Annotated in this window: 35 protein-coding genes, 1 tRNA gene and 3 pseudogenes; 20 read left to right on the forward strand and 19 right to left on the reverse strand. The window is 43.2% G+C overall.

Annotated features, from left to right (window positions below; genetic code table 11):
* Positions 1 to 485: 485 nt before the first annotated feature.
* The 5 genes and pseudogenes from F6K63_RS28100 to F6K63_RS28120 form a co-directional block, all read right to left on the reverse strand.
* Positions 486 to 2102, reverse strand: coding sequence for a methyl-accepting chemotaxis protein (locus tag F6K63_RS28100; protein WP_287313736.1), 1617 nt, complete (start codon positions 2100 to 2102; stop codon positions 486 to 488).
* Positions 2103 to 2349: 247 nt separating this feature from the next.
* Complete coding sequence (locus F6K63_RS28105) at positions 2350 to 4023, reverse strand: methyl-accepting chemotaxis protein (protein WP_287313738.1); 1674 nt, start codon at positions 4021 to 4023, stop codon at positions 2350 to 2352.
* Positions 4024 to 4049: 26 nt separating this feature from the next.
* Entirely contained in the window at positions 4050 to 5393 is a 1344-nt protein-coding gene (locus F6K63_RS28110; protein WP_287313740.1) for a CheR family methyltransferase, read from the reverse strand.
* Positions 5394 to 5639: 246 nt separating this feature from the next.
* Positions 5640 to 6909 (reverse strand): annotated as a pseudogene (gene iscB / locus F6K63_RS28115) (RNA-guided endonuclease IscB).
* Positions 6910 to 7104: 195 nt separating this feature from the next.
* On the reverse strand, positions 7105 to 7578 hold the full coding sequence (locus tag F6K63_RS28120) for a chemotaxis protein CheW (RefSeq protein WP_044494127.1): 474 nt from the start codon (positions 7576 to 7578) through the stop codon (positions 7105 to 7107).
* A gap of 837 nt (positions 7579 to 8415) precedes the next feature.
* On the opposite strand from F6K63_RS28120, the gene F6K63_RS28125 reads away from it, so the two are divergent.
* Positions 8416 to 9906, forward strand: coding sequence for a mechanosensitive ion channel domain-containing protein (locus F6K63_RS28125; RefSeq protein ID WP_287313742.1), 1491 nt, complete (start codon positions 8416 to 8418; stop codon positions 9904 to 9906).
* 188 nt (positions 9907 to 10094) lie between these two features.
* Here F6K63_RS28125 and F6K63_RS28130 read toward each other — a convergent pair whose 3' ends face one another.
* A complete protein-coding gene (locus tag F6K63_RS28130) occupies positions 10095 to 10394 on the reverse strand; it encodes an adenylate cyclase (protein ID WP_008187535.1) in 300 nt (99 codons plus the stop codon).
* 95 nt (positions 10395 to 10489) lie between these two features.
* On the opposite strand from F6K63_RS28130, the gene F6K63_RS28135 reads away from it, so the two are divergent.
* Positions 10490 to 11740: a hypothetical protein gene (locus F6K63_RS28135; RefSeq protein ID WP_287313744.1), complete on the forward strand. Its 1251-nt coding sequence runs from the start codon at positions 10490 to 10492 to the stop codon at positions 11738 to 11740.
* Positions 11741 to 12083: 343 nt separating this feature from the next.
* Here the strand turns inward: F6K63_RS28135 and F6K63_RS28140 are convergent, their stop codons facing one another.
* Positions 12084 to 13052, reverse strand: coding sequence for a carbohydrate kinase family protein (locus tag F6K63_RS28140; protein ID WP_287313746.1), 969 nt, complete (start codon positions 13050 to 13052; stop codon positions 12084 to 12086).
* Positions 13053 to 14352: 1300 nt separating this feature from the next.
* Here F6K63_RS28140 and F6K63_RS28145 point away from each other — a divergent pair.
* From F6K63_RS28145 to F6K63_RS28165, 5 genes and pseudogenes are all read left to right on the forward strand, one after another.
* Positions 14353 to 14460: pseudogene (locus F6K63_RS28145) on the forward strand (IS630-like element ISMae26 family transposase); the annotation flags it as partial.
* 68 nt (positions 14461 to 14528) lie between these two features.
* Positions 14529 to 17657, forward strand: a complete 3129-nt coding sequence (locus F6K63_RS28150; protein ID WP_287313748.1) for an ATP-binding protein — start codon at positions 14529 to 14531, stop codon at positions 17655 to 17657.
* Positions 17658 to 17877: 220 nt separating this feature from the next.
* Entirely contained in the window at positions 17878 to 18504 is a 627-nt protein-coding gene (locus F6K63_RS28155; RefSeq protein ID WP_287313750.1) for a hypothetical protein, read from the forward strand.
* A 65-nt stretch (positions 18505 to 18569) separates the two neighbouring features.
* Positions 18570 to 20067, forward strand: a pseudogene (gene tnpC / locus F6K63_RS28160) (IS66 family transposase).
* A 77-nt stretch (positions 20068 to 20144) separates the two neighbouring features.
* Positions 20145 to 20885: a hypothetical protein gene (locus F6K63_RS28165; RefSeq protein WP_287313751.1), complete on the forward strand. Its 741-nt coding sequence runs from the start codon at positions 20145 to 20147 to the stop codon at positions 20883 to 20885.
* Between the two features lie 2227 nt (positions 20886 to 23112).
* On the opposite strand, the gene F6K63_RS28170 is transcribed toward F6K63_RS28165, so the two are convergent.
* Positions 23113 to 24063, reverse strand: a complete 951-nt coding sequence (locus F6K63_RS28170) for an Rpn family recombination-promoting nuclease/putative transposase (protein ID WP_502708371.1) — start codon at positions 24061 to 24063, stop codon at positions 23113 to 23115.
* 441 nt (positions 24064 to 24504) lie between these two features.
* On the opposite strand from F6K63_RS28170, the gene F6K63_RS28175 reads away from it, so the two are divergent.
* A complete protein-coding gene (locus F6K63_RS28175; protein WP_287313755.1) occupies positions 24505 to 25872 on the forward strand; it encodes a LicD family protein in 1368 nt (455 codons plus the stop codon).
* A 222-nt stretch (positions 25873 to 26094) separates the two neighbouring features.
* On the opposite strand, the gene F6K63_RS28180 is transcribed toward F6K63_RS28175, so the two are convergent.
* From F6K63_RS28180 to sufB, 4 genes are all read right to left on the reverse strand, one after another.
* A complete protein-coding gene (locus tag F6K63_RS28180; RefSeq protein ID WP_287313757.1) occupies positions 26095 to 27357 on the reverse strand; it encodes a SufS family cysteine desulfurase in 1263 nt (420 codons plus the stop codon).
* Positions 27358 to 27374: 17 nt separating this feature from the next.
* Positions 27375 to 28706, reverse strand: a complete 1332-nt coding sequence (gene sufD / locus F6K63_RS28185) for a Fe-S cluster assembly protein SufD (protein ID WP_287313759.1) — start codon at positions 28704 to 28706, stop codon at positions 27375 to 27377.
* On the reverse strand, positions 28706 to 29494 hold the full coding sequence (gene sufC, locus F6K63_RS28190) for a Fe-S cluster assembly ATPase SufC (RefSeq protein ID WP_287313761.1): 789 nt from the start codon (positions 29492 to 29494) through the stop codon (positions 28706 to 28708). Before sufC ends, sufD begins: the two co-directional genes overlap by 1 nt.
* A gap of 334 nt (positions 29495 to 29828) precedes the next feature.
* Positions 29829 to 31268 (reverse strand): Fe-S cluster assembly protein SufB, encoded by a 1440-nt coding sequence (sufB, locus tag F6K63_RS28195; RefSeq protein WP_071104376.1) that lies wholly within the window; start codon positions 31266 to 31268, stop codon positions 29829 to 29831.
* Positions 31269 to 31659: 391 nt separating this feature from the next.
* On the opposite strand from sufB, the gene sufR reads away from it, so the two are divergent.
* The 3 genes from sufR (at position 31660) to F6K63_RS28210 (ending at position 35102) form a co-directional block, all read left to right on the forward strand.
* Positions 31660 to 32325: an iron-sulfur cluster biosynthesis transcriptional regulator SufR gene (gene sufR, locus F6K63_RS28200; protein ID WP_287313763.1), complete on the forward strand. Its 666-nt coding sequence runs from the start codon at positions 31660 to 31662 to the stop codon at positions 32323 to 32325.
* Between the two features lie 377 nt (positions 32326 to 32702).
* Positions 32703 to 32960, forward strand: coding sequence for an NDH complex assembly factor CRR9 (locus tag F6K63_RS28205; RefSeq protein WP_044494119.1), 258 nt, complete (start codon positions 32703 to 32705; stop codon positions 32958 to 32960).
* Positions 32961 to 34172: 1212 nt separating this feature from the next.
* On the forward strand, positions 34173 to 35102 hold the full coding sequence (locus F6K63_RS28210; protein WP_008187481.1) for a hypothetical protein: 930 nt from the start codon (positions 34173 to 34175) through the stop codon (positions 35100 to 35102).
* A 227-nt stretch (positions 35103 to 35329) separates the two neighbouring features.
* Here the strand turns inward: F6K63_RS28210 and F6K63_RS28215 are convergent, their stop codons facing one another.
* Entirely contained in the window at positions 35330 to 37903 is a 2574-nt protein-coding gene (locus F6K63_RS28215) for a HEAT repeat domain-containing protein (RefSeq protein ID WP_287313765.1), read from the reverse strand.
* A gap of 1241 nt (positions 37904 to 39144) precedes the next feature.
* On the opposite strand from F6K63_RS28215, the gene F6K63_RS28220 reads away from it, so the two are divergent.
* The 3 genes from F6K63_RS28220 to acnB all read left to right on the forward strand — a co-directional run bounded on the left by F6K63_RS28220 (position 39145) and on the right by acnB (position 43026).
* A complete protein-coding gene (locus tag F6K63_RS28220; RefSeq protein WP_008187474.1) occupies positions 39145 to 39327 on the forward strand; it encodes a DUF4278 domain-containing protein in 183 nt (60 codons plus the stop codon).
* A 349-nt stretch (positions 39328 to 39676) separates the two neighbouring features.
* Positions 39677 to 40102 (forward strand): arginine synthesis PII-interacting regulator PirA, encoded by a 426-nt coding sequence (pirA, locus tag F6K63_RS28225; protein WP_287313767.1) that lies wholly within the window; start codon positions 39677 to 39679, stop codon positions 40100 to 40102.
* A gap of 314 nt (positions 40103 to 40416) precedes the next feature.
* Positions 40417 to 43026, forward strand: coding sequence for a bifunctional aconitate hydratase 2/2-methylisocitrate dehydratase (gene acnB / locus F6K63_RS28230; RefSeq protein ID WP_287313769.1), 2610 nt, complete (start codon positions 40417 to 40419; stop codon positions 43024 to 43026).
* A gap of 221 nt (positions 43027 to 43247) precedes the next feature.
* On the opposite strand, the gene F6K63_RS28235 is transcribed toward acnB, so the two are convergent.
* Positions 43248 to 43508 carry a hypothetical protein gene (locus F6K63_RS28235; protein WP_287313771.1) on the reverse strand — a complete coding sequence of 87 codons (261 nt, stop codon included), beginning with the start codon at positions 43506 to 43508 and terminating at the stop codon, positions 43248 to 43250.
* Between the two features lie 48 nt (positions 43509 to 43556).
* On the opposite strand from F6K63_RS28235, the gene F6K63_RS28240 reads away from it, so the two are divergent.
* The 3 genes from F6K63_RS28240 to F6K63_RS28250 all read left to right on the forward strand — a co-directional run bounded on the left by F6K63_RS28240 (position 43557) and on the right by F6K63_RS28250 (position 44869).
* Positions 43557 to 44069 (forward strand): hypothetical protein, encoded by a 513-nt coding sequence (locus F6K63_RS28240; RefSeq protein WP_287313773.1) that lies wholly within the window; start codon positions 43557 to 43559, stop codon positions 44067 to 44069.
* Positions 44070 to 44197: 128 nt separating this feature from the next.
* Positions 44198 to 44524 carry a DUF433 domain-containing protein gene (locus F6K63_RS28245; RefSeq protein WP_287313783.1) on the forward strand — a complete coding sequence of 109 codons (327 nt, stop codon included), beginning with the start codon at positions 44198 to 44200 and terminating at the stop codon, positions 44522 to 44524.
* 3 nt (positions 44525 to 44527) lie between these two features.
* Entirely contained in the window at positions 44528 to 44869 is a 342-nt protein-coding gene (locus F6K63_RS28250) for a DUF5615 family PIN-like protein (protein WP_287313775.1), read from the forward strand.
* A 114-nt stretch (positions 44870 to 44983) separates the two neighbouring features.
* On the opposite strand, the gene F6K63_RS28255 is transcribed toward F6K63_RS28250, so the two are convergent.
* A tRNA-Phe gene (locus F6K63_RS28255) sits at positions 44984 to 45056 on the reverse strand.
* A 46-nt stretch (positions 45057 to 45102) separates the two neighbouring features.
* Between F6K63_RS28255 and F6K63_RS28260 the strand changes: the two genes are divergently transcribed.
* Together F6K63_RS28260 and F6K63_RS28265 are read left to right on the forward strand one after the other, a co-directional pair.
* Complete coding sequence (locus tag F6K63_RS28260; protein WP_287313777.1) at positions 45103 to 45273, forward strand: hypothetical protein; 171 nt, start codon at positions 45103 to 45105, stop codon at positions 45271 to 45273.
* Between the two features lie 33 nt (positions 45274 to 45306).
* Positions 45307 to 46959, forward strand: coding sequence for an ABC1 kinase family protein (locus F6K63_RS28265; RefSeq protein ID WP_287313779.1), 1653 nt, complete (start codon positions 45307 to 45309; stop codon positions 46957 to 46959).
* A gap of 435 nt (positions 46960 to 47394) precedes the next feature.
* Here F6K63_RS28265 and F6K63_RS28270 read toward each other — a convergent pair whose 3' ends face one another.
* The 4 genes from F6K63_RS28270 to F6K63_RS28285 all read right to left on the reverse strand — a co-directional run bounded on the left by F6K63_RS28270 (position 47395) and on the right by F6K63_RS28285 (position 50050).
* Entirely contained in the window at positions 47395 to 47598 is a 204-nt protein-coding gene (locus F6K63_RS28270) for a hypothetical protein (protein ID WP_229414381.1), read from the reverse strand.
* Between the two features lie 442 nt (positions 47599 to 48040).
* Complete coding sequence (locus F6K63_RS28275) at positions 48041 to 48193, reverse strand: hypothetical protein (protein ID WP_008181513.1); 153 nt, start codon at positions 48191 to 48193, stop codon at positions 48041 to 48043.
* A 39-nt stretch (positions 48194 to 48232) separates the two neighbouring features.
* Entirely contained in the window at positions 48233 to 49495 is a 1263-nt protein-coding gene (locus F6K63_RS28280; RefSeq protein ID WP_008181511.1) for an RNA-guided endonuclease InsQ/TnpB family protein, read from the reverse strand.
* 78 nt (positions 49496 to 49573) lie between these two features.
* Positions 49574 to 50050 (reverse strand): esterase/lipase family protein, encoded by a 477-nt coding sequence (locus tag F6K63_RS28285; RefSeq protein ID WP_287313781.1) that lies wholly within the window; start codon positions 50048 to 50050, stop codon positions 49574 to 49576.
* Positions 50051 to 50230: 180 nt separating this feature from the next.
* Between F6K63_RS28285 and F6K63_RS28290 the strand changes: the two genes are divergently transcribed.
* A complete protein-coding gene (locus F6K63_RS28290) occupies positions 50231 to 50404 on the forward strand; it encodes a hypothetical protein (RefSeq protein WP_154659717.1) in 174 nt (57 codons plus the stop codon).
* Positions 50405 to 50777 lie beyond the last annotated feature (373 nt).

The following is a 50777-nucleotide window of genomic DNA, read 5'->3' on the forward strand; positions in this document are numbered from 1 at the left end:
TGGTATAATTCTGGTATCATTCTAACTTGATAGGTCGTCTTGACAATTTCTGACCTATCTTTTTTTACCATAATTCGCTCAATTTAATATATATCAAGGTTTACGGGGCGCTTGTCGCCCCCCCAGTTAATGAACAGTTGATCAACGCTATATTTACGATAGTCTTCTAGGAAGATACAGTATTTCCAATACTATCCCTCCAATTCCAATTTCATCCTTCATTCTTGATTGGCTAGGTAATGTCAACCTCTTGGTGCGAATTCCCTAGCGCTCCCACGAAAGCGCGGGGTCGCACCGCTATTGACCGTTAGTTTAGGATATTGAGGTAGAAAATCACGGGATAGTTATCGTTGAAGGTTTTGAGTTTGACATAGTAAGTTCGGCAGAGCCAGTTTTCCGTGATTAAAAAGCTGAAGGCACCTCAAGTAGCGTGGCCATTCGCGTAGCGTGGCCTTTTGGCCAAGGCCAAGGCTGACGGCTTACTTCTAAACTTGGAACGCCGAAACTTCTGTTTGTAATCCTTGGGCAGTATTATCCAATCGTTCCAAAGCATGATTAGTATCTCTTAGAGAATCAGCCGTTTGTTGTGATGCTTCGCTTAATTGCACCATCGCCTCGCTGATTTGTTGAGCACTTTTCGATTGGTCTTCCACACTTTGATTCACCATCTCAAACCGGGGAGTTAGGCTCTGCACTTGCTCAATCACTTTAGCAATTTGTTCACTAATCTTGCCGACATTTTCGACACTAGTACTGACATCTTTGCTAAATTTATCCATTTCCATCACCCCAGTTGACACCGCCGCTTGCATCTCTTTTACCATGGTCTCAATTTCTAAGGTAGCTACTGCCGTTTGGTCAGCTAGCCGCCGAATTTCCCGAGCCACAACCGCAAAACCCGCCCCATACTCTCCCGCTTTCTCCGCTTCAATGGCAGCGTTGAGGGATAGTAAATTAGTCTGATCCGCCACTTTAGTAATAGTGGTGACAACGCTACTGATATTATTGGCTTTTTCATTCATCACCCCCAGTTTCGCAGAAATAGAACTAGTAGCATTGGCCAAGTGACGCATGGTATTTTCCATACGCATCAGGTCTTGTTGACCATGGCTAGCGCTATCAGCAGTAATTTGAGACAGCTGAGCGACTTGCTCCATAGTTCTAACTAATTCCCCAGAGGTATTGGCAATTTCTTGAGCTGTGGTTGTCACCTCGTTGGTGGAGGCTAATTGTTCGGTCATGGTTGCTTCTAATTGCTTACCAGAGGCCGCAATTTGGGTGGTGGAGCTAGTCATTTGGATCCCAGACTGCTGCACCTTATAGATTAATGAATTGAGGTTTTCAGTCATGGTCTGCAAGGCACCAAGTACTTGTCCAATCTCATCTTGATCTTTAGAGACTTCAATTGCCTGGGTTAAATCCCCAGCAGACAGCCTTTCGGTTGCTCCTAGCAATCTAGTTATCTTGCTTCGTAGCGGCAAAGTAACCCATATACCCATAAGGATAGTCAGTATTATCGATAATGTAGTGCCAACCAAAACCACATTCATTAGCCAGCGCTGTTGTTCCTGGAATTGTCTGACCCCTTCCCTCATGAGAGCTTCTGCCCGTTGGATCATCTGCACCCTGTTATTATCAACATTTTCAGCATTAATTGACTTAACTAAAGCAGTAGCTTCGGTAATCTTGCCTGAATCTACAAGTCGGAAAACCTGTTGAGATAGTTGATGTATTTTCTCCCCTTCTGCAATGTAATTATCCAAAAGTTGTCGTTGTATAGTGTCTTGAGTTTGCTCCTTGAGCGCTGAACTATATTGACGAAAATTTTGATAGCCCTCTTGATAGGATTGCTTATAACTTACCTCTGCAGGAGAAATAACATAGGCTCGGACACTCCGCACCATTTTCGTAAGCCCATGAGCGATCAGGTTGACTTCTATTGGACAGCCTCTCTGTCCTAGGGTTGAAGAAGTCGTCGCAATTTGAGATTCAAATTCAAAGGTTCTCATAGCGCTTGAATAGAAAATTGACCCTAATCCAATCAGACAAATAATGGGTATTGAAGCTCCTAAGAAAATTCTGTGATTAATTTTTGTAAACATCTCGGGATAGTCTGGAATTTATACTGGTTGACTTAAGACTGGTAAAACCTAAATTAGTTTAGTCCCTTTCTGGAAATCATAGGGATTATATCATGTTCGGTTCATTGCCCATAATAAAAATTATTTCAAGTCCGGTTAATCACTTCACAATTATTTCAAAATACCCTATTTTAAATAACATTAGAGTTACTATGACACATAAAATATGCTTGCAGTGTCTCGCTTACAACCCTACTACTCGGCTTTTCTAAACTTGGAACACCGAAACTTCTGTTTGTAATCCTTGGGCAGTATCATCCAATCGTTCCAAAGCATGATTAGTATCTCTTAGAGAGTCAGCCGTTTGTTGTGATGCTTCGCTTAATTGAACCATCGCCTCGCTGATTTGTTGAGCACTTTTCGATTGGTCTTCCACACTTTGATTCACCATCTCAAACCGGGGAATCAGGCTCTGCACTTGCTCAATCACTTTAGCAATTTGTTCACTAATCTTGCCGACATTTTCGACACTAGTACTGACATCTTTGCTAAATTTATCCATTTCCATCACCCCAGTTGACACAGCAGATTGCATCTCTTTTACCATGGTCTCAATTTCTAAGGTAGCTACTGCCGTTTGGTCTGCCAGCCGCCGAATTTCCCGAGCCACAACCGCAAATCCAGCCCCATACTCTCCCGCTTTCTCCGCTTCAATGGCAGCGTTGAGGGATAGTAAATTAGTCTGATCGGCTACTTTAGTAATAGTGGTGACAACGCTACTGATATTATTGGCTTTTTCATTCATCACCCCCAGTTTGGTAGAAATAGAACTAGTAGCATTGGCTAAGTGACGCATGGTATTTTCCATACGCATCAGGTCTTGTTGACCATGGCTAGCGCTATCAGCAGTAATTTGAGACAGCTGAGCGACTTGCTCCATAGTTTTCACTAATTGCCCAGAGGTATTGGCAATTTCTTGAGCTGTGGTTGTCACCTCGTTGGTGGAGGCTAATTGTTCGGTCATGGTTGCTTCTAATTGCTTACCAGAGGCAGCAATTTGGGTAGTGGAGCTAGTCATTTGGATCCCAGACTGTTGCACCTTATAGATCAATGAATTGAGGTTTTCAGTCATCTTTTTCAGAGATGCCAGTAATTGTCCAATCTCATCCGTTGAGGTAATTTCCACCTTGGTACTCAGATTACCAGCGGAAACCTCTTCTGCTAGATCTACTGCTTTGTTTAAGGAATTAACAATATCGCGGGTGACAAAAATTCCAAAACCTAGAGTAGCCCCAATGATTAAAATGAAAGCAATCAGTACGATTTTGATTGTACGTTGTTGGTCTTCTTTAGCAATATTCGCATAGTTTTGAGATAATGTAATGGCTTGCCGCAAGAGACTCCTCATTTCTGCTTTAAGTTCTTCTCGGGACTCTTGCATCCGTTCTGCCGCCAATTCAGCTTGTTCAGGTTGATTGCTAACAATTAACCTAAACGCTTGCTGAGATTGATCACCATAACGATCATGCATTGTGTTATATGAATCTAATTCAGATTTCAAATCTGACCAGCCTTCTTTTTGCTCTTTACTTAACGCTTTTTGGATTTCACGTTTGACGATGTTATCAACTTTTATAAGAGCGTCATGCACTAATCCATCCCGTCGGTTGAACTCCGCTCTCGCTTGAGTAAAAATGTTTCTGGCACTGGCGCTTTCTGTATATCGGTAATTAAATCGAAACGCCCGTTCAAAATTAACCCCCTGAGCAAGTTGACTTTCTTGCATTTCCGTCATGTGCTGGATTAGGGGGAGATCCTCTTCAGCTATCTTACCGATTTCATTCGCTAACTTTGACAGTCCTATCCAGCTAATTCCCCCCCCTAAAAGTATGGTCAAACCAGAGAAGATTAGTAGACCTAGTAGTTTAGTTGCAATTTTCATTTAATTCCAGATAGCCCCCGTTGCTATTAACTCTTCAGGTTTTGTAGTCGTTTAATTCGCTGTCGGATTACTGTAGCTTTAGCCAGCTCCCCACGATTTTCTTGAAGTAAAGCCAGATGAAAGAGTGCTTCGTAGGAATTCGGTTTCAGGTAAACCGCTTTCTGGAAGCATTGCTCAGCCTGCTCGTCATTGCCCAAGCCCTGATGGACTTCTCCGAGTAATACATAAGCCTCAGCACTAGTCAAATTTTGACTTAGGTAAGTTTGGCACAGTGTAGCCGCTTGCTCCAAACTTCCTTGATTGGCTAATCTCCTGGCTTTTTCAAGCAAGGATTCTTGTCCCTTTTCAAGCTCCCTTTGTAAACAGGACTGTTTGATTGCTTTAGACTGTCGATTAACCAGGGCAGAAGGGGAAGATGATGTTGTTTGGTCTTCCTGGTTTTGCCCCTTGTGCTTTTCCTGTATTGGATACAGAGAATGGATCAGCGTCACTGGGGACTTATGAGTCGGGAGTGACGATGAGGTTTCCCAATTTCTCCTGCGCCCCTGTTGAGAGTCCCTGGTCTGGCCTTCTCCAAGATGTTTCACCTTCTGATAGGCAAAAGCAAAGGGATAGCGAACGGACACAAATCGATTGGTAGTTATTACTCCTGTTTCAGCAGACCCCACAAACAGCAAACCTTTAGGCATTAATAAGCGATCTAAGAGTTCTATAGCACGGAAGCGGGCAGATTTATCTAAATAAATCAATAAATTGCGGCAGAATATAATGTCATAGTTGCTCTGAGGCTTGCCCAAGGGCTCTAGGATGTTACCATGCTTGAAATTAACCGTATTCCGCACCAACTGACATAATTCATAACCATCTGCTGTTTGCTTAAAATAGCGTTTTCGTTGCTGTAGCTGGTTGCCCCGAAAGGAATTCCTGCTGTAGAGAGCACGTCGAGCTTTGCGCAATGCTTCCTTGTTGATATCAATGGCATCGACCCGAAACTGATTAGGAGTCAAACCCGCATCCAGCAAGGTCATAGCAATGGAGTAAGGTTCTTCTCCAGTAGAACAGGGTATACTTAACACCCGCAGGATGGGGTGGTTGGGTTTGGGCAACCACTCAGATATGACGTAACGACTCAGAAACGCAAAGGGTTTTCTGTCCCGGAAAAACCAAGTCTCTAGGACAACGACCGTTTCAATCAGTGCTTCGAGTTCTTGAGGTGAGGTTTGCAGTTGCTGCAGATACGTTTGCTGATCCGGTAAGCCACAAGCCAATCTTCTGGTTTCTATCGCTCTAGCAATCTGTCTAGACCCAATAGTACTGCCATCCAAACCGATTTTCTTTCTCAGCAAAGCCTCGATAGTCGCCTGAATCATTACTATTAGTTCTTAGTTGTTAGTTAGTTGGTAGTTTTTGATTTTCTGCTCCAGTCATGCCTAGGACTATTATTTCCTGGTAAAATCCGGCATGTACTAGCAAAACCTGTAAGGGAGTAGCCAAAAAATAAAATACCAGATTTTAGCTTGTAGGGTGGGCAAAAACATTTTGGTTCAAATGAGTCTTATAGATAAGATAACTTTGCCCACCCTACTTTAATTGGTATTTTTTTTACATGCAAGTCCCTAAGTGTATCCATCTTTTCGGTGTATTGCTGATATATCTTGAGATTTGCAACTTTTGTAGCCCTTGGTTCCTAGCGGGGTGAATCCAAAGCTTCCTTTGCTTCTAGGGGTAACTTTGCCTATTCCTAGTTTTTTATGCTTGGCTATGTCCCCAGTAACAAGCGCCTTTGATTGGTTTCAATGGGTTGTGTCTGATGGGGTAACCGTATTTGTTAAGTGCTGCTTTCTGTCTTCCTCCGGGTCCCTTGCAAGTGACTAACAGGGGTTGAGAGGTTCTCAAGACCAAGGTCTCAATATCCCCAACACAAGCGGCATCAATCCAGTGCTGCTTAGGCAGTCCTAGTTTCGTCCGGTTGTATTTGGTTTGCGCTCCCGTTCCTGTGACCACAAGCTTGATTGATCGAAGTACCTTCACTAACTTGTTGCGAGTCGTATTCACCGCTGCTGCATCCGGTAATGGTTGCTTGGCTTTAGTTTTGATTTTCTGAAGTAAATTTGGTTTCTTTTTCAGAAAATCTTCTATAGATTTATTACCTTTCCGTTGATTACATTTTTCACAGGCTAAGCAGAGATTACTTACTCGTTCGCGTAGCGTCGGCTTTGCCGAATTACTTCCCCCTTTAGATTTTGGGTGAATATGTTCAATTTGTAACGGGATGGACTGCTTGCCACAATAGGTGCATTCTCTTCCCCATTTCTCTAGCAAGTACTCTCTAACTTCATAGCCAGCTAGCTCTCCTTGCTGGTACTGAATGCCATTAATTTCAGGGTTTGGCATTTTTTGAGTGTCAAACTTAACTCTTTCGACCCAAATCTCATTGACCGGGCAAAATTTTATCAATCGTTTTACCCAAGTATGAATAGTCAAAATCCTGTGTTCTAAACTAGGTGGGAGCCAGCCGTCTTTTCGTCTACGGTTAAGGAATCTTGGTTTTCTGTAACGGGTGTGACGATTACGTCTTCCGCGCCTTACAGCCTTTCTATACTCTAGTTTTTTCTTGATCAATTCTCCTCTGTGCTCTAATTCCATTCCCCAGATCACCTGATTGTTTTGGACTAAGGCAAATCCAGTTGTCTTGCTACCAGGATCAATTTTAATGTGACATGGTAATACCACTGGATTATAGATCGCAGTTTTTAATATGATCGTGAAGGGATACATCCTAAAAACCGCCGCCTTACCTTTGTCTAGTAACCGACGAGCCTTCTTTGGGGAAATCGGGTTTAGTGGTCGTTTGTTTGTGTCAATAACAAGTACGTAATTTTGCATTGTTAAATGCCTCAAAACTGGTAATGTTTTCCTTGACAAGGTTGTAATGGCTTGTTGGGCTAACTACACATTTGCCTTTGTTTTAATAGTTAGCGATAGAGCCGGGAGCTGGAGGTCACTCCCGGGTATCATGACCAAAACAACGTAGGAACAAATCGCACCTTAGTCTGCATCCTAGCTGACAGTTCCCGGAGATTACCGGGAATTGCCTAGGCTTTGGCTAGGAGGTAATAAGTATATCTGTTGGGACTCCGATAACAAATACTCTAGCCGGATTCGTTGGATCATGCCTTTTTCATCCATAATCATTTCTCCTAAATAAGGAGCGTCATTCATTTGAACTCCGGCATCGACCAACTCAGTATCTGGTTTCTTTAAGGTTTCTGTGATTCGTTCTGACATCAAACCGAAGCAGTAATGAGTATTATTCTTAGCAACGTAATTGACCATTATAATCCGCGTGCTTAAGTGGGAGCGGCTGGGAGTACCTTGAATTAAATGGCACAGATCGATGACTGGCACAATTGCACCTCGGTAGTTAAACAAACCAGCCACATAGTCAGGAGCTTGGTGTATTTTTCGGAGGCTGACTCTGGGAATTACCTCCACGACCTGAGAACTATCCAGGGCATAAAGGTCATTTCCTACATAAAAAATCAACATTAACATCGGTTAATTGGTGGGAATTTATATAACGATCTTGCTAAGAGTATTGTTTTTAAGTGATAGGGGATAGTCTTTTCTTCTTTATTTAACATCATTGAGCCTCTAAATTTCTGAGTGCTCAAACCCCTAATTAGCTTTTCTGAACTAGATTATGAAGTAAATGTGAAATAATGGTCAAAATGTGAAAATAATCGGCTATTTATGAAAAAAATATGAAAAAAATATGAAAAAAATGTGAACTAAACCAGCCTAATACTTCCCCATCTACCTTAGTATCGCTCCTAGGTAGAGTGTCTCTACTTGTGTCCAAAATATGATCTAGGCGCAAAGAAAGCATTTGTACTGGGATATGTCCCTCAAATTAGCGAGTTTTTCTACCCATGCTTCCGTTGGACTTGGAGCAAGCAGATCGACCCTAGCCTTCTACACGCAATTACCCTCAGAATTCAAGACCTTCACTCTTAGTTCACGCTTCTAGGGGCTATAACTATTGCGTTGCAATGGTTTCAGGAGTTCGCCATCGTTTGCCCCCTCTTACCTGAAATCCATATCTGTCAAGGGATTTGAGCACTTAAGATTTACTTTATAAATTAGCTCTTACTCACATCTTGCACCATTCTCAATCAGCTTGGTTCATGTAGGGTGGGCAGTGCACCAGACAGATAATGAAGCTTGCAAAGCGCGTTGGTAGGCACTGCCCACCCTAAGATTAATCACTTTATAAATTAGCTCTTAAGTGCTTTAATTATATTAAACTTAACAGCTGATAGCTGATAGCTGATACGCGACACGCTGATAGCTGATAGCTGACAATTTGATTGACTAATAAATAACTGAATTATGAAGTTGGTTTTTGAATGGCTGAGCAAAGTCTGGAACATCGTCTTAAAGGTGTTTACCACCAAGCTGTTTCAGCTGGGCACCCAAGAGTTGTCTCTGATTATGATAGTCCAACTCATAGTGATGGCTATCGTTACCTTATATATATCTCGTAAACTTCAGGACGTGATTAAGCGTCGGGTGCTAACTCGCTTCGGGTTAGATCGTGGGACTCGCGAAGCATTGTCCTCCCTGATCGGCTATGTTCTAACTGTCTTAGGATTTTTGATTGTTCTGCAAACGGCTGGGATTAACCTCAGTTCCCTGACTGTTTTTGCAGGGGCAATGGGTATTGGTTTAGGCTTCGGACTTCAGAATTTAACCGCCAACTTTATCAGTGGTCTGGCGATTCTGTTTGAAAAACCAATTAAGGTGGGAGACTATGTCAAAGTTGATGACCTGTCAGGAACTGTAGAAAAAATCTCGATTCGCTCCACCACTATCCGCACCAATGATGGGGTGTTTGTTATTGTTCCAAATACTAGTTTCCTGGAAAACAATGTGGTTAACTGGAGTTATGAAGACCCCAGAGCTCGGCTCAGAATTCCTGTTGACGTTCCCGATGAAAGCGATCCAGTCATCGTGACAGAAGTACTGTTAGAAGCGGCTCGCAAAGAACCAGAAGTTTTACCATCTCCTGCTCCTGAAGTATATTTTAAAGGGTTTGGAGACGGCATGGATTTTGAACTCTTAGTATGGATCGACAATCCCCCAAATATGGAATCAATTCAGAGTAGTTTGTATTATCTGATAGAAGAGCAACTTCGTGAGCAGGGAATCGAGCACGCCGAGCCTCAGAGAGACCTGTATATCCGAAATCTGAAGGACTTAGAATTTCTGCTACAAAAACCTCAACAAACTGGTGCTGGTAACGGCTCATATTCTCAGGAAGAATCCCTTTCTAACAAAGCTGTACCCGCTGCCAAAAAAAACAAAGTAAAAGCAAACTCTAGAGGAAAATTGACCCTGCGAGATCTCTTGCGGAAGGTGAGTTACTTTGAAAAGTGTAGCGATAGCGATCTACGACATATAATTCAGCAAGGATATCGTCAAATGCTCAAAGCAGGGGATATAATCTGTGAAGAAAACGACCCAGGGGATTCATTTTATATTATTCTATCTGGCTTAGTTGAAGTTTTTGTGGAATCGATCGGAAAACGGGTTGCCACCCGCAAGCCAGGGGAATTTATTGGAGAGATGTCTTTGCTTCTGGGTACCCCCCGTACGGCTACCCTTCGCGCCCTAGAAGACACGATTCTGTTTGTGGTAGACCGGGAAAATTTAAAGAGTCTTTTAGCAAAGCACAAAGATTTAGCTGACCAAATTTCCGAAGAATTATTCACACGTAAGGAGACCCTAGAGCAATTAGGAATAAAGGTAGGTGGAACACAGGAAAAACAGACTGGTACCAATCAGATTCGCCAACGCATTCAATCGCTCTTTGGGATTTGACAGGGTTGTTGGAATTGATTTTACAGCTGGGTTTCCAAGTTTGGGTGCATCTAGCTTTTGCAGAAAAAATTATATAGCGCTTTTTATCCTCATGAGGTACACATATTTTTTTACCTCTTCCCTGTTCCCTGTTCCCTGTTCCCTGTTCCCTCTTCCGAAGTCCCTGCTCCGAACGCGCCCCGCGTGGCCTACGGCCTCAGTCCCTGCTCCCTAAAACCAAAAAAATTGTACCTTACTAGATTAAAAACCGCTATAACACCCTTGAGGTAAGCATTAACAAAGTCGAAGTTTTCCTTGGGGTTCATGGTTTCTGAAAGGGTAGTGAAAGAGCGAATATCTGAGAACATGATCGCCATTTCTTTACTGACGTGATTCCCCAGCTCTACATCAAGAATAGTTTCTTTTTTAAGAAAGTTAAGATATTCAAAGGGAACAAATCGGCTATAGGACGTATTGGTTTTTTCTAATTGCTGGTGAGCTTCTCGCAAGAGTTTATGTTGTTTTTATAATTCCCGATAGGACTGTTTAGGTTGGTGGTGAAATTTTCATTCAAACTCCGACCCTCAGTCTGGATAATGGGGCAGTGATCACTGCTAAAAGTCAGAGTGATGCTTCAGCTGGTGAAATTAGCTTAGATGTGGACACCCTAGCATTAACCAATGGTGCTCAGATTTTTACCTCTAGCTTCAAGGGTGGTGATGCCGGTAGTATAGCAGAAGTCAAAAGTCAGAAGTCAGAAGTCAGAAGTCAAACTCTTGCGCTTACAAAGGGTGTGAGACTTTTGTCATGTCCTAACTGCCCTGGCGACTGCTATATTACTATCAATGCTTCTGAAAACATCACTCTCTCTGGTATTGACCCTACCTACAACAAGCGATTAGCGAGAGTTGGACGAAACAGGATTGACCCAGATGGGCCAGCTAGTGCGATCGCATCTCAGGCAACCCAAACAGGCAAAGCGGGTTCTCTTAACCTGAATACCAAGACATTTAGCGCTAGCGGACGCGCATTGGTAACAGTGAGCAGTAAAGGTACCGGTGTTGCTGGAACCTTGAACATCTCTGCTGATACCATCCAACTCGACAATGGTTTCCTCAATGCTGAAACCTCTGCTGGAGACCAAGGGAATATTACCCTCTCTAATGCCAAACTAATTTTCTTACGCAACAACAGTGAGATAACGACTAATGCCAGGGATACTGCTACTGGTGGCAATATCACTATTACTACTGACTTTTTACTGACATCAAAGGGTAGTAAAATCAGTGCCAATGCCATTTTAGGCCGTGGGGGAAATATCACGATTTCGGCCATTGGAATTTTTAGCGATCGCAGTAGTAAGATTACCGCTTCCTCCCAACTTGGTATTGATGGCAGTGTTACTCTAAATACTCCAGAAGTAAACCCCGCCCAAGCCTTAGACAAGCTACCTGTAGATGTAGTGGATACCAGCAATCAAATCATCACCGATTGTGCAGCAAACAGCGGGAATAGTTTTTTAGTTACCGGAAAAGGAGGAATCCCCGCTAACCCAGCTGGGGTGTTGCGGGGTCAAGTGGTGGTACCGGATTTGCGGCTAATGGTTGATCAAAGCAGTACACAATTAAGCAATAGGAGAAGAAGCCGGAGTTGGAGGAGAAGGAAATTAGGGTATAACAGCCCAGATCAGGAACAACCAATGACTAAAAAGAAATCACCTATCATTGAAGCCCAAGGATGGATAATTAATCACAAGGGCATTGTGGAGTTGGTTCCTTATCCTGCCCAAGGTAACTATAGTAGTTGGAATAGTAGTTTGAATTATCCATTCAATTGCCATCAAATTAGCCATTGATAACCTTTTTAGCAATCTTTTTGGCGTTGCTGATTATGCGTATGGTTTTGCCCCCCTAGCCCCCCAATTCTGGGGGGAACAAAACTATCAAAGTCCCCCAGAATTGGGGGATTTAGGGGGCTTCAATCAAACCAAATGATCGCGCATTCATTCCTTAATTCAGCAACGCCATCTTTTTAGCCTGTTTGTTACCCGCTCAGGTCAAAGGGAAACTTCAGTTTAAAGATAATAACTATAGAGTAAGCTGATGTCCATTTAAATTGGTTATTCCCTGTTCCCTGTTCCCTGTTCCCTGTTCCCTTTGAGAAATTTAGGTATCCTAATCTAAATGCTGAACAGCTTACTAACTAGAGACAAAAGCTTCCACCTCAGCTAATGTAGGTTGAGCTGCGATCGCACCAGGCTTGAGAGTGGTCAGTGCGCCTACTGCACTGGCATAGGTAACCACATCTTTGGCAACGGTTGGATCACTCAGACTCGACCGGTCACGGTGGCATAGTTGATAAATAATGCCACCAGTAAAGCCATCCCCGGCACCGGTTGTATCCTGCACTGCTACAGAAAATGCTGGTAACTTCCCTTCGTTTCCTCCCAGATAGTAGGCGCAGCCTCGTTCCCCGGCTGTAACTAATACTCCTTTGACATTATCCAGCCGTTGTGCGATCGCTTTTGGATCAGCAGTGCCAAACAAAAACTCTCCCTCCTCATCAGTCAGTTTCAGGAAGTCCGCTTGCTGGATCATGTCTTGAATAATTTCAATGGCAGTATTGGCATCATTCCAAAAGACCGGTCGCCAGTTCACATCTATAAATATAGAGACCTGGTGTTGTTGTGCCAACTTAAGGGCTTGGTTAATTGCTGCCTTACTGTCTCGATAGGCTAATTCCAAAGTCCCCAATACCAGAAATTTCGCTTCCTTAAATAGTTCAGTAGGCAAGTGATCCCCTTGAAGTCGTGTATCAGCGAATTCTGTGGTATCGATATCACCAAATCCAGCAAAACTGCGATCGCCTGAGGCATCTCGCACCACATAGACGATCCGTGTGGGAGCTGTATCATGACGCTGTACTCCCGTGCCATCGACACCAACGTCATTTAACAACTCTACCAGTGTGTCTCCTGGCTGATCTTGACCAATACAACCGATAAATGCAGTGGGTATACCCAGCTTTACTAAAGCACAAGCAGTATTCGCTGGTGCGCCACCGGGATAGTCTGTCCAAGACTCCACCTGTTCTAAGGGTTTTCCTGGCTGATTAGACAAACGGTCAAATAGCATTTCACCAGCACAGATCACCTGGGGACTTGTCATGAGGGTATTCCTTACCTACCATACGTAATTGAACGGTGATTCGGGCAGTCTATCGCCCATCTTCTCACAAGGAAGTGGCGCGCAAGTATTTCACCCAAACTGACATCAAATTATACTGTAGGTTTATTATTATCTTCCGAGTAATTAATATAATAGGTATTACCGGCATTACAAATTACGCCTATAAATTGACCTAGTTCCTATTTCCGACACAAACCAAAAGGGACTAAGTTGACTTTTATTTAAAACGCATAATTCTTATGTCGGTATTAGGTAGACACTCCGAGGGGAGTATGGCTTTCCATGGGAACTAGGTAGACATTTCGCTTGGACTGCTGTCTCCTACTCTTGATTTTCCGCATATTGTGCCGGTGATCCCCATTTAAGGCATTAAAGTCCTTTTTCTTTATCTTTTTCTAGCTGATAGAAAAGATAACAAAAAATGAATTAAGTGGTTTTGTTTGTGACCAATAAGTCTTATGCCCTTTCTAGCGCCGTTACCGGGATGACAGTAACTGGAATGTGACTTCTGACAATGGGCGTTATTGGTACTTCAGTTCGCCTCTTTCCGCAATAGTTTTTTCGCAAGGGTTTTATTGATGCAGGTGACTTTGATGGGAAGTAGTTTCGTCGTTGGGATTCAGGTAGCAGAACAGGGTCATATGGAATCCGTTTAATTAGACAATGCAAGTTGTCGATGATGGCTACCAATGGAATTGAGTCAACCTCCTAAGTATTTGAGGTTGCTTGATAAGTTGACAACAACGCTGGAAAATTGCTTCTTCCAATGCTTCTAGGGTAAAAACTCTAAAAACTGAAGTTTCCCTGTACATTTGTACGGGGAAACTTCAGCCATAACCTTCACGTCCTGGTGTAGTAATCGCGAATAAATATTCGCTTCTGGCTCTATCAGCTCCAATCTCTCAACCTGAGGGGGTAACATGCAAGGTAAAATCCTTACTGGATAATACGTTCAGCCGATCTGTTACAAAAAGATACATGGTATTTTGGACTGACCTTGGACATAGTTATAAGGGTTTGAGGTTCCAGAAAATCATTCGTAGGGTCAATTTTCGAGTTTATCTAGGCTAAGATAAATGGCCTCAAAGCCTTATATAGTAAGCTTTTCATGGCTCATATCACCCCCTCAGCTCTCAACAGTAAATGAGTAAACAGGTGCACAAAATTAATTACACATTTTCCAAAATTCAAAGCCTTATAATGTAAGGGTTACAGAGATTGGGAGTAGGTAATTAATTTTGTTTAGGTGCTTACCATGTTTCGATTACTGAATCGGTGTTCTAGAACCTATCAGGCTCTCATTGATGGGATTACCAATGCTATGCTTCAAGTTACTCAAGAAAATATCCGCAACTGGTTTGCCCATTGTTGTTACTATACCTCATGAATATGAGAAAAGCTATATAACACTTTTCAATCTATATCAAAATTTTTATTTATAAAAAGGAGGAATTTGTGAATAATTTTTCGAGTTTCTCAACACAACATATTGGTTATCTAGAACGTTCATACTTAGAACACGTAGAGGAAATTCCTGATGACCTATTCAATCAATGTTGGCTCTCAAAAAACGACAAAGTTGAATTTATAAAGATTATAGGAATTTCTAATTTTTGGAAAAAATACAAAGCAAAATTCAGTGCTGTTCGCTATCTAATGCAAGACTTTTACTCAGGACTTTATGCTGAAAAAATTCCACTAATCTACTTAATTATTGGTGAGTCATCTCGAATTAACTTATTTGTAGGAACTTATAGCTCCGATAATGCTGAAAATAAGGAGTCTGATCTCCAAAATAATCTTTCTACGTTAAAAACCTCTCTACAAAGTGCCTATCCCAGTATTGAATTTTGCGTTTCCCTAAGTACCAGTGATGTTGAACTTCTGGAAATGGTAACAATGAGATTGAACCGTGCTGCCTTGATGACCGGAACCCCAACTGTCAAAGCAGATACAGAGGAGATTAGGATTGAACAAATCGAACGCTTGATTCGAGGGCTATACAGTACCAATGAAAAGAATGCTCGATGGGCTTATATCGTCACAGCAGTACCAGTAATTACTAATGAAGTGACTTGTCTATACAACACAACACTAAATGAGTTACGAATTCTATCCGATGCAAAGCAGATTTCTGTTACAGAGAATGCGATCGCTGAAAGATATGATTCCCTACTCAGGGTATTTTTACAGAAGCTAGAACTGGGCAAATCTCAGGGAATGTGGCACGTAGTCACTGGTTTACTTACAGAAACTGAAAAGAAGTTGCGTCACGGTCAGGCTATTCTAAAATCAGTGTTTAGTGGTTTAGAGTCTCGTCCAGATCCAATTCGCGTTTTACGTTGTCCGCCTATCAGAAATACTCTTAATCAACTGATCCATGCTACGATACCTGCGCCAAAAGGACCAGGATTGGTTCGGTATCCATATAAATACTTGAGCTTACTCAATGCTCAGGAAGTCGCGTCATTAACTCATCTGCCGACGGAGGAAATGCCCGGCTATTTTGTCAGAGACTATGCTCGCTTTGATGTCGCTTCTCATCATGTCAGCAGACAAACTCCTGCAATTCAGATAGGAGAAGTCATTGACCGGGGGCGACCCATGGGGTATTCCTATCAACTGGATCTAGAACAGTTGAATCGACACGGATTGGTAGTTGGCACGACAGGAAGTGGCAAGACAAACACTATTTTTCACATTTTACAGCAGGTTTGGCGAACAAAAGTACCGTTTCTAGCGATCGAGCCAGCTAAAACTGAATATCGAAAGCTCATGCACAGTCCGGAGTTTTCCAGTGAATTACAAATCTTTACTCTTGCTGATGAAATGACATCTCCTCTTCGATTAAATCCTTTTCAAATTCGTCCGGGAGTTTCCGTTCAGACTCATATTGACTATCTCAAGTCAGTGTTTAATGCCAGTTTCACCATGTACGGACCGATGCCGTATGTATTAGAGCGATGTATTCATGAAATTTATGAGGATAAAGGGTGGGATCTGGCAACGGGTGAAAACGCAAGGGGTATTCATCCGAAAGCACAACCAACCTTAACGGATCTTTATCTAAAGATTGAAGAGCTTGTCGATGGATTGGGTTATGAAGCAAAAATCACGATGGATATTAAGTCAGCCTTAAAAACTCGCATTAATAGCCTTCGCATTGGGAGTAAGGGTTTAATGTTGGATGTCAACCTGTCCACACCCATTGAAATTTTACTACAAAAGCCAACAATTCTAGAATTGGAGTCTATTGGAGATGATGACGAAAAAGCATTTGTTATTGGCTTGCTGCTCACCATGCTAAATGAGCATTACATCAGTCAAGGGATCCGCGAAGGGGAAGGACTTTCTCACCTCACTATTGTGGAAGAAGCGCACCGATTGTTTAAATATGTAACCCCATTTTCAGGTACAGAAATTGCCAATGTTAGAGGGAAAGCCGTTGAGACTTTTTGCAATATTCTTTCTGAAATCCGTGCCTATGGTGAGGGGTTTATCATCGTAGAACAAATTCCCACAAAATTAGCTGCGGACATCATCAAGAATACGAATTTGAAATTAATGCATCGTATCGTTTCTGGCGACGACCGAGAGGTGATGGGAGCTACAATGAATCTAGATGAAGACCAAAAGCAGCGCGTTGCCTCATTAACTGTTGGGGAAGCAGTTACCTACAGTGAAGGAGACGATCGCTCGATTCTAGTGAAGGTGCCCTATAGCAAGATCGCCACTACAGGGATATCTAAGACTGAGGAAATCTATCAAATTCGCCAGATCATGAAGCGGGGTGATGAAGCGACAGAAAATAAACTCCTACCCCAAGCAGGAGGATTAATTTATCAAGAACAGTTAAGAAAATACGGAAAACTAGCAAGGCAAGTTGTAGAGAATAGCGAGTTTAGAGAAATTATGGCTCGCTATATCATCTCAACAGTTGTTTATCCCCAAGCTTTGATTGAAGATTTTCTCAATCTAGTTCAGTTTGTCAATAAGTTCAGAAAGTTGGATAGTGGCTCCCCAATTCTGTCGTTTGTCTTAGTGCGGGGCATTCAGGATTATTTTGATCGGCGTGGCAAGCAATATGGCTGGACGTATGAAACGGTTGAGCGACTAACCAGTATGTTTCTAGGTCTCATGTTTAGTACTGCATTTAAGCGATTCCATCAGGAGGTGATGAATCAGGCACTTACAGAAAAAGAAATTCAACAAGTCAAAAATTTTCAAGTTGACTATCAACATCAATGTCAACTGACATATTGGCCCTTTGCAGGGTGCCAGATGAGCTGTCCAAAGAAACAGTGCCTCTATCGCTACAATATCGAACCTCTGCTGAACGATCGACGGCTTGATAATAATATAACCAACGCCCTCGGTAAGTATTCAGGGGACGATATTTGGAAACAGGTTGCTCACACTTGTAATGTCGCTCAAAGACGCATTTGTATTGAGTCAATTTCTCAAAAAGAAAAGTGTAAGCTATCTCTATGTTTTGTGATTCAAAAAATGGAAGTCATGCCTTACCTTGACTCACATCTCAGGAATAAGGTTGTCGTGAATATGATGAAGCTTCTCGATCGTTAAATTGATGATGGCCACGGTTCCATTATTACTCTTGAACCAGATCGAATATCAAAAGATAAGTTATATCATGAGTAAGCGATTTGATCTCGAAAAAATCTTAAAGTAGATAGAATAATGAGTGATTTTAATGAATCAGATAGTACCAATAAAATCGAACGCTCGGAAGGACATAAATTTTCCTTTGTCTAAGAAATAAATCATGTACTCCTTGGAGGCAATCATGAACACTATAGATGATGAAATTGATGCAGCAAATGGCGTAGAGAATTACGATGAGGCAAGTGAAGATTGGGATTCGGTCTACGAGGCAATGGAAGATTTCGACGGAGCCTTCGACAAGGCAAATGAAAATTTCGACAAGGCAAATGAAAATTTCGACAAGGCAAATGAAAATTTCGACGAGGCAATGGAAGATTTTATTGGGAGTGTGGTGTCTACCTTTGGTGGCGTTGTACTTGGAGGCGTTACTGGTGGGGGAGTAGGAGCAGTCGCTGGAGGTTTAGGCTGTACATATGGTATCATTGACGCAGTCGATGACTTGGAAAAAGCTCTCGAGGACATGGCAGAAGCTAACGAGGACATGGCAGAAGCTCTCGAGGACATGGCAGAAGCTAACGAGGACATGGCAGAAGCTAACGAGGACATGGCAGAAGCTCTCAATGGCGATAGCGCGCCAGATGAAAAAACTGATGGACAAGAGCCGATCGATGAGCCTGAAGAAGGGGGAGAAGCAGAGGTTGATAGCCCTGAAAATGAAATGGTCTTCACTGAAGAAGAACTTTACGAGGGGGAAGGAGGATATACGGATAGAGATGAATCAGGCTTTGAATCTGAGGGATCCTGGTAAGGATGAAGTAAGCATTCAGGTGATGGGGTTGACAAAAAGGGAAGGATGAGTAGTAGTGTAGAACCATGGAAATCAAACCACCAGCTATCCCAAATAGCTTTGAAGCTCTGGAACTGCTGCCCCAATCAGTTCTGGTGGAGCTGGTGCTGCAACAGCAACAAGTGATTGAACAACTGATTGGGGAGGTGGAACGCCTCAAAAGTCTGTTGAACAAAGACAGCCAGACTTCATCAAAACCCCCATCAAGTGATTTAATCAGAAGGTCAGAGAAAAAACCGTCGAAGGAATCAGATTCCGAGAAACGAAAACCAGGAGGACAACCAGGACACAAAGGGAAAACCCGAAAAGGATTTGGGCGGGTTGACCGATATGTAGTAGTCGAACCTCAAAGTTGTCCGATCTGTCAGGGAAATCATTGGGAAAGTAGGGATTGCTCAACCCGAAGCTATGTGGTGGCTCAACTGGTAGAGCATCCGATCGAAATTGTAGAGTACCAGCATCAGGCAAGGATATGTGATCACTGTGGGACTGTGGTTGGGGGAGAGTTACCCGAGAATGTCATTGCAGGACAAGACTTGTCAGCGTTCCTTGCAGGCAATGCTGGTTTGGTTGGGACACTACGGTCATTTGTCTTATCAAAAGCAACAGGAATGGTTGCAAGAGTTTGGGAACATCGAGGTAAGTTTAGGAACTTTAGAAGCCACCACCCGGCGGGTCGCCTCTGCCGTTACTCCACAAGTGAGTGAATTAAAAGAGTGGGTCAAGAATCAACCTCATGTCCACGTTGACGAGTCTCCATGGTTGGTCAATGGGGTGAAAGAATGGATGTGGGTGCTTTCAGGATACGGATATAGTTTGTTCCATGCCGGGGACACTCGTTCAAGAGCCGAACTTGAATATCTACGTAGGTCTTGTTTTGCAGGAGTCCTCAGTTCCGACGATTTTAGCGTCTACAACGGTTATGAAGTTGCAGCTCAACAAAAGTGTCTGGCTCATCTACGACGACATTTTCAGCAAGTCGCTCGTCTGAAACAGCCTCACCAACAAGGCTTGGGTCAAGCCTTTATTGAGTTGATTGATGAAGCTTTTGCCCAACACCGTCAGTGGCGTGAGACTGGTGAGGCATCAGTTTATGCTTCTTGGGCTGAGTCTTTCAAGGGGCGAGTAACTGAGGCAATTGAGAGCTGGAGTTCAAAAGCTGGTCATGCTGCGGGGTTGTTGCTCAAGTCTTGTCTTGATGCAGTCGCTCATGGGGGGAACCCCCAAGACCGCGCTGCATCGCTGAGGCACAAGTCCGAGCAATGGTGGTATTTCCTAGACTACCCACAAGTCCCACCCGATAATAATCGGGCAGAACGCTCTTTGCGTTTGGCAGTGACTAAGCGTAAAGTCGCAGGGGGGTCTCGCTCCTGGAATGGGTTTGAGCGTTCAGCAACATTATTAAGTGTGATTCAGTCTTGTCGTGCTCAAGGGCGTAATACCATAAAGTTCCTGAGTCAGGCTGTGTCCTTAGCAGTCAGGCAGCGTTCTCACGAATTGTCTCTGATTCCGCTTTTGAAGTGAGTGGGGTGACTTTGTCAATCCCTACACCTGAATGCTTACAGGATGAATAACAAGAGTAAATTAGGAGTCAATGTATTATGAATACTCAAGTAGAACAATTACAAGTTTTTCGAGGAACTGTTAGAAATGCTTATAGAGCACCTAACAGCCTATTTACTTTCCGTCTCGAAGAACTTGATGATACTGGAGATATTATTGGCTATAAAGTTGTAGAATGCTACAACATAAATACCGACCTGGCTATTAATGGTGATGAGGTTGAGGTCATCGGTCGTGTCAAGCAAGATGGGGCAGTCTTAGCAAAAAAAATAACGAATTTAGTGACAGGCAAGACTGTGGAAGTATCTACATGGCTCTACGATTTCAACTTAAAAGCCAGCAATGATCCCGAGCTAGTCACAAAAATTTTTGCATCTTTTTTTCTTTTTAATTTTCTTTTTCCTTTGATTTTTCTTATGTTTACGGGGATTATAGGAGGATTGTATTTAATTAACTCTGTAAATCCCAAAAGTCAGCCAAAAAATAATGGCAGACAATCAAGTGGACTACGAATAGAGACTGTCACCCTTAAGAACTGCTCAATAAAAAATACCCGTCCATTCCCCAAAGATATTCGCAACGAACCCAATCCGTTTGGAGGATATGTTTCGGGTAAAGTAGAGGCTCATTCAACTTATACTGCAATTCAGCGAGCCGACCGAATTAGCAATTCGGGACGCACTTTCGATACTTGGTTTCGTGTCAAAAACAACGGTCAGGAAGGTTGGATTTCTAGCAATACTCCCGGAATTTCAGCCGTTGGCAATTGTGACAGATGAACTTATTGAAGATGCTATTGGTTTCATGCTTCAAAAATACCATGGCTATCCTCTCCTACCTGCGGAATGTGGGTTTTAACATTTCTTTTTTTAATAGGTATTTCGCAAAGAGCAACTATCTCAAGGAATTGCAATTAATCTTATACTCTGGGATACCGTAACCCCAGCCGACGAGGTTAACCTCACCACCACAGTTCCGTTTTCCATAGGTATAACCACTAATCTCTACCGGCATTCCATGCGCTTTGTATTGCCCCCTAGAATCTCTTCCCAGATGCAAACAGAATCTTTCATTCACCAATCTCTCGAGGCTTCCTGAAATATCATAGTTCCGAATCCTACTTTCCCGGCAACAGTCCGGTATCCGATTACTACCACGCATTCTCCAGTGTTGCTGTATGCAATCCAAAGCACTTCTACGCGCCCGACGTCGGCAACGATCGGGAACTACACGTCCACAGCCGGCACGGGCCGAGAAATGAAAGATATCAACGGATTTTGTTGGATAGTATTTGGGAACAACACCGGTGTTGTTCCCAAATACTTTAAATAGTTCGAAATCATATCTAACCTGTATCTTAGCATTACATGATCGGTTTATCTTCGCTTGTGCATCAAGGGGGATCAAACATAGAGTCAAAAGAGAAAAAACTAAAATTGCTAAATTTTTCATCACACTTTCTCCGTTGCTAACGATTACGGCCCTAGGTCTTCAAAGGGACGCCAACCTCTAAGTGAATCTCTCTGGGAGCTAATCCCCCGGTTTGGTTGACCAGTTCAGGTCGCCCTTGGGAATTGGGTAGAACTAAATCTATTTTGAGCTTAAGAAAGAAAAATGAGGATATTGTGAGGATCTGTGATAAATCAGGGAAATGAAACAAAAATTAAGACTCATCTGCAGCGCTGAAAAAGTTGGATGAGCAGGCTTCGCGTGCCGCGAAGCGGATCTCTTCGAGTTATGATCTCCCATCAAGTTGATGGAATGCGATCGCAGATTATGACAAAAATGCTGGAGATGCCGGAGGGGGGCAGCACGTAGGATAGGCCGCCCCAAGCCCCAAGCCCGGAAGCTAGACTAAATGGTTCTTATTTGGTAGGCATGAGGGCAGATGTGGACAGCTCTGTCTGCCTGTTACCTGGAACCGGTGCGAAAATTGCTCTATAGGTTCTTCCCAGTACGTTACCGATTCTGCCTCAGTTATTACCAAGGGTTACTGGAAGGCAATGAAAGGCTACTGCGATCGCATTGCCAGTACATTGCAAGATGCGACCAAAATTTTGCGTGCTGGAATAAGAAAAGGGAAGGTTCATTTATATTTGTGTGCTGCCCCGAAAATCAGGACAGCATTTTGACATACTCCCACTATTCCCAATGGCCTAAGGTTTGCCATTGGGAATAGTGGCAGCACGACCAGAACGAGGTTCTCTACTGCCCAATGTTTTCCATGTATCAAACAAACAGCGCTGCCTCGTACTTCCATCAGGAAACCCTCAGGCTTCCGCTTGCAAGAACTCAACCAGAAAATGCTTGAAATAGCTTTTATGACCCACATTCCTCAGGTAGCGATTACGTGTAGATAATTTTCCTCCCTCCTTTGAGCACGAAATCAAGCCAAGAGTTAATATTTACGGCAAGGAGTACTCAATAACTGAAGAATCCACAATCGTTCAGACGTGAGATGGGCAGGGTAAACGCATCTAATTTTTTCAATCCTATATATAGTGTTTTTAAAATTAAATAAACACTATATGTTGAAAAGCCATTGTCAATAAGCACAATAAGGCCAGGTTTATTGAGAACTACCCCCGCTTTATTGACAAGATGCGTTTACCCTGTATTCAAGGCTGAGTATAGGGTTCGCTCAAGCGTCTTTATGACCCCTAGTGGTAATTCAAAATTCAAAATTCAAACTTCAACAATATTGAAAATCAGAAATTTGGCAATTTTTTAATTCTGGGTACAAGCCCCCACTGATAGCGAGCAATCCCTCGCTATCAGTGGTCTTCAATCAGTGGCGGGTACAAGCCCCCACTGATTGTCATTTTGAATTAATAATTTTGAATTTTGATAGGGAGCGCGTTAAGCAGCGTCGGCTTCGCCGATAGCGACTTGACCAAGTGATGGTGAAGTGCCTTGTTGGGGGATTATCGGTACTTCAGTTCCCCCATCAAGGCAATAGTATTTCGCAAAAACCCAGGAATTTGTAGGTCTTGAAGCAATTTAAACCTACAACCGATCAATCTCATCCATACTCAACCCTGTATATTGGGCAATATCCTGAGCGGGTAAGCCTGCCGCCTTCATCTGCTTAGCAATCTGCTGTTTTTGTTCCTGTCTACCTTCTGCTCTACCTTGTTTGATACCTTGTTTGATACCTTGTTTTATACCTTGTTCCAGGGTTTCGTCAATCAAGGTTTGGGTAACATTGTACATATCCCGGTAGACTTTCAGGCTATCCTGATACAGCGCTTGCTCCCTAGATGAGAAATTGGCAATCTCTGCCACATCAAATAGCTGGCCAAACACATCGTTTTGCAAGGGTAATGGGGGTTCATTCAACTGGGCTAGGTGTTTGAATAGAAATAACCACTTGTCAAAATGGGACTCCAGCTGATCAACAGACTTGGTAAATTTGGGTAGCTCAACATAAATAAACTTGAGCTTATCGTAGAACACCTCACAGTGCTGATTTTTCAACTCCACCACATGCAGCAGTTCCGAATCGTGCTTGTGGTCATCAAATACAAAATCTAAAATACCAACCGTATAAACTGCCGTGAGCTCATAGTTCCAAAATCCCTGTTCAGCCTGTTCTTGGATCGGGAAAGTAGAATAATAGACACTTCTATCCTTGCGGTGCGACCCCGGTCGGGTTTCCCGACCTAGGGAACGCGCACCAAGAGAAAACAAATTTTGCTTGGCCTTCTGCATTTCTACGATGAAGCGTTCACCAGTCTCGCTCTGACAATAAATATCAAAAATAGCCCTTCGATCCACTAAAGTATTGCCCAAAAACTCGGGATTCTTAAAGGTGACATCCTTCAGCTGATGATGGGGAGGCAACAGAGTATTCAAGAAGTCTATCAACAGTGCCTTGTTTGGCTCAGTGCCAAAGACACGTTTAAAGCCGAAATCTGTGAGCAGGTCAATGTATTTATCTGGCAGCAGGAAAACCATATCAAAATGCTCAGATGGCTGATCTAGTAAAGGGAATAGGGAACAGGGAATAGGGAACAGGGAATAGGGAACAGGGAACAGGGAATAGGGAGTAGCGATGCAGCGCGGTCTTGGGGAGGCAGCGCGGTCTTGGGGGTCCCTAAAAACCATAAAATTGTACCTCACAAGTCGTAGAATTGCTATAAGTAATTTATGAGATAAATTTAACTCTGATCAAACTAGAAATTCAAGAAAAATTACTATTGACAAAGAAAAAATAATTGTTAATACAGTTTAATTATAGACATTTAATATTTGCTCATGCTAAGATTAATCAACCAGATTAAGCAATTGCTACTTCTCAAAAAGCTATTGCTTACAATGCTGATAAACCCCCTTGTTTATACCTAAAATTTAGGTTAATTTAATCAATATTATAAATAATTAATGCAACTTTAAATTATGAAAAATACCTTAATATTAACTAGGCTAAATCAGCAAATTATATTTATTTATAAAACTATTGCTGAAGTTTTAGAAAGACAAGACAAATTTCAAGAATATCTTTCAATTTACCAAAAAATAATCAGAGCTAATCCAGATTATATTGAACTTTATAGTTATATTTTTTTAGGGGATATTTGCGCAAAATTAGAGCATGTAAAACAAGCTAAAAAAAACTATTCAAAAGCTATAATCCTGCGATTTAAAAAAAATAAAATCCCTTGGTTTTTAGAAGTTGAACCAATTGTATCATCTTATGCAAAAGCAATAGAATCAACTAATCTAGATAATTTTTATTATCATATAGGTAAAGTCTTTAGTTATAGGCACAATCCAAATCAAGCTGCAAAATTTTATAGGAAGGCTATTCAGGTTAATCCTGAAATGTCAGCGGCTTACCAAAACTTAGGTCATGTGGCTGCACAGGAAGGTAATTGTGAAGAGGCGATGGCCTTCTACCTTAAGGCGATTAAGTCTGATCCAGGGAATGAGGAGTTCCATCGTGAACTGTGGTGGTACTTATTATCTACCCATATCCCACTACATAAATTAGAAAAAATTGAGAATATTGCTACAAACATCGTGCAAGTAGCAAATGAAACCAAAACCATAGAGCAGTCTAATATAGCGCCTTTAGAATCTGATCATGGTGATTCTCTCAAAAATAGCCCACTATTATCAAACTTGATCGCTAATTATGAAACAACTATCCAGTTAGCAACTCCCTCAAGTGATAATTTTTCAGCTAAAGACATGGTAGTTTTTCTGGCTGAAAAAAACAAAGCGATACATTTAAGTCTTTTGCAGCAATTTAAATTTATAGATTCTCTACTTAGGCAGCATGATATCAATTATTGGGCTATTGATGGCACCCTAATGGGTGCTATTCGACATCAAGGTTTCATACCTTGGGATGATGATATTGATATTGAGATGAAACAATCAGATATAAATCGACTTTTATCTTTAGAAGATATACTTAATCAACATGGATTTTATTTAAAAAAACACGATAAACATTTTTATAAAATTGCCGATGATTTTGACATTTTTATATATGAAGAAAGAAAAGGGGCATCTCCAAATTGTTTTTACACATATCTAGATGATCATGAAATATTTCCTTTGCGAAAATTGAAATTCTGTGACTTTGAGGTTTATGCTCCCCATAAAGCGGAGGAATATCTGAAAAGGTCTTACGGAAATGATTGTCTGGAAAGATGCATAATTTGGAATCATCATTTAAACGATTATTTTAAACCTACCCATGATCCAGAAAAGTATGTCTTGAGCATTGATGATGTTAATCATATCTTGAAAAAATGACTATAGCTTTTGTTTAAAAAATTGGCTATCCTAGCTGACGCGGTCGGGTGCATCTCATTTTTACTGTTTGAGCCGGTGGTGCGTTACGGGGTGGGCTATTTCAACCCGGGCGTTGAGGCAGAAAATTAGGGCAATCCCACCCCTAACGCACCCTACGCAAAATTTACAAAAGTGAGATACACCCGACGCGGTCCTTGTCGCTCCGTCAGCCACCCTATCTATTCACTCCATAGCACTTCTGAAAAACTCAATTGTTTCTTTCAACGCCACAATAAATCGATCAATCTCTTCAAAAGTATTATAAAAATACAAACTGGCTCGTGCTGTACCAGTTACTCCTAAACGATGGTGCAAGGGTTGAGTACAATGATGTCCAGAACGAATTGCTACACCGTCTTGATCCAACAGGGTAGATACATCACTAGCATCCAATCCTTTAACATTAAATGTTGCTAAGGCTGCCCTACCTTTACCATCTATTGTTGGTTGGGGGCCATACATGATTAGATCGGGAATTTCCTGCAACTGCTTAAACAAATAAGCGGTTAATTCTTCTTCATAGCTATGGATAGTATCCATACCCAAGCCAGTCAAATAGTCTACTGCGGCACCAAGTGCGATCGCTTGAGCAATGGCTGGTGTCCCTGCTTCAAATTTATGGGGTAAATCCCCATAGGTGGAGTGATCCAGAAATACCTCGGCAATCATTTCACCACCACCTAAAAATGGAGGCATGGCTTGGAGTAAGTCTAGTTTTCCATACAGAAAGCCAATCCCGGTGGAAGCACACATTTTATGACCCGATGCCACTAGCCAATCACAATTCATAGCTTGGACATCAATGGGCATATGGGGGATACTTTGGCAAGCATCAATCATTACCCTAGCGCCATAGTTGTGTGCGATCGCAATAATTTCCTCTACCGGATTAATACATCCCAAAGTATTGGAAACATGAACCACACTTACCAGTTTGGTTTTCTCAGAAATCAGCTGTCGGAACTGTTGTAAATCAAAGTCCTGAGTCTCCGTCAATCCCACATACTTTAGTACGGCTCCAGTTTTCTGAGCAATAATTTGCCAAGGCACCAGATTGCTGTGGTGTTCCATAACCGAGAGAATAATTTCATCTCCCTGGCGCAGATTTTCCAAACCCCAGCTGTAAGCTACTAAGTTAATCGCTTCCGAAGCATTGCGGGTAAAGACAATCTCTTGTCGTGACTGGGCATTTACAAAACTAGCTACCTTATCCCGTGCCCCCTCATAACCGTCTGTAGCTCTAGTGCTAAGGGTATGGACACCTCGGTGAACATTAGCATTGTCCATTTCGTAGTAGTGGCGCAGTGCATCCAGTACTGCTACCGGTTTCTGGGCAGTAGCCCCATTATCGAAGTAAATCAGCGGTTTACCGTTAACCTCCTGGTGCAAAATAGGGAAGTCAGCCCGGACTTGATCAGCAATGGTTTTTTCTTGAGTTAAGGTCATCTTACTGTTGAACGTTATTACCGTTCCCGTTTTGAACTTATGACTGTTTCCGAAAGTCTTTGGCGAAGAGAAGCTAGGGGAATTTGATTGATTATTTCTGCTACAAACGCATCAATCAACAGGTTACGGGCATCGGTTTCCTTAAGTCCACGACTTTGCAAATAGAAGACTTCATCCGCTTCCAGCTGACTGACTGTAGCACCGTGGGAACATTTCACATTATCAGCTGTAATCTCCAACTGAGGCTTGGTATCAACTCTAGCCTTGGGCGATAGCAACAAATTGCGATTCAACTGAGCTGCATTGGTCAACTGGGCTGCTTGAGGAACAGAAACCTTACCATTAAACACTGCATGAGCACTACCATCTATAATGCACTTTTGCAGCTGATTACTGATCCCATTGGGATGATTCAACATCACCGCAGTATGAGTATCTGCCAACTGTTGCTCACTAATCGCGGTTAAGCCATTTAGAATCGTTTCGGTCCCCTCACCCATCTGAAACACCTCCAGAGTATGGCGAGACAACTTCCCCCCAAAGGCTACCCCATGGCAACTATAAAAACTATTCCGAGATTGTGCGATCGCACTCTTGCCGACATGGAAAGCCTGATTACTTTCCCCATCAACCCGGATATGAGTCACCCTGGCATTCTCCCCAACCCATACCTCGGTCACGGAATTGGTCAAATAAACACCCTGGGCGCTCGCCTCTTGGCCTTGGCAATACTCTTCAACTAAACTCAGCTGACTACCAGGCTCCGCCACCACCAAACAACGGGGTTGAAACAGCCTAGGCACCCCATCAGCCGTGGAAACAAAAAGCAGATGAATGGGAACCGTCACCTCAGTATTCCTCGGCAACCAGATCACCGCCACATCAGTTAAACCAGCGGTATTGAGCAGGGTAAACACATCGCTTACCCCCTGGTGCTTGCCCAAATAATCAGCAATTCGGCTCTGATACTCTGATGGCAACTCGGCCAAATTCCCGACAAACACCCCTTCAGGCAACCCAGCCACAGAGGATAGCTCAGGGGCATAAATCCCATTGACAAATACTAATTGGCTGTTAACCGCCTCTGGCAAAACTACTGGACTAATATCCAAGGTGCTTGTATCAACAGATACACCAGCCTCAAAGGTCTCCTGCATCAGTGGCGACAAATTCGTAAACCGCCATTCCTCATCTTTAGTGGTGGGAATCGCCAACTCCTGAGCAATCCCCCTAGCGTGGTTACTTAGCTCTTGTAACCAATCCATCTCAACTGGATTATCCTGGCGACATTGCTCTAGCAGTGCCGACAAATAAGAAACCTCCCGTTTTACAGAAACTTCCATAGTCATTAGACACTCACCTCAGCAGTTTCGTCTTCTAGCACCCAGTCATAACCACGGGATTCCAACTCTAGAGCCAACTCCTTGTTACCAGTCCTGAGGATACGACCATCTGCCATTACATGAACAAAATCCGGCTGAATATAATTCAGTAAACGTTGGTAGTGAGTAATCAAAATCATGGCATTCTCAGCACTTGCCAATTGATTCACCCCATTGGCCACAATCTTGAGAGCATCGATATCCAAGCCAGAATCTGTTTCATCCAAAATCCCCAGCTTAGGTTCTAGAAGTGCCATTTGCAGAATCTCATTCCGCTTCTTTTCTCCTCCAGAGAAGCCTTCATTAAGACTACGCTCTAGAAAGCTGGGATTCATTTTAACAATTTCCAGCTTTTCTTCAACTAAATCCTCAAAATCAAATGTATCAATTTCTTCCAATCCCTTGTGCTTGCGACGGGAATTGTAAGCCACCCGCAAGAAATCTAAATTACTGACACCAGGAATTTCCAATGGATACTGAAACGCCAGAAATACCCCAGCCAAAGAGCGTTCCTCCGGCTCCATTTCTAAGAGATTTTGCCCTAAAAAACTTACCTCGCCTCCCGTTACATCATAGGCTGGATGACCTGCTAATACCTTAGACAAAGTACTCTTACCAGAACCATTCGGTCCCATAATCGCGTGGATTTCCCCAGCTTTCACTTCCAGATTCAATCCCTTCAGAATCTGGTTACCATCCACATCTGCCCTCAAATCCCGAACAGACAATATTATTTCACTAGTTTCACTAATCATTTTGACTTGATAATAAATGCTTTATCCCAGAAGTATTGTTATCAGGTTTAAGGTTTAAGGTCATCAGGTTTAAGGTTTAAGGTTATCAGGTTTAAGGTTGAATGTTAGCTGGTGTAATAAATATTAGACCAGGTGGTGCGTTACGGGACGGACTTTCCCAACAGTGGCTACCGATAAAATGAGGGCGAGCCCGTCCCTAACGCACCCTACGCAACTAACTTTCAACAAACTAACCTTCAACCTTCAACCTTCAACCTTCAACCTCCCAACCTTCAACCTGCTAACAACCTGCTAACAACCTGCTAACAACCTGCTAACAACCTGCTAACCTTAGTTATCCGACTGTACCTTCTAGCTTCAGGCTTAAAAGTTTATCTGCTTCGGCAGCAAATTCCATGGGAAGTTCATTGAAGACATCTTTACAGAAGCCACTCACCATCATCGAGATCGCATCTTCTTCTGAAATCCCTCGTTGAGCGAAGAAAAATAGCTGGTCTTCACCGATTTTGGAAGTGGAGGCTTCGTGTTCGACTTTGCCCATGTTGTTCTGGACTTGAATGTAGGGAAACGTATTCGCCTCAGCTGTATCCCCAATCAACATAGAATCACACTGGGAGTAGTTCCGTGCTCCCTTTGCCTTCGGACCAATTTTGACTAGACCCCGGTAGCTATTTTTGGACTTACCAGCAGAAATCCCTTTAGAAATAATCGTGCTGCGAGTATTTTTACCGATATGCACCATCTTGGTACCTGTGTCCGCTTGTTGGAGATTGTTGGTTAGAGCAACAGAGTAGAATTCACCAATGGAATTGTCACCGACTAGAACACAACTGGGATACTTCCAAGTAATAGCAGAACCAGTTTCTACCTGAGTCCAGGAAATCTTCGAGTTGACTCCCTTGCACAATCCCCGCTTGGTAACAAAGTTGTAAATCCCACCTTTACCATTTTTATCCCCAGCGAACCAGTTTTGCACCGTGGAGTATTTAATCTCAGCATTGTCCAGGGCAACCAGTTCCACCACAGCTGCGTGCAGCTGGTTACTATCGTACATCGGTGCAGTGCAGCCTTCTAGGTAACTAACATTGCTGCCTTCTTCCGCCACAATTAGGGTACGCTCGAACTGTCCAGTATCTCCATTATTAATCCGGAAATAGGTGGACAGTTCCATCGGGCATTTGACTCCTTTGGGAATATAGACAAAGGAACCATCACTGAAAACTGCCGAATTGAGAGCAGCAAAGTAATTATCTGCCACAGGAACAACACTACCCAGGTATTTTCTTACTAACTCTGGGTGTTCTTGCAATGCTTCCGAAATCGAGCAGAAAATTACCCCCGACTCAGCCAGCTTGTCTTTGAAGGTAGTGGCGATCGAGACACTATCAAAGATGGCATCCACTGCTACATTAGCCAGCCGCTTTTGCTCAGATAGGGAAATACCTAATTTATCAAAGGTTTCCAGTAAAGCTGGGTCAACTTCATCCAGGCTATTGAGTTTTTCCTTCGTCTGTTTGGGTGCTGAGTAGTAGATAATTTTTTGGTAATCAATGGGAGGATAGGTGACATGGGGCCAGGTTGGCTCGGTCATTTTCTGCCATTGTCGATACGCCTTTAGGCGAAACTCCAGCATGAACTCAGGTTCGTTTTTCTTACCCGAAATCAGACGGATAATATCCTCATTTAGTCCACGAGGAATGGTATCCGCTTCAATATCTGTGACAAAGCCGTACTTATAGGGTTGGTTGACTAATGTCTTGACAGTGGCAGTCATTGATTTAGTGCTCTCTTATCATTAAGGATTCAATAGAGTTACAAACACAGTGATAGTTTGTTCGCCTTTGACTTTCCCGTAGAGTAGGTTGGCAGCTTGGAAGGTTAGAGGTTGTAGACTACGGGTAGCGACTGCATCAAGACAGCGGCTTGCTTTTTTCGTCGGTTACAACTATAATACATAGCTTCCTCATGCCCACGGGGTGTAATCTGGTTACTGGGTGGATTAAAACAACGTTTTTGTTGTTTAACTCTATTGTAGGTTATATTAACAACAAACATGTTGTTAAAGTCAAGGGAATTTAGATTTAATAGAAATAACGGTACCGACAAGCACCAAAGGGAAGCCTGAGTGCCCTTCCCCTGTTACCCAATCCCCAACTCAATCGCCCATGATGCCTACTCAGCAAACTTCCACCAAGCGAGACATCCTACAATATCTCCTCAAACAGGATCGAGCAAGAGCCCAGGAGTTAGCCACAGCCATAGGGGTTAGCCCCCAAGCTATTCGACGTCATCTCAAAGAATTGGAGGCAGAAGGGCTAATTAATTACAAAGCTGTTCAAAGTGGTATGGGGCGTCCTCAACATATCTATCACCTCTCTGACAAAGGACGCGATCGCTTTCCCCATCATTACGGAGAGTTTTCCGTTTCCCTGCTCGATACCATGACAGAAACCTTGGGTCGAGAACAGACTAGCACGATTCTACAAAAGCAATGGCAACGTAAAGCTCAAGAATACCGGGAGTGTATCGGGAATGGTACAGTGCGAGAGCGAGTAGCCAAGTTGGTAGAACTGCGTAGACTAGAAGGTTATATGGCAGAGTGGCACACCCCAGAATCAGGTAATTTAAATAATGGCGTTAGGGAGCAGTATATTTTAACCGAATACAATTGTGCTATTTCCAACGTTGCCGAATCTTACCCCAGTGTCTGTGGTCATGAATTGGAAATGTTTGCCGCCGTATTGCCAGATTGTACCGTGGAGCGTACTCACTGGCTTAATAATGGAGAGCATCAGTGCGGCTATTTAATCAAAGGGCGACTAAATAAGTGACATGCCAATAACATAAGCCTGTAAGCTATCAGCTAAAGGCCTTTGGCCACGCTTTCGGCAAAGCCGACGCTTCGCGAACGCGAACAGCCGTCAGCCGTCAGCCGTCAGCTAATCAACGGTCGGTAGTAAGGAATCTGGGGGGTGCTGCTAGAGCTAATTGAATATCCCTGCTCGTTTTACTCATCCGACCCCGGGCAGTTAAAGCGCCTGCTAGCACCTCAAGTAGCGTGCGCATAAGCTGATAGCTGATAGCTGATAGCTGATAGCTGATAGCTGATAGCTGATAGCTGATAGCTGATAGCTGATAGCTGATAGCTGATAGCTGATAGCTGATAGCTGATAGCTTACAAATTATGTAGTAAACCTTGAAAACCCTTATGGCTGATTCCCAGCAATCCTCAATCCAATTCTTAACTCCGGAAGAATCCGCTGATGTAGACCAAGCATTGCTCTCTTCCCCAGAGAAATTTTTAACTCGTTTAACTATTTCCTCCCTCAGACTGTTGAAGCATATTTCACAAGATACTGGGGTGCCCATGGAAGAGTTGACCCATCAGCAGATCATCGATTGGTTTGAGAAGGACAGTAAGATTCGGCGAGAACAAGGGGTAGAAGCCGCTTTTTTGAAATGGTAAGCCAATAAACAGGTAATATTGTCCCCTTCACTAATTATTACTTGCAGTTGGTAAGTGATAGTTGGTAGTTGGTAAGTAAGCATTCAGCTCTCAGCATTCAGCCGTCAGCGGTCAGGTGTCAGCAGACGTAACATAGATTAAACCAATGCTTACCTGTTTTCTTAAAAAGTACCTCAAGTAGCGTGGGCATAAGCTATCAGCTAATGCGCTTCGCGCAGCGTGCGCGTAGCGCATTAGCTGATAGCTTACCTTGGTAGTTGGTAATTGGTAGTTAACGATTCTCCATCACCAACTATCCAGGGATTATGTTGGATGTGATTCACTGGACTTGATATAATCGGTTAATTATTGACAGTTTACTGCATAGTACTGTTAACAAACAAACCTCAACAAAACCTAATCAAAAATCAGCAATTTAGAGCTGATTTATAAAATAAATATTAATTTTTTTTGGGGTGCGTTAATAAATCGTAACGCACTTATTTAATCTAGTGCTTTTGGGGCTAATTTTAGTTTTGTCACTAGTCAAAACTTACCAATGGTGTAGCTATCAAGCGCCCTACAGCCATTTAATCCTTTACTTTATAAATGACGGTTTAGAGGATTTTGGGTAAAATTATTGATCAAGATCACATAGATGCGTTGTCCTAAATCACAGTCTTGCGTGATCTAAACCGATGAAATGGATATAAGTTACCGCTAGCATTCTTAGGTCAGCTGTTAATACTCAAGGAAACGGTGCATCATGAATACTCAAAAAATTCGCTTCGCAGCCATCACGATTTTAGATATCGCTCTATTGTTCACAGTCCCCATCATTATCCAATTATTCTCAAAAATTCCTTAAGTCCAAGGAAGTATGTCTTAGGAATGATCAATGATGTATCGGCACATAATATAGCGTTTCCAAATGAGATGTAAAACTAAGAGGTGTTTTTTGATTTTTAAATAAAACTCTGGATCTCTTTATCCTATTGCCTTTTGCCTATTGTAGGCAAGCAAATTACTGCCATACCTGTGTTTACAACTCATATAAAAACGCTATCAGCACATAGTTTTGCATTAATCGTTTTTCGAGTACAAGCCCCTAACACCTAGCATGGGGTAATTCATTATTAATCATTCATCTTCATCATTCCCTGATCACTGTCGAGACCGGTGGCATTCCTAGTTCAGTTAATTTTAGATATAAAATAAATCTGAAAATGATCAATGAAAGTAATCAATAAATTTCAAAATCTGGTCTTGACCGGAATAATAGTGAGTGTGGGGTTGTGGGCAATACCAGTATCAGCACAAGTGGAGGATGAGCAAGTCAACGATCTTGTAGAAGCACTGCGGCTTTCGGCACCACCCAATCGCCGGAATGATGGCATGTACAGCGACTGGCAAGTAAAACCTGCCATTATCCCTAGCTGGACATCTCAATGTGCAGGACAGGCAATGACACCTGCACAATTTGAAGCCGACCCGACCACAGCACGTAGTGTGGTGGCTTGTATCATCAGACGGGAACTAGAGATTGAATTTAGAGATAGTGGCAACAATGAAATGATTGCTGTTCGCCGTACCGCCTGTTGGTGGATGACAGGAAAACCCTCTGGCTGCAACAGTGGCGCAACTGCTGACTATGTCCAGAGAGTACTCGGCTTTTATCAGCAGCCCCATAGGTCAACACCAGTATTCGCACAAGTAGAGGATCAGCAAGTCAACACTCTTGATCCGCAAGTCAACCCTCTTGATCCGCAAGTCAACGCTCTTGTAGAAGCACTGCGGCTTTCGGCACCACCCAATCGCCCGAATGATGGCATGTACAGTGACTGGCAAGTTTTACCGGGGATTATCCCTAGCTGGACATCCCAATGTGCAGGACAGGCAATGACACCTGCACAATTTGAAGCCGACCCGACCACAGCACGCAGTGTGGTGGCTTGTATCATCAGACGGGAACTGGATATTGAATTGACAGATAGTGGCAACAATGAAATGATTGCTGTTCGCCGTACCGCCTGTTGGTGGATGACAGGAAAACCCTCTGGCTGCAACAGTGGCGCAACTGCTGACTATGTCCAGAGAGTACTCGGCTTTTATCAGCAGCATAGGTCCAGTCAAGCAGTAGTGCCACTAGCCTGGAAATTCTAGTCGCTGTTCACCCTTAACCTTCAGGCTTCTTAGAATTGAGAATTGAGAATTTAGAATTTAGAATTTAGAATTTAGAATTGAGAATTGAGAATTTAGAATTCTACATTCTGCATTCTGCCTTCTACATTCTACATTCTTCATTCTACATTCTTCATTCTTCATTCTTCATTCTTCATTCTTCATTCTGCATTCTGCATTCTGACCAACAACCTTCAACCTTCAAGCCTTCATGCTGCTTGTCGGGACAACAACAGTTGAACAAAGTTATCACTAACTGTATGGTCTTTAGTATTCGCTGCGTATTGAATTAAGGTTTCCCGCAAGCGCCAAGCAGCATCCCAAGGCAGTAAGGTTGCCAAGAGGAAGTACACGCCGCGAAACCTAGGGTCACTGATCTGCTTGTTTGGCAAATCATTTCCTTCACCTAGGAACGTCTGCACGATGAAAAAGTCCTGGATTTTGTCGTGGCGGAAATACCATTCTTTTCGATCATTGCCTGCATGGTCAACAAATAGACGGCAAAATACCATTTTGTGGCGTTCCATGCAAATCAGTTCTTCAAACCATTTGTCAGCTGGTATCGCTACCTCATCTTGCAAGCGCATCTGGTAAACTGTCTCAGCAAATGCCTCTAGGGGAAATTGTCTGAGATAGAGTTGTTCATACTCCTGAGCCATATATTGATACTGCTGTTGCTGCAAATTCAGCAAGTCTGGTTTCTGCCCATGGGCTATCATCTGAGCCACTATGGTCAGGTCCATCGGGTTGGACAGCATCCGACGCACAGTTCTCTGTTCTTCTTCTGATTGGTACTGAGGTAAAACGGTGTCAATATACTTTTCGCAGGCTTGTTTGTACTTTATACCCGAGATGGGAGCATCTGGGGGCATAATTTTATAGCGCGATAGTAAAAATTTCTCAATCTGCTTAGGTTTCAATGGTTGCAGTACATAGGTCGTAGCGCAAGAGGGGGTCTGCCACTCCATGGATTGGGTCCCTATGATAATATTGCCCTTGAAGTAACTTTCCACAAAACTGGTAATCAAGGCTCGTGTGTCTGGAGTGACTTCATTGAGTCCATCAATACAGATATCAATGGCATCACTGTAAATCAGGTCTCGCAAGAAACCAGAGTCTTGGGCGAATCCATGAAGTTTTGCTTGAATCGCTTCGATCACGCCATTAGCGCATTTCTCTGCAGGTAAATAGACGATGATTCGCTTAGATGATTTCACTAAGTGGCGTAGAAACATGGATTTCCCTAATCCTGATTCTCCTTCCAGGACAATGGGTAATTCCAGATCTGGTATTGCTTCTTGAATGGGTTGGGTTATATTTTTTCCCTTCCGCTCGACTTCCAAGTTAGGAAAGTAAGCTTGCTCATCAAAGTTTTCTAAATCCGCATCTGACAGCAAGGATTCCTGGAAGGGCGCAAATAACTTGGAGCGTAGAAAGGGAATCCAAGTTAGGGCTATGCCCACATACCCCAGTCCAAAAAACTTCCGCACCCAGGGATTCCAAAAGAAGATAGCTTGGACTTGGGGGGATTTGGGATAAAGCAGTATCAGTCCCAACCAAAATAGCATATGAGTTAGCCAGATAATCACCCCTTCCCTAAAAATTTTCTGATAACTACGAGAGTCCTGTTCTTCCTGGAGATCATAAAGACCACCACGAACGCTTTCTATCCATCTATCCTGGAAAATTTTCTCCGTGTCTTGCTCTAGCCTTTGGATAACTGTTTCAAATTCCAGTATCGATTGTTCCAATTGCACTTTGGTGAGCTGCTTCTTCTGTTTACCAAGCTTAGAAGCAATTTCGACAAGGGCAGAGGCGGCGGAATCGTGAACATCGATCGATTCATCTGTCAACAAGACTTCTATTAGGTTAGGCACAGCCTGAATCCCTTCCGTTCCCATCTTTCCTAAAGCAGAGGCAGCATAATAACGAACATAGACTGAGCTATCCTTAAGCAACTCAATTAATAGAGGCAAAGCATCCTTAGCTGGCTCTCCAATTTCCCCTAGTACCTCGGTAGCGCGAATCCGGATCAGGATAGATTTATCCTTCCTGAGTCGCTCAATCAGCTGGGGAGCAACATCTTTGGTTTTCTCGGCAATCTGCTCTAGGGCATTGACGCTAGTTATGCGAACCAACAAGGATGTTTCATCCTTTAGGGCTTCAATCAGGTAAGGTACAGCTGACTTGGCTGCCTCTTTTTTATTCCCTAGGGCATAAGCAGCGTTAGCACGAACCTCAGCAGATTTATCATTCCTCAAGGCTTCAATTAGGTGAGGTACAGCCTTATTGGCTTTCTTGCCTAAGTTGCCTAGAGCATAAGCACCATTGGCACGAACTTCAGCAGATTTATCCTTAAGTGCATCAATCAGATCAGGGATAGCTTCATAAGATGCTTCTCCCATCAATCCCAGAGCAGAAGCAGCTTTGGAACGAACTGTCGCCGAGTCATCGTTCCTTAGGGCTTTAATCAACCCAGGGACAGCTTGATACGCTTCCTCTCCCATACTCCACAGAGCAACAGCAGCTCCCTCCCGAACTGCAGCAGATTTATCTGTCTTCAGGGCTTCAATCAGTAAATAGACAGATTTTGAACCACATTGGACTATTGCTTGTTTAGCGGTTGTATTCTCTATATCGTCGAATTTGGCGATATTAGTCTTAATCTCTGCTTGAGTACACCCTTGAGCTAAGGCAGGACTACAGGGCAGCAGTAGCAATGAGCAGCCCAGTAAAAACACCTTGAGCACTGAGGAAGTGGGTTGTTTGATGCACCTAATCATAGAAGTTCTCCAAGGTTTCGTGAGTATAGATACAAGCAATCTCTTCACAAATCCAGTTTTATCTCTCTGAGGGGCTATAAAAGTACCCTTGGGGGTACTCTTGAGGATTCCCCACTCCCTGATATAGCGCTACGCTTAGCGTCAGAAGTTAGAAGTCAGAAGTCAAAGGTGCGCTTTCCGTAGGCGAATTAAATTCGCCACGGGTCGCACCTAAAAGTAAGCTATGACTTACGTTTCGGAGTTTAGGAGCGATGCAGCGCGGTCTTGGGGAGGCAGCGCGGTCTTGGGGAGGCAGCGCGGTCTTGGGGGTCCCCCGGAGACGAAACCTTAGACAGTTGAGCCTTTATGGTTGGTAGGTTATGCAAAAAAGGGTTAAAACTTATTGATTAAGGCTCAACTGTCTTACGGTAACTTCAAACCATGAGCGACTGCCGTGGTTCCCCCCATGAGCGACTGCCGTGGTTTCCCCCATGAGCGACTGCATCAAGACAATGTCCTAACAGTAGCGCGTAGTGCTATATCCAGTCCGGTCGCCTAGGTATTAAGTCTTAGGTATTAAGTTTTAGGTAAGCTATCAGCTATCAGCCATCAGCTATCAGCTATCAGCTATCAGCTATCAGCTATCAGCTATCAGCTAAAGGCTGACTGCTGTTCGCGTAGCGTGCGCGTAGGGCATATGTTTACAGTTTTAAATATTAAGTTTTAGGACGATTAAGTTTTAGAAATATTAATTCTTAGGTATTAATTCTTAGGTATTAATTCTTAGGTATTAATTCTTGAGTATTAGGGACAAGAGGCGTAGTTGAAGGCTTCTTTGCTTTCCGAAGACTTAGCAAACTTTGTCAAAATCCCCTTATTCTAAATGTTTAGAGCCTCATGCCTAAAATCTAGAGCCTAGAGCCTAGAGTGTATAACCTTAACCATCGGAAAGGATCTGATTTGTTTTTTTTCTTAACATTTGACTTTTGTCGAAAAAAGTGTCAAAATAGATACAGAAATAAAAATTGGAATTGAATAAGCATTGAGGTCTCTGTCGGATCAGTGGCTCTCCACTCAGATATCCTGAAGTAGATAAGCCGTAGAGAACCCAAGAAAGTGATACCTAGGGCAAGCTTGCCTAACCCTTAGACAGAATTCCTCACCTGGCCAACCAACTTATTAAACAATTCCTGGCCAAGCAACTTATTAAGCAATTCCATTAAGTAATTCGATTAAGCAATCCAATCGGAGGTATTCGAGCAATGAAACTTTCTTACCGAGGTGTCAGTTATCAAAGTGAACCATCTACCCTAGAAGTATCTGAAGGTGAAATTGGTGGCACTTACCGGGGTCATAGCTGGAAAGTTCACCGAATTAAGCATAATCCTTGGCGTAAATCACCCGCTAACATGACCTATCGTGGTGTTACCTATAAAAGAGGGTAGCTATTAGTATCACTAGTTTTGTTTGAGTCAAAAAGTGCTGAGGTAAGCATATGCGCTACGCGCAGGCTACGCCAACAGCTATCAGCTATCAGCTGATGGGCTTTTTCCCAGACTTTCAATTTTAAATTTTTCACTAAAGCTGTTTGACCTGGTGGGTGGAATGGCCATCTTGGTGGAAGGGGCAAGATGCTTATTCCACAAAACTCTTCAAACCATTCCATTATTAAGCAACATCGGATTTTAAGCTAACAGCCTTCAGCTGTCAGCTGTTAGCTTACATTAAAAGCACTCAAGACTATTGAAAAAAGTGGTCTGATATTATTATTAGTCAATCGGAGGGGTAATAGATATGAAACTTAGGTATCGTGGTGTAAGTTACGACGCTGAACCCTCTTTACTAGAAGTGAGAGAGGGTGAAATTGGTGGCACTTATCGGGCTCAGAATTGGAGAGTTCACTATCCCAGACACATGCCTGAACCCCCACCAGTAAATCATCTGAAATGGCGTGGTGTTTCCTACTGCACTGGTAATGCAACTGTAACTAATTCTGATGTAACTAATTCTCAACCAGTGGCTAAATCGATTTCTACTGTGGCTGCAAAGACATCGATTGCTCGCCACCGGCTGCAAAAAGTCTTGAATGAGAGCAGAAAAGCGCATCTGGCTACTATGCGCCAAACTTTGGAACATCGTCTAGAGGTAGCTAAAGCTAACGGTGATCAGAATCTGGTCAGGCTTCTAGAAGAGGAGTCAAAGCAGATGCAACCTATCTAGTGAGTTAACACAGATACTCTCACAAGTCTGGTGACGAGTCAGTTTGGGATTATCGCCAACCCCAGCCATTGCGATATAGATTGACCAAACCTTATTCAAACTTTTTCACGTATCCACAACTCTCTAACACAAGACAGAGCGATCCACAGCGATCGCTTTTTTGATGCTTTGATTTTTCATGCTTTGATGACTTGCGACACTCTGGTAGGGCAATATTTGTAACAAATTTGACACTCCCCGGTCATTAGACGCGGGGATTCTTGAAACCTATTATTATTGGTCATACATGAAGCCCGCGCACAGGTAAATCTATCATGCTGAAATCTTATCGTGAACACCTAGCTGAACGGGGAGCTCAAGGAATTCCTCCCCTACCCCTAAGTGCTGAGCAAACATCCCAACTTTGTGAACTGCTGCAAAATCCACCAGCTGGGGAAGAAGAAGCATTAATGGCTATGTTACGCGATCGCATTCCCCCTGGAGTTGATGAAGCAGCTTATGTCAAAGCCGGGTTTTTAACTGCGATCGCAAAAGCAGAACTCACTAGTCCTCTGATTTACCCCCAGGGTGCTGTAGACCTCTTGGGTACTATGGTCGGAGGCTACAATGTCCAATCCTTGGTTGAGTTACTCCAGTCTGATCAAACCACCTTAGCAGCCGAAGCCGCTACTGCCCTAAGTAAGACATTACTTGTCTTTGATGCGTTCAATGATGTTCTAGAAATTTCCGATGTCAATCCTTACGCCAAGCAAGTCATCGATGCTTGGGCCAATGCTGCGTGGTTCATCCAGCGTCCCAAACTCCCCGAAGCAGTTACTGTAACTGTATTTAAGGTACCTGGAGAAACCAATACCGATGACTTATCCCCCGCCACTCACGCCACCACTCGCCCAGATATTCCGTTACACGCCTTGGCCATGTTGGAATCTCGGATAGAGTCGGGTTTAGAAACTATTGCTAAATTAAAAGAAAATGGGTACCCTGTGGCTTATGTTGGGGATGTTGTTGGTACTGGTTCATCCCGGAAATCGGCAATTAATTCCTTACTTTGGCATATTGGTGAAGATATCCCCTATGTTCCTAATAAACGGGCTGGGGGATATATCTTAGGTGGCAAAATTGCCCCGATCTTCTTCAACACGGCTGAAGATTCTGGTGCATTGCCCATTGAGTGCGATGTTTCAACAATGGAAACTGGGGATGTGATTACCATCCATCCCTACAAGGGTGAAATCACTAACCAAGCTGGGGAAGTTATTTCCACCTTTACCCTCAAACCCGATACCATCCTCGATGAAGTCCGTGCTGGTGGACGGATTCCGTTACTGATTGGGCGATCGCTTACGGATAAAACCCGGGAAGCCTTGGGATTAGAACCGAGTCCCCTGTTTGCCCGTCCAACCATGCCAGAAGATACAGGCAAAGGCTTCACCTTAGCCCAGAAAATGGTCGGTAAAGCCTGTGGCTTACCCGGTGTTCGTCCAGGTAGCTCTTGCGAACCGATCATGACTACAGTTGGTTCCCAAGATACCACAGGACCCATGACTAGGGATGAATTGAAAGAACTGGCTTGTCTTGGTTTCAGTGCGGACTTAGTCATGCAAAGCTTCTGCCATACTGCTGCTTATCCCAAGCCCGTTGATGTCAAAGTCCATAAAAAATTGCCCGACTTCTTTGCCTCTCGTGCTGGTGTAGCCTTGCGTCCTGGGGATGGCATTATCCACTCTTGGTTGAACCGGATGTTATTACCTGATACCGTAGGCACTGGTGGAGACTCTCACACCCGTTTCCCCCTAGGCATTTCCTTCCCCGCCGGTTCCGGATTAGTCGCCTTTGGTGCTGCTTTGGGAGTCATGCCCTTAGATATGCCCGAATCTGTGTTAGTGCGGTTCAAAGGTGAATTGCAGCCAGGGGTAACATTGCGCGATATTGTCAATGCTATTCCCTATGTAGCTATTCAAAAAGGATTGCTGACAGTAGAGAAGAAGAATAAGAAAAATGTCTTCTCGGGACGGATTATGGAAATAGAAGGATTGCCCGATTTGAAAGTTGAGCAAGCCTTTGAACTTACTGACGCTACTGCGGAACGGTCTTGTTCTGGCTGTACCATTAAGCTCGGAGTAGAAACAGTATCTGAGTATTTGCGTTCCAATATCGCCCTACTGAAAAATATGGTAGGGCGAGGCTATCAAGATGCCCGTACGATCATGCGTCGAGTGGCCAAGATGGAAGAATGGTTGGCAAATCCGGTACTGATGGCAGCGGACAAGGATGCAGAGTATGCTGAAATTATCGAGATTGACTTGAATGAAATCACTGAGCCAATTGTAGCGGCTCCCAATGACCCAGATAATGTAAAATTGTTGTCTGAAGTCGCAAGCGATCGCATCGATGAAGTATTCATTGGGTCTTGCATGACCAATATTGGACATTACCGTGCTGCAGCCAAAGTCCTAGAAGGGGAACCCCCTGTTAGCACTCGGTTGTGGATTTGTCCCCCTACCCGGATGGATGAGAAACAACTCAAAGAAGAAGGGGTTTACGGTATCTTTGGCATAGCTGGTGCCCGGACTGAAATGCCTGGATGTTCCCTGTGCATGGGAAATCAAGCTCGGGTTGCTGATAAAGCCACAGTATTCTCCACCTCTACTCGTAATTTTAATAATCGTATGGGTAAAGGTGCCCAAGTCTACTTGGGTTCTGCTGAATTAGCAGCAGCTTGTGCCTTATTAGGTCGGATTCCCAGTGCTGAAGAGTATCAGTCAATTGTAGCCGAGAAAATTAATCCCTTTGCTAGTGATTTGTATAAGTATTTGAACTTTGATAAAATCGCTGGATTTGAAGATGAAGGGCGAGTGATTCCTATCGAAGAAATGCCCAAGATTGAAGATATTTTGGGCATCCCAGCGGGAACGCTCAAGTAGATTAGTTTTAGTTTAGCTTAGCTGAGTTTTCGGGTGAGCTGTTAGGTTCACCCGATTATTTCTATTACTTAAGCTATCAACATTCAGCATTCAGCATTCAGCATTCAGCATTTAGCATTCAGCATTCAGCATATGCTTAGATGGGCTTTTATCCATACTTTCAATTTTCATTAATCTCGAACTATTAAATTCGACCGTTTGCGCATTGCGCATTGCCCACGCTAAGAGGTTGTCTGAGAAGTCTCATTTGCTACATCCAAGCCCCCTAAATCCCCCAATTCTGGGGGACTTTTAGAAGCAAATTGACTCTTCCCCCAAAGTTGGGGGGTCAGGGGGGCAAAATTCAGTATCAAAAAACTTTTCAGATATCCTCTAAGGGAACGCCCTACCTTAGGCGAATGAGGTTTATTTTCAGCTGACTGCTGACCGCTGACGGCTGACTGCTGACATTGAGCGCAATGAGGTAGCCTAGTAGATGGCACGTTTTTACGCAGTAAAAGTTAGGCCAGGTAAAAATCCTGATAACAACAATGCTTGACTTAACGAAAATCCAATCCATTGCTGAATCGTATTCTCCCCAAGAACTATTTGCTGCTTTGGTTTTGCAGCGACGATTCAATGAGTTTGATGGCCCAGAAGTTATTACTGACCTTTCCAAGCACAGAGATTTATGGGCAAGCTTTCTGTTTACCAAACCAGTCTTTGCACCAGATGAAAATGGCTTAAGTTTTGGTGGTCTGGTAGATACCCTGCTGGCAATGGCAAACTATCGTCCAATGCCAGATAGCAGCATTATTCATTTTGTGGCCTATCCAGCAGATACCTTATACATACTTGCAGAAAATCAAGATACTAAAGTTTCCCAACTAATAGATTTGGGTAAAAAATGGCGAGCTGACTCGGTAGAGGTAACTGATGGCACCAATGAAGAGTACAGTTACCGACTCAAACGCCGATTGAGATATCGATATGAAGGAGCATTATGGGGAGACGATATTCAACGTGATCGGGATGCGGTTGTTGTTTGCTATTGGTGGGATTGAACTGTATTTAAGCATTCAGCTATCAGCCACACAAGATTTTGCCTCGATTCCCGATTCCCGATTCCCGATTCCCGATTTCTGGTACAATTATAAATATAGCTTTCCCGCGCATCAAAGGATTGACATCCGTGGTACTTAAAGACTTAGAGCAACAACTTCTTGCCCTTAGCCCTAGTGAAAAAGTGCAGGTTATTCAGTTACTCGCTCAAAGTCTCACAAACAATTGGCAAGGAATTGAGAAAAACCCTAGAGTTTGTGGGGGGGAAGCTTGTATTGCCAATACTCGTATTCCCGTCTGGTTACTTGTAGAAGCTCGTCGTATTGGATACAGTGATGGTGACCTTTTAACAAGTTATCCAACAATTACAGCTGCTGATTTAGCGAATGCTTGGGTATACGCAAAAGCTCACCCCGATGAAATCGAAATAGCGATTGAGCGCAATGAGGTAGCCTAGTAGATGGCACGTTTTTACGCAGATGAGCAGTTCCCTTTTCCTGTAGTAGGATTATTACGCACTTTGGGGCATGATGTTCTGACTGTACAAGAAGCAGGTAATGCAGATAGAGGTACACCTGATAATGAAGTCCTCGCATTTGCCATTAGCCAAGAACGCTCAGTTTTGACTATCAACAGAGATGATTTTATCCGCTTGCATCGCCGGAACTCTGACCATTTCGGGATTGTTGTTTGTACCAATAATCGCAATTGGAAACAGTTTGCAGCACGGATAGATGAAGCTGTAAAAGTAGAGCAAACTTTGCAAGGCAAACTAATTCGTGTAGTACGTCCTGCTAGCTAAGGTTAGTTATGCTACAAATATGTAGCATTATCTGGTTTGTTTCAGCCTAAAGCAAAACACTAAATTAATGTATCAACAATAATAGCCTTGCTTCGGTGGGGGTTTCATAATGTATGCCAGGAGGCGGACTTGAACCGCCGACACGAGGATTTTCAGTCCTCTGCTCTACCAGCTGAGCTATCCCGGCTTGCTTTTTTTGACGCCTTATTAAGGCTAACAAATCTAGTCTGGATTTGCAAGTAGATCAGAAAATTTTTTTTTGCGATCCAGCTTCAATTTTTGTCTACTGTCCCCTGCTCCCGATTCCCGATTCCCGATTCCCGTTCCCCTCCTGGGAGGGGTTAGGGGTGGGTTCCGATTCCCGATTCCCGATTCCCGATTCCCCACTTTGCCGCGAAGTCTAGGATATAACCAAATCACTCAACCACCCTCAGCCAATGTTTTCCCTAACTCAAACCAGTACCCGCCAGCGAGAAATCCTAGAAGTTGTCTTCCGAAACGGTTGGGATTACATGCGAGGACTCCTATCGGGCAACAAAAATAATGACGAACCTCAACTCCCCCCTCCCGCTGTCCTTCGTAACATCTTAATCAATTTAGGTCCGGTGTACGTTAAGTTAGGACAACTGCTGTCTACCCGTCCCGACCTATTACCAGGAGCCTATGTTGAAGTCCTGACTGACTTGCAAGCGAATGTACCAGCAGTAGCCTGGAGTGAAATAGAAAGCCTGCTACAGCAAGAACTAGCCAAGCCAATCTCAGAAACCTTTACTACCATCAATCCCCAAGCTATTGCTGCTGGTTCCATTGGTCAAGTCCATCGCGCTACCCTCAAAAATGGTCAAGAGGTGGCTCTGAAAGTGCAACGTCCTGGGATTGACCAGATAGTTGCCCAAGATATTGCTATCATTAGAGGCTTAGCGGAGTTAGTCTCTCTGACGGAATTTGGTAAGACTTACGATATCGTTGCCATAGCCGATGAATTTGTTACTGCCCTAGAAGCAGAACTGGATTTTACCCAAGAAGCTAACTATACCGATAAACTCCGCAGTAATCTATCCAATAGCCGCTGGTTCGATTCCCACCAATTAGTTATACCAAAGATTTACTGGGATTTGACCAGCCAAAAGCTACTTACCATTGAGTGGCTGGAAGGGGCACCTCTGCTATCGGCGCAATTATCACAAACTCAAGAGGGCAAAGATACCCAGACCCAGCGACGGGAAATTACCACCCTGTTATTTCGGGCTTTTTTCCAGCAGGTTTACATCGATGGCTTCTTCCATGCTGACCCCCATCCCGGAAACATATTTTATCTGAGGGATGGTCGCGTCGCTTTATTAGACTGTGGGATGATTGGACGCTTAGACCCCCGCAGCCAACAGATTTTGACGGAAATGCTCTTAGCAATTGTAGATTTAGATGGCAAGCGATGTGCTCAGTTAACCCTACAACTATCTGAAGCCGGTGAGTCGGTCAATTTATCTGGCCTGGAAAATGACTATGACCGCATGCTGCGCAAGTATTACAACCGAAGCCTCTCCAAAATCAACTTTAGTGAAGTGTTTTATGAGATACTGCAAGTCTCGCGCAATAATAAAATCCGCTTACCCGGTAATATGGGTTTATATGCCAAAACCCTAGCTAACTTGGAAGGGGTTACCCGTGGATTTTATCCTGACATTAACCTGCTCGACCAAATCAAACCCCTGATTACGGAAGTGTTTCGGCGTCAACTCCTGGGAGATGATCCCTTACAAACCCTTCTGAGAACTATTTTAGATCTCAAAAGCCTGTCATTGCGATCGCCTTCTCAAATCGAATTATTTTTAAACCGGGTTAGTTCCGAAACCCTGAAGTGGAATATTACCGTCCCAGAGCTAGACAAACTACGTTACAGTATCGATGATTCCGCTAATCGACTTTCCTTCAGTATTGTAGTCGGTTCCCTGATTATCGGTGCAGCAATTGTGGCCTCAGGAAGCCAAACTCCCCAGATGTTAGTGGTTACTAATATCCTGTTTGCTGCTGCTAGTTTTTTAGGATTGTGGCTGATTGTCAGTATTTTGCGTTCGGGACGGTTACGATGATTTGATAAGGGAGTAGGGAATCGGGAATCGGGAATCGGGAATCGGGAATCGGGAATCGGGAATCGGGAGCATTCAGCTATCAGCTTGTAGGGTGGGCAAAAACATTTTGGTTCTTTTGATTATTCTAGATTAGATTACTTTGCCCACCCTACTTTAATTGGTATTTTTTTTTACTATGGCTGACGGCTGACAGCTATCAGCTATCAGCTTGTAGGGTGGGCAAAAACATTTTGGTTCTTTTGATTATTCTAGATTAGATTACTTTGCCCACCCTACTTTAATTGCTATTTTTTTGTACACACAAGTCTTTGATCCCCCCTAACCCCCCTTAAAAAAGGGGGGAATTAGATTCAAAAGTCCCCCGAGCGAGCAATCCCTCGCTCGGGGGATTTAGGGGGATCTGAACCAGGGATTCAAGCCACTAAAATTTACCGCTTACAAATCCTGTAATTTTCCTTCGGATTTAGCTGTCATTGCCTCCTCAAGTAAGAAGTCTAACTTCCCATCGGCGATATCAGCTTCAAGCTGTTTATCCCAGAGTAACCAGTCTTTTTCAGCAAACCACTCTCTCAAGCGCACGAAATCTTCCTTAGAGAGAGCCTCAATTTCAGCTTGAATCTTTTCTACTTTTGTCATCATAAAAAAATGACTGCAATCCTAGTGATTAAATCTCTATAGTCTAGCATAAAAATTAACTTGCTCTAGGCTAGATTTTTTAGCTTGTAGGGTGGGCAAAAACAGTTTGGCTATGCGTGAGTATTGATAGATTATATTACTTTGCCCACCCTACTTTAATTGCTATTTTTTTGTACTGCTTAGAGTAGAGTAATGCCAGATTGTTGAGAGATTTGGCAACAGATGGGTGTTGTTGACCTAGGAGTTTTTTCAACATCTCCCGGACAGCCCCAATACTTCGAGCAAGCGTATCACTCGCCGATACTAACCTACTGGCATGGCCGTTTCTCCGAAGTAAAAAGAGTGCCTTTGCTCATTTCAGTTATGTTTATTCTACAACAAGATACTGGCTATTCCGGAAAGTTTGTTAGCTAACCTCAAGGGTGTTGAACCCTTGACCATTCGGTCACGCTGCGCGAACGGTTAGCTGTGGGGGATTATCCCCCGAACCCCCTTTTTTGGTGAGATTTAAGAATCGCTCTAACCAGGGTAATGCCTGGTTATAAGCCCCTTGACCTTGGTAAAACCAACCTAGACCCTGGAAAGGTTTGTTTGACATCCTCCCCCCACATAGCGCCATCTTGCTATGCTCGATGTCTTAGTGGGGGATTCCTAACTCTCGCGAATTAGGTTTTCTGCTTCGTCTCGTGCCAACTAGAGTATCGTGACCAATACTCCCCGTCGCTTCCAATCCACAGACATTTTCTAGCACGCTATGCCCTAGCGCACTTACTCCACGATTCCTAATTTCTTGGCTAGCTGCTACATCCCGTGTAGTTGTATATCCACAATCAAAGCAATGCTGAAAACGAATATCTAGAGTTTTCTTTCCTGTATGTGCGCCACAGTTAGGACAAATCTGAGAAGTCCCATCCTTATTGACTTTGGCAAAATATACGCCACGACGAAAACAGACCCACTTTAATATATTTACAAACTGACCGAATCCAGCATCGACACTGTGTTTTGAAAGCATCCCTCTTTGCCATGAGACAAAGTTGATATCTTCTAAAAATATCATGCCAGCACCATCACACAAATGATGAGCCAGCTTAAAATGCCAATCTTTACGAGTCTCAGATATTTGCTGATGTAGTCTAGCTATTTTCTGGTTTAACTTGTGCCGATTATTCGAGCCTTTTTGTTTGTTCTTTAGCCTACGTTGTAGCAATTTCAGCTTACGTTGTAGGGTTTTCAGAAATCTAGGTCGCTTAATCTCTTCGCCATCACTGGTAGCAACAAACTTGTCAAAGCCCAAATCCACACCTCGCGGATGACCGTGAGGCATGGGATTAGGAACGTCAACATTTAGTTTAAGTGATAGCATCACAAAGTAACCAGATGCCTTTTTAACTACTCTTGCTTGTTTGACTTCAAACCCAAAGGGAATAGGTCTAGATTGTCGCCATTTCACCCATCCCAGTTTGGGAATCTTAATAGCATCATTTCTGATCGGGTTTTTCCCTAACTGTGGAAAAACAAAAGAACGCATCCGATACTTATTTTTAAACCGTGGGAAACCAAAACCCCTAGCCTTCATATCATCCCAAGCTCTATCTAAGGTTCTTAATGTTTGCTGTAGAACTTGAGAGTGAACTAATTTGAGTTGAGGATAGACTTTCTTAGCTTCGGTTAACTGTTTGGCTTGCAAATGGTAGTTAGGAAATGGTTCGTTAGCAGGAATGATGTATTCATAATGAATCGAACAAGCATTTATAGACGACTTACGAGATGCACACCAATCTTTACGCTGTCTAAGGGCGAAGTTCCAAACCGATCGACATATATCTAGCGTTTGCTCGATAGTAGCAATCTGTTCGGTATTTGGTTCTAGCTTGTATTCGTAGGTCATTGTTAGCATACAAGTATTATACCTGACACAGGTTATAATGCTGTGTCAGGATTTAATGTATTTGAGGTGCGACCCGAAGGCGCTTTCCTAGGCCGGGTTCCCCGGCCTAGGAAAGCGCCCAAAGACCGAACCAGAATGAGGGGTAGACAGGAAAACAATTCCCCTCGTCCCAGATGCGATCGCTTCCCATTTGCCAAAGTCCCTAGCACTGCGCAGCATCTGTTTAACCAGCAGTCCCCCCATACTGTGAGTAACGAAAATTATTGGGCGATCGCCTATCTCATAACTATCCAGTAGATCTAAACTATTAGTCGCCCGGTCTACCAGAGGCATAGAATTACCCTTCCATCTAAACGGTTGTACCTCATAAGCCAGGGACCAAATTCCCACATCTGATAAATCTTCCCCCAGCCAAGCAGGCCAAAAATTATCATCATCTCGCCGTTCTTGCGGGTGCCAAGTACTTAGCGCATCACCCCCGAGTCCATGGACAAAAATGACATCCCCACGGCGAGAGGGGTTCTGAGTACCAGAAATTTCAATTAAATCGTTACGATCACTCACAGACTAGCTCTCCAGGAATAAAGGTCATTGAGATTATTATTGAGATGCTTCGTGACCCTGATCCTCAGCTAGGGTGCTGGCATCGGAACAATTGACACCGATGGGGTTAATCGCCATACCCTTACCACATCTTGCTATTGCATAGATTAGCTACTGATTGAGTCGAGAGAAATCCAGAAAGTGCCAATAAATTCTCTGTCTACCCCATATTCCGCCACGCCCTACTCCCTGTTCCCAGATCCGCTGTTCCCTGTTCCCTATTCCTCTATTTTTATCCGGATAAAAAAAATACTTATTTTTCCTCTGTGGGGCTTGAAAGTCGAGTGTCAGACTTTAACTATGGCGGCATCTTGAGGTACCATTCAAATAATGGTATTGTTATAGATGCTAAACTAGGTACCGGTGAAGAAGGATTTGATGCTAGAGTCCAAGCAGGGGCTCAGTTCAAATTTTAATAGTAAGGTATTAAAGATTAGTTAATTGCAAGGTTGAAAGTTGTTCGCGTAGCGTGGCCAATAGGCCAAGGTTGCAGGTTAGCAGGTTGAAGGTTAAAGGTTGAATCTTGGATTCTAAATTCTAAATTCTAAATTCTAAATTCTAAATTCTAAATTCTAAATTCTAAATTCTAAATTCTAAATTCTAAATTCTAAATTCTAAATTCTAAATTCTAAATTCTAAATTCTAAATTCTAAATTCTAAATTCTAAATTCTAAATTCTAAATTCTAC

The sequence above is a fragment of the Moorena sp. SIO1G6 genome (assembly GCF_010672795.1).
Taxonomy (GTDB): domain Bacteria; phylum Cyanobacteriota; class Cyanobacteriia; order Cyanobacteriales; family Coleofasciculaceae; genus Moorena; species Moorena producens.

What these genes read in the sequence shown, in the direction of transcription:
- F6K63_RS28170 (WP_502708371.1), bottom strand. Translation starts at nt 24,063, where the DNA reads ATGGTTTTCCTGCTGCCAGATAAATACATTGACCTGCTCACAGATTTC.
- F6K63_RS28215 (WP_287313765.1), bottom strand. Translation starts at nt 37,903, where the DNA reads ATGATTAGGTGCATCAAACAACCCACTTCCTCAGTGCTCAAGGTGTTT.
- pirA (WP_287313767.1), top strand. Translation starts at nt 39,677, where the DNA reads ATGAAACTTAGGTATCGTGGTGTAAGTTACGACGCTGAACCCTCTTTA.
- acnB (WP_287313769.1), top strand. Translation starts at nt 40,417, where the DNA reads ATGCTGAAATCTTATCGTGAACACCTAGCTGAACGGGGAGCTCAAGGA.
- F6K63_RS28275 (WP_008181513.1), bottom strand. Translation starts at nt 48,193, where the DNA reads ATGTCAAACAAACCTTTCCAGGGTCTAGGTTGGTTTTACCAAGGTCAA.
- F6K63_RS28210 (WP_008187481.1), top strand. Translation starts at nt 34,173, where the DNA reads ATGAAAGTAATCAATAAATTTCAAAATCTGGTCTTGACCGGAATAATA.
- F6K63_RS28240 (WP_287313773.1), top strand. Translation starts at nt 43,557, where the DNA reads ATGCTTGACTTAACGAAAATCCAATCCATTGCTGAATCGTATTCTCCC.
- F6K63_RS28205 (WP_044494119.1), top strand. Translation starts at nt 32,703, where the DNA reads ATGGCTGATTCCCAGCAATCCTCAATCCAATTCTTAACTCCGGAAGAA.
- sufD (WP_287313759.1), bottom strand. Translation starts at nt 28,706, where the DNA reads ATGACTATGGAAGTTTCTGTAAAACGGGAGGTTTCTTATTTGTCGGCA.
- F6K63_RS28140 (WP_287313746.1), bottom strand. Translation starts at nt 13,052, where the DNA reads ATGACAAGTCCCCAGGTGATCTGTGCTGGTGAAATGCTATTTGACCGT.
- F6K63_RS28165 (WP_287313751.1), top strand. Translation starts at nt 20,145, where the DNA reads ATGAATACTCAAGTAGAACAATTACAAGTTTTTCGAGGAACTGTTAGA.
- F6K63_RS28120 (WP_044494127.1), bottom strand. Translation starts at nt 7,578, where the DNA reads ATGTTAATGTTGATTTTTTATGTAGGAAATGACCTTTATGCCCTGGAT.
- F6K63_RS28180 (WP_287313757.1), bottom strand. Translation starts at nt 27,357, where the DNA reads ATGACCTTAACTCAAGAAAAAACCATTGCTGATCAAGTCCGGGCTGAC.
- sufR (WP_287313763.1), top strand. Translation starts at nt 31,660, where the DNA reads ATGATGCCTACTCAGCAAACTTCCACCAAGCGAGACATCCTACAATAT.
- F6K63_RS28110 (WP_287313740.1), bottom strand. Translation starts at nt 5,393, where the DNA reads ATGATTCAGGCGACTATCGAGGCTTTGCTGAGAAAGAAAATCGGTTTG.
- sufB (WP_071104376.1), bottom strand. Translation starts at nt 31,268, where the DNA reads ATGACTGCCACTGTCAAGACATTAGTCAACCAACCCTATAAGTACGGC.
- F6K63_RS28155 (WP_287313750.1), top strand. Translation starts at nt 17,878, where the DNA reads ATGAACACTATAGATGATGAAATTGATGCAGCAAATGGCGTAGAGAAT.
- F6K63_RS28220 (WP_008187474.1), top strand. Translation starts at nt 39,145, where the DNA reads ATGAAACTTTCTTACCGAGGTGTCAGTTATCAAAGTGAACCATCTACC.
- sufC (WP_287313761.1), bottom strand. Translation starts at nt 29,494, where the DNA reads ATGATTAGTGAAACTAGTGAAATAATATTGTCTGTTCGGGATTTGAGG.
- F6K63_RS28270 (WP_229414381.1), bottom strand. Translation starts at nt 47,598, where the DNA reads ATGATGACAAAAGTAGAAAAGATTCAAGCTGAAATTGAGGCTCTCTCT.
- F6K63_RS28175 (WP_287313755.1), top strand. Translation starts at nt 24,505, where the DNA reads ATGAAAAATACCTTAATATTAACTAGGCTAAATCAGCAAATTATATTT.
- F6K63_RS28105 (WP_287313738.1), bottom strand. Translation starts at nt 4,023, where the DNA reads ATGAAAATTGCAACTAAACTACTAGGTCTACTAATCTTCTCTGGTTTG.
- F6K63_RS28280 (WP_008181511.1), bottom strand. Translation starts at nt 49,495, where the DNA reads ATGCTAACAATGACCTACGAATACAAGCTAGAACCAAATACCGAACAG.
- F6K63_RS28265 (WP_287313779.1), top strand. Translation starts at nt 45,307, where the DNA reads ATGTTTTCCCTAACTCAAACCAGTACCCGCCAGCGAGAAATCCTAGAA.
- F6K63_RS28100 (WP_287313736.1), bottom strand. Translation starts at nt 2,102, where the DNA reads ATGTTTACAAAAATTAATCACAGAATTTTCTTAGGAGCTTCAATACCC.
- F6K63_RS28125 (WP_287313742.1), top strand. Translation starts at nt 8,416, where the DNA reads ATGAAGTTGGTTTTTGAATGGCTGAGCAAAGTCTGGAACATCGTCTTA.
- F6K63_RS28250 (WP_287313775.1), top strand. Translation starts at nt 44,528, where the DNA reads ATGGCACGTTTTTACGCAGATGAGCAGTTCCCTTTTCCTGTAGTAGGA.